The 57671-nt window shown below is 72.2% G+C and carries 46 protein-coding genes (2 of these 46 cut by a window edge); 27 read left to right on the plus strand and 19 right to left on the minus strand.

Translation table 11 applies throughout. The annotated features are described in order from the left end of the window. A protein-coding gene (treY, locus tag Psi01_RS03135) for a malto-oligosyltrehalose synthase (protein WP_239127005.1) crosses the window boundary here: on the plus strand, positions 1–391 show its 3' portion. Its footprint begins 1877 nt before the window's first position; only the last 391 of its 2268 coding nucleotides appear in the window; its start codon lies beyond the left edge, outside the window; its stop codon occupies positions 389–391. 3 nt (positions 392–394) lie between these two features. Further along, a complete protein-coding gene (gene treZ, locus Psi01_RS03140) occupies positions 395–2113 on the plus strand; it encodes a malto-oligosyltrehalose trehalohydrolase (protein ID WP_204062389.1) in 1719 nt (572 codons plus the stop codon). Positions 2114–2124: 11 nt separating this feature from the next. Here the strand turns inward: treZ and Psi01_RS03145 are convergent, their stop codons facing one another. The 3 genes from Psi01_RS03145 to Psi01_RS03155 form a co-directional block, all read right to left on the minus strand. Then, positions 2125–3090, minus strand: coding sequence for a YbgA family protein (locus Psi01_RS03145; RefSeq protein ID WP_204062390.1), 966 nt, complete (start codon positions 3088–3090; stop codon positions 2125–2127). A gap of 29 nt (positions 3091–3119) precedes the next feature. Then, positions 3120–3647, minus strand: coding sequence for an RNA polymerase sigma factor (locus Psi01_RS03150; RefSeq protein ID WP_204062391.1), 528 nt, complete (start codon positions 3645–3647; stop codon positions 3120–3122). Between the two features lie 79 nt (positions 3648–3726). Continuing rightward, positions 3727–4761 carry a MerR family transcriptional regulator gene (locus Psi01_RS03155; RefSeq protein WP_204062392.1) on the minus strand — a complete coding sequence of 345 codons (1035 nt, stop codon included), beginning with the start codon at positions 4759–4761 and terminating at the stop codon, positions 3727–3729. A 137-nt stretch (positions 4762–4898) separates the two neighbouring features. On the opposite strand from Psi01_RS03155, the gene Psi01_RS03160 reads away from it, so the two are divergent. The 3 genes from Psi01_RS03160 to Psi01_RS03170 all read left to right on the plus strand — a co-directional run bounded on the left by Psi01_RS03160 (position 4899) and on the right by Psi01_RS03170 (position 8176). Beyond that, a complete protein-coding gene (locus Psi01_RS03160; RefSeq protein ID WP_204062393.1) occupies positions 4899–6176 on the plus strand; it encodes a cryptochrome/photolyase family protein in 1278 nt (425 codons plus the stop codon). Between the two features lie 226 nt (positions 6177–6402). Further along, positions 6403–7176 carry an SAM-dependent methyltransferase gene (locus tag Psi01_RS03165; RefSeq protein WP_204062394.1) on the plus strand — a complete coding sequence of 258 codons (774 nt, stop codon included), beginning with the start codon at positions 6403–6405 and terminating at the stop codon, positions 7174–7176. A 148-nt stretch (positions 7177–7324) separates the two neighbouring features. Continuing rightward, entirely contained in the window at positions 7325–8176 is an 852-nt protein-coding gene (locus Psi01_RS03170) for a hypothetical protein (protein WP_204062395.1), read from the plus strand. A 264-nt stretch (positions 8177–8440) separates the two neighbouring features. Here Psi01_RS03170 and Psi01_RS03175 read toward each other — a convergent pair whose 3' ends face one another. The 6 genes from Psi01_RS03175 to Psi01_RS03200 all read right to left on the minus strand — a co-directional run bounded on the left by Psi01_RS03175 (position 8441) and on the right by Psi01_RS03200 (position 14718). Then, a complete protein-coding gene (locus Psi01_RS03175; protein WP_204062396.1) occupies positions 8441–8797 on the minus strand; it encodes a hypothetical protein in 357 nt (118 codons plus the stop codon). 38 nt (positions 8798–8835) lie between these two features. Next, on the minus strand, positions 8836–9513 hold the full coding sequence (locus tag Psi01_RS03180) for a uracil-DNA glycosylase (RefSeq protein ID WP_204062397.1): 678 nt from the start codon (positions 9511–9513) through the stop codon (positions 8836–8838). Positions 9514–9637: 124 nt separating this feature from the next. Beyond that, the gene (locus Psi01_RS03185; protein WP_204062398.1) at positions 9638–10513 is read right to left on the minus strand and encodes a carbohydrate ABC transporter permease; all 876 of its coding nucleotides are present in this window, start codon (positions 10511–10513) and stop codon (positions 9638–9640) included. Next, positions 10510–12015: an ABC transporter permease subunit gene (locus Psi01_RS03190; RefSeq protein WP_373872462.1), complete on the minus strand. Its 1506-nt coding sequence runs from the start codon at positions 12013–12015 to the stop codon at positions 10510–10512. Before Psi01_RS03190 ends, Psi01_RS03185 begins: the two co-directional genes overlap by 4 nt. A gap of 12 nt (positions 12016–12027) precedes the next feature. Further along, on the minus strand, positions 12028–13359 hold the full coding sequence (locus tag Psi01_RS03195; RefSeq protein WP_204062399.1) for an ABC transporter substrate-binding protein: 1332 nt from the start codon (positions 13357–13359) through the stop codon (positions 12028–12030). Between the two features lie 84 nt (positions 13360–13443). Then, a complete protein-coding gene (locus Psi01_RS03200) occupies positions 13444–14718 on the minus strand; it encodes an ABC transporter substrate-binding protein (RefSeq protein WP_204062400.1) in 1275 nt (424 codons plus the stop codon). A gap of 133 nt (positions 14719–14851) precedes the next feature. Between Psi01_RS03200 and Psi01_RS03205 the strand changes: the two genes are divergently transcribed. Genes Psi01_RS03205 through Psi01_RS03215 form a run of 3 tightly spaced genes read left to right on the plus strand, consistent with a single transcriptional unit; the run spans position 14852 to position 18434 of the window. Beyond that, positions 14852–15358, plus strand: a complete 507-nt coding sequence (locus Psi01_RS03205; RefSeq protein WP_204062401.1) for a PadR family transcriptional regulator — start codon at positions 14852–14854, stop codon at positions 15356–15358. A gap of 47 nt (positions 15359–15405) precedes the next feature. Continuing rightward, complete coding sequence (locus tag Psi01_RS03210) at positions 15406–16152, plus strand: ABC transporter ATP-binding protein (RefSeq protein ID WP_204062402.1); 747 nt, start codon at positions 15406–15408, stop codon at positions 16150–16152. Further along, positions 16149–18434: an FtsX-like permease family protein gene (locus Psi01_RS03215; protein WP_239127007.1), complete on the plus strand. Its 2286-nt coding sequence runs from the start codon at positions 16149–16151 to the stop codon at positions 18432–18434. Before Psi01_RS03210 ends, Psi01_RS03215 begins: the two co-directional genes overlap by 4 nt. Here Psi01_RS03215 and treS read toward each other — a convergent pair. The 3 genes from treS to Psi01_RS03230 all read right to left on the minus strand — a co-directional run bounded on the left by treS (position 18421) and on the right by Psi01_RS03230 (position 23117). Further along, on the minus strand, positions 18421–20109 hold the full coding sequence (gene treS, locus Psi01_RS03220; protein WP_204062559.1) for a maltose alpha-D-glucosyltransferase: 1689 nt from the start codon (positions 20107–20109) through the stop codon (positions 18421–18423). The genes Psi01_RS03215 and treS overlap by 14 nt on opposite strands. Before the next feature lie 361 nt (positions 20110–20470). Then, a complete protein-coding gene (locus Psi01_RS03225; protein ID WP_204062404.1) occupies positions 20471–22267 on the minus strand; it encodes a hypothetical protein in 1797 nt (598 codons plus the stop codon). Positions 22268–22361: 94 nt separating this feature from the next. Next, the gene (locus Psi01_RS03230) at positions 22362–23117 is read right to left on the minus strand and encodes an ABC transporter ATP-binding protein (RefSeq protein WP_204062405.1); all 756 of its coding nucleotides are present in this window, start codon (positions 23115–23117) and stop codon (positions 22362–22364) included. 1021 nt (positions 23118–24138) lie between these two features. On the opposite strand from Psi01_RS03230, the gene srmL reads away from it, so the two are divergent. Further along, positions 24139–25356, plus strand: a complete 1218-nt coding sequence (gene srmL, locus Psi01_RS03235) for a PheS-related mystery ligase SrmL (protein ID WP_204062406.1) — start codon at positions 24139–24141, stop codon at positions 25354–25356. Positions 25357–25358: 2 nt separating this feature from the next. Next, entirely contained in the window at positions 25359–25862 is a 504-nt protein-coding gene (locus tag Psi01_RS03240; protein ID WP_204062560.1) for a GNAT family N-acetyltransferase, read from the plus strand. Here the strand turns inward: Psi01_RS03240 and Psi01_RS03245 are convergent. Continuing rightward, positions 25820–27514, minus strand: a complete 1695-nt coding sequence (locus Psi01_RS03245; protein WP_204062407.1) for an adenine nucleotide alpha hydrolase family protein — start codon at positions 27512–27514, stop codon at positions 25820–25822. The two genes, Psi01_RS03240 and Psi01_RS03245, sit on opposite strands and share 43 nt — an antisense overlap. Before the next feature lie 72 nt (positions 27515–27586). Between Psi01_RS03245 and Psi01_RS03250 the strand changes: the two genes are divergently transcribed. From Psi01_RS03250 to Psi01_RS03280, 7 genes are all read left to right on the plus strand, one after another. Next, positions 27587–29494 carry a glycosyltransferase family protein gene (locus Psi01_RS03250; RefSeq protein WP_204062408.1) on the plus strand — a complete coding sequence of 636 codons (1908 nt, stop codon included), beginning with the start codon at positions 27587–27589 and terminating at the stop codon, positions 29492–29494. A 10-nt stretch (positions 29495–29504) separates the two neighbouring features. Beyond that, positions 29505–30170 carry a DALR anticodon-binding domain-containing protein gene (locus tag Psi01_RS03255; RefSeq protein WP_204062409.1) on the plus strand — a complete coding sequence of 222 codons (666 nt, stop codon included), beginning with the start codon at positions 29505–29507 and terminating at the stop codon, positions 30168–30170. A gap of 33 nt (positions 30171–30203) precedes the next feature. Next, positions 30204–31031: a neutral zinc metallopeptidase gene (locus Psi01_RS03260; RefSeq protein ID WP_204062410.1), complete on the plus strand. Its 828-nt coding sequence runs from the start codon at positions 30204–30206 to the stop codon at positions 31029–31031. A 211-nt stretch (positions 31032–31242) separates the two neighbouring features. After that, positions 31243–32625, plus strand: a complete 1383-nt coding sequence (gene lysA / locus Psi01_RS03265; protein WP_204062411.1) for a diaminopimelate decarboxylase — start codon at positions 31243–31245, stop codon at positions 32623–32625. Beyond that, entirely contained in the window at positions 32622–33932 is a 1311-nt protein-coding gene (locus Psi01_RS03270) for a homoserine dehydrogenase (protein WP_275424485.1), read from the plus strand. The genes lysA and Psi01_RS03270 overlap by 4 nt, the downstream gene beginning before the upstream one ends. A gap of 145 nt (positions 33933–34077) precedes the next feature. Beyond that, positions 34078–35580, plus strand: coding sequence for a glycosyltransferase family protein (locus tag Psi01_RS03275; RefSeq protein ID WP_204062412.1), 1503 nt, complete (start codon positions 34078–34080; stop codon positions 35578–35580). Continuing rightward, entirely contained in the window at positions 35577–36395 is an 819-nt protein-coding gene (locus Psi01_RS03280) for a polysaccharide deacetylase family protein (protein ID WP_204062413.1), read from the plus strand. The genes Psi01_RS03275 and Psi01_RS03280 overlap by 4 nt, the downstream gene beginning before the upstream one ends. A gap of 80 nt (positions 36396–36475) precedes the next feature. On the opposite strand, the gene Psi01_RS03285 is transcribed toward Psi01_RS03280, so the two are convergent. From Psi01_RS03285 to Psi01_RS03300, 4 genes are read right to left on the minus strand one after another with little or no spacing between them, the layout of a single operon-like run. Further along, positions 36476–38212: a glycosyltransferase gene (locus tag Psi01_RS03285; protein ID WP_204062414.1), complete on the minus strand. Its 1737-nt coding sequence runs from the start codon at positions 38210–38212 to the stop codon at positions 36476–36478. Further along, positions 38209–40149 (minus strand): glycosyltransferase, encoded by a 1941-nt coding sequence (locus Psi01_RS03290; RefSeq protein ID WP_204062415.1) that lies wholly within the window; start codon positions 40147–40149, stop codon positions 38209–38211. The genes Psi01_RS03285 and Psi01_RS03290 overlap by 4 nt, the downstream gene beginning before the upstream one ends. Beyond that, a complete protein-coding gene (locus Psi01_RS03295; protein ID WP_204062416.1) occupies positions 40149–41888 on the minus strand; it encodes a glycosyltransferase family 2 protein in 1740 nt (579 codons plus the stop codon). Before Psi01_RS03295 ends, Psi01_RS03290 begins: the two co-directional genes overlap by 1 nt. Further along, positions 41885–42349 (minus strand): hypothetical protein, encoded by a 465-nt coding sequence (locus Psi01_RS03300; protein ID WP_204062417.1) that lies wholly within the window; start codon positions 42347–42349, stop codon positions 41885–41887. Before Psi01_RS03300 ends, Psi01_RS03295 begins: the two co-directional genes overlap by 4 nt. Before the next feature lie 370 nt (positions 42350–42719). Between Psi01_RS03300 and Psi01_RS03305 the strand changes: the two genes are divergently transcribed. Then, positions 42720–43859: a glycosyltransferase family 2 protein gene (locus tag Psi01_RS03305; RefSeq protein WP_204062418.1), complete on the plus strand. Its 1140-nt coding sequence runs from the start codon at positions 42720–42722 to the stop codon at positions 43857–43859. After that, complete coding sequence (locus tag Psi01_RS03310; protein ID WP_204062419.1) at positions 43856–45514, plus strand: glycosyltransferase family 2 protein; 1659 nt, start codon at positions 43856–43858, stop codon at positions 45512–45514. Before Psi01_RS03305 ends, Psi01_RS03310 begins: the two co-directional genes overlap by 4 nt. Positions 45515–45533: 19 nt before the next feature. On the opposite strand, the gene Psi01_RS03315 is transcribed toward Psi01_RS03310, so the two are convergent. Next, positions 45534–47186 (minus strand): glycosyltransferase, encoded by a 1653-nt coding sequence (locus tag Psi01_RS03315; protein WP_239127008.1) that lies wholly within the window; start codon positions 47184–47186, stop codon positions 45534–45536. A 220-nt stretch (positions 47187–47406) separates the two neighbouring features. On the opposite strand from Psi01_RS03315, the gene thrC reads away from it, so the two are divergent. The 3 genes from thrC to rho all read left to right on the plus strand — a co-directional run bounded on the left by thrC (position 47407) and on the right by rho (position 51878). Then, positions 47407–48465: a threonine synthase gene (gene thrC / locus Psi01_RS03320; protein ID WP_204062420.1), complete on the plus strand. Its 1059-nt coding sequence runs from the start codon at positions 47407–47409 to the stop codon at positions 48463–48465. Positions 48466–48476: 11 nt separating this feature from the next. After that, positions 48477–49439 carry a homoserine kinase gene (gene thrB, locus Psi01_RS03325; RefSeq protein ID WP_204062421.1) on the plus strand — a complete coding sequence of 321 codons (963 nt, stop codon included), beginning with the start codon at positions 48477–48479 and terminating at the stop codon, positions 49437–49439. A 465-nt stretch (positions 49440–49904) separates the two neighbouring features. After that, positions 49905–51878 (plus strand): transcription termination factor Rho, encoded by a 1974-nt coding sequence (gene rho, locus Psi01_RS03330; protein ID WP_204062422.1) that lies wholly within the window; start codon positions 49905–49907, stop codon positions 51876–51878. Positions 51879–52057: 179 nt separating this feature from the next. Here rho and Psi01_RS03335 read toward each other — a convergent pair whose 3' ends face one another. After that, positions 52058–53152, minus strand: coding sequence for a hypothetical protein (locus Psi01_RS03335; RefSeq protein ID WP_204062423.1), 1095 nt, complete (start codon positions 53150–53152; stop codon positions 52058–52060). A 271-nt stretch (positions 53153–53423) separates the two neighbouring features. Here Psi01_RS03335 and rpmE point away from each other — a divergent pair, with 271 nt between their 5' ends. From rpmE to Psi01_RS03360, 5 genes are all read left to right on the plus strand, one after another. Continuing rightward, positions 53424–53642: a 50S ribosomal protein L31 gene (gene rpmE / locus Psi01_RS03340; protein WP_204062424.1), complete on the plus strand. Its 219-nt coding sequence runs from the start codon at positions 53424–53426 to the stop codon at positions 53640–53642. Between the two features lie 108 nt (positions 53643–53750). Beyond that, positions 53751–54803: a peptide chain release factor 1 gene (gene prfA / locus Psi01_RS03345; RefSeq protein WP_204062425.1), complete on the plus strand. Its 1053-nt coding sequence runs from the start codon at positions 53751–53753 to the stop codon at positions 54801–54803. A 22-nt stretch (positions 54804–54825) separates the two neighbouring features. Further along, positions 54826–55680: a peptide chain release factor N(5)-glutamine methyltransferase gene (gene prmC / locus Psi01_RS03350; RefSeq protein WP_203875671.1), complete on the plus strand. Its 855-nt coding sequence runs from the start codon at positions 54826–54828 to the stop codon at positions 55678–55680. Positions 55681–55692: 12 nt separating this feature from the next. After that, entirely contained in the window at positions 55693–56358 is a 666-nt protein-coding gene (locus Psi01_RS03355) for an L-threonylcarbamoyladenylate synthase (protein ID WP_204062426.1), read from the plus strand. 133 nt (positions 56359–56491) lie between these two features. Beyond that, positions 56492–57671 carry the 5' portion of a hypothetical protein gene (locus Psi01_RS03360; protein ID WP_204062427.1) on the plus strand. 500 nt of this gene lie beyond the right edge of the window, so 1180 of the gene's 1680 nt are visible here — the first part of the coding sequence; it begins with the start codon at positions 56492–56494; the stop codon falls past the right edge of the window.

The following is a 57671-nucleotide window of genomic DNA, read 5'->3' on the forward strand; positions in this document are numbered from 1 at the left end:
CGACCCGGACAACCGCCGCCCGGTCGACTTCGAGCTGCGGCGCGAGATGCTCTCGCGGGCGCGGAGTGGTGAGGGGATGTCCTGGGACGAGGAGAAGCTGCTGCTCACCAGGGAGGCGCTCAACCTGCGGCGGCGCATCGACCCCGACGCGCCGTACGTCCCGATCGAGGCCGACCCGCACGTGATCGCCTTCGCGCGGGGCGAGCAGGCGGTGGCGGTGGCCACCCGGCTGCCGGTCGGGCTGGAACGGCTCGGCGGCTGGGGAGGCCGCACGCTGACGCTGCCGCACGGGCGCTGGCGGGATCTGCTGTGCGGGGTCGAGCACACCGGGCGGATCCCCCTGGCGCATCTGCTCTCGCATCACCCGGTCGCGCTTCTGGAAAGGGAGTAGCCGATGTTCGAGGTGTGGGCGCCGCAGGCGGCGTCGGTCGAGGTGGAGATCGACGGGACCCGGCACCCGATGCGGGCGGGGCGGGGCGGCTGGTGGACGGCCGAGGTGCCCGGGGCCGGGCACGGCACGGACTACTGGTTCCGGCTGGACGGCGGCGACCGGCTGCCCGACCCGCGGACCCGCTGGCAGCCCGAGGGCATCTTCGGGCCGAGCCGGGTCTACGACCACGACCGGTTCGTGTGGGGCGACGACCTGTGGACCGGCCGCACCCTCGCCGGGTCGATCATCTACGAGCTGCACATCGGCACCTTCACCCCGGCCGGGACGTTCGAGGCGGCGATCGAGAAGCTGGACCACCTGGCCGCGCTCGGCGTCGGCTTCGTGGAGGTCATGCCGGTGCCGCCGGTCCCGGGCGGGCGCAACTGGGGCTACGACGGGGTGGACCTGTGGGCGGTGACCGACAACTACGGCGGTCCCGACGGGTTCAAGCGCTTCGTCGACGCCTGCCACCGTCAGGGGCTGGGGGTCATCCTCGACGTGGTCTACAACCACCTCGGCCCGTCGGGGAACTTCCTTGCCCCCTTCGGGCCCTACTTCCACTCCTCCGCCTCCTCCTTCTGGGGGCAGGCGGTCAACCTGGACGGTCCCGGCTCCGACGAGGTGCGCCGCTACTTCGTCGGCAACGCGCTGCAGTGGCTGCGCGACTACCACGTCGACGGCCTGCGGCTGGACGCCGTGCACGCCCTGCACGACAGGCGGGCCGTGCACCTGCTGGAGGAGCTGGCGGTCGAGGCGGACAACCTGTCGGCCGCGCTGGGCCGGCCGCTGACGCTCATCGCGGAGTCCGACCTCAACGACCCGCGGCTGGTGACCCCGCGGGAGGCCGGCGGGTACGGCCTGGCCGCCGTCTGGAACGACGACGTGCACCACGCCCTGCACACGGCGGTGACGGGGGAGCGGCACGGCTACTACGAGGACTTCGCCGCGACACCGGCCGGCGCGCTGGCCAAGGTGCTGACCTCGGCCTACTACCACGACGGGACGTACTCCAGTTTCCGCGGGCGGGCCCACGGCCGTCCGGCCCGGCACGTCCCCGGTCACCGGTTCGTCGTCTGCGCGCAGAACCACGACCAGATCGGCAACCGCGCCGAGGGGGACCGGATGGACCCCCAGGCCCTGCGGCTGGCGGCGGGACTGCTGCTGACCTCGCCGTTCACCCCGATGCTGTTCATGGGCGAGGAGTGGGGGGCGCGCACGCCGTTCCTGTTCTTCACCGACCACGTCGAGCCGCACCTGCGCGAGGACGAGGCCGACCGGCGGCGCAGGGAGTTCGTCGGCTTCGGCTACGACGACTGGGCGGGCAAGGCGCCCGACCCGAGCGAGGAGACGACGTTCCTGCGGGCCAAGCTCGACTGGAGCGAGCTGGAGCACGACGCCCACCGGGCCCATCTCGACTGGTACCGCGCGCTGATCGCGCTGCGCCGGGAGCATCCGGATCTGTCGGACCCGCGGCTCGACCGGGTCCGGGTGGAGCAGGAGGACGCCTGGCTGGTGGTGCACCGGGGCGCCTTCCGGGTGGCGGCCAACCTCGGCCCGGCGCCGGTCACGCTGCAGACCCAGCCGGCCGAGATCGTGCTCGCCTCCGATCCCGGGGTGCACCTGGGCCCCGATCTCGTCCTGCCCCCGCGATCCCTGGCCGTGCTCAGGACCACCGGCTCCTGATCAGCCCCGGCTCAGCCGGGGACGTGGTTGCGCAGGCGGAGTTCTTCCGGGTAGGGCGCGAAGTACGTCTGGTTCCTGACGTAGTCGGCGCCCTCCCCCTGGGCGTCGTGCATGATCAGGGCCGTGGGCACGCTGAGGGACACCAGGCCGGCCTGGTAGGAGGAGATGACCTCCGTCAGGTCGGCCCGCCGGGCGGGGTCCAGCGTGTCGCCGATCATCCCCATGCAGTGCTGGAGCACGTTGACGTGGCGGCCGATGCTCGCCTTGCGGCTGAAGGCCGTACGGAAGGCGGTGCTGTACTTGCCGATCAGCTCCCGGCGGCTCAGCACGCCGGCGAGGGCGACGGCCCGGCCGGCCTCGTGGTAGGCGACGGGGTCGTGCGAGAGCAGCTGCATCTTGTGGCGGGTGTGGAAGGCCACCAGGTCGCGCGGGCTCCAGTCGCTCTGCATGAACGCGCGCAGCCGCGCGTGGGCGAAGACGCGCTCGACGAAGGTCTCGCGCAGCAACGCGTCGTTCAGCCGTCCCTCGTCCTCCACCGGCAGCAGCGGGTGGGTGTCCATGATGCGGGCGGCGAACACGCCCCGGCTCCTGCGGTCGACGGCCGAGTCCCCGGCGTAGACCGGTATGCCGTGGATCCCGCAGCTGGGGCTCTTGGACTTGAAGACGTAGCCGTCCACGTCGAGGGCGGCCGCCCGCTCGGTGGCCAGGAGCGCCATCCGGCCGGTGAGGTCGGCCCGCGTCTTCCTGGTGACCAGGCGGGGGCCGTCGGGCGAGCGTTCGAGGCGCAGGCTCTCGCGGGGGGCGCCGAGGCCGATCTCCATCTCCGGGCAGACCGGCACCCAGTCCACATGCGGATCCAGCTCCCCGCTGAGGAACCGGTCGCGGCTGTGCCCGCCGTTGAAGCGCACCATCTCGCCGATCAGGCAGCTCGACACCGCGATCCTGGGCCTGACCTCGTGGTTCGTATGGGCTCTCATGTCGTGGTTCATACCGCTCAGACCGCCTTTCACGCCGCGACCGGGGTCAGGAGGTCCGAAAGCCGGCGCAGGCCCCGGGCCGTGCGGGCCTTGACGGTGCCGAGCGGGACGCTCAGCCTCTCCGCGATCTCCCGCTGTGTCAGGTCGCCGTAGTAGGCCAGCTCGATGGCCTGGCGCTGCGGCGCGGGCAGCTCGGCCAGCGCCCGGCGGACCCGGTCGCGGTCGGCGAGGCCGTCACCGTAGGACCGCCCGTCCGCACCCGGCGGGTCGGCGACCGCGTCCAGCGGCACGGTCGCCAGGCGGCGCACCCGCAGGTGGTCGACCGCGCGGTTGTGCGCGATGCCGAGCAGCCACGCGGGCAGGCTCCTGGCCGGGTCGTAGCGGTGACGGCAGCGCCACACCTCCGCGAAGACCACTTGTTGCAGGTCTTCCACGTCCTGGGCGGGCACGAAGCGGCGCAGGTAGGAGCGGATGAGGGCCGCGTGGGTGCGCAGGCACTCCACCAGGGCCATGTCGTCGCCGGCCGCCAGTCGCGCGTTCAAAGTGTCCGTGGTCATGATCTCCTCCTTCCCTGAAAACCTATTCAAAACTTATTCATACCCATCCGCAGCCAAGACCACAAGGTGAACGGATTGATCAACTCAGGGCGGCGGAGATTCCGGTGAGGGCGTCACGGAAGGAGGCGACGTGCGGGATCGACGGGGGCAGGTCCTCCCGCCACCATCCCGGTCCTCCCGCCACGATCCGGCTCGGCGGGCGGGACCCGGGCAGTCTCGTCAGGGGCCCGGGGTCGCCGGTCGCCGACTGCTGCGACCAGACGAAGACGACCGCGGGGCCGACCCGGCGCATCGCCTCGGCCAGGGCGGAGAACGGCGTGCGCGCGCCCAGGACGCGCGTCTCGACCCGCTGCTCGGTGGTCAGGGCCGCCGCCAGGGCGTAGACGGCCAGGCTGTGCTGCTCGTCCTCCGCGCATGCCAGCAGGACCGGCCGGTCGTTGACCGGGGTCTGCGGCGGCCTGACGAGCGGGATAAGCGCGGCCAGCACCCGGTCGGAGAACACGTGCTCGATCTCGATGGCGGCCCCGGTCTCGGCCTGGCGCCTGGAGATCGACGCGAAGACCGGAAGCACCAGGTGCTCCCAGGTCCACTGGACCCCGTACCTGGCCAGTGCGGCGCCGATCCAGCCGGAGACGGTCCTGCTGTCCAGCGCGACCGCCGCGCGGGTCAGCATGGCCACCGTTGGGATCTCGGGCGGGATCTCGGGCGGGATCTCGGGCGAGCCGGCCGCGGTATCCGGCGAGATCCCGGACGGTGCGTGCGCGGCGGACTCGGAGGGCGGCCGCGGCGCGGACGCCCCGTTCCCGCCGGCGGGCAGGTCGGGGGCGGGCGCCTGCCGGGGCGCGGCGGCGGTCTCCCCGTCGAAACCGGGGCTCATGACCAGCTTGGCCGCGTCGGCGGCCGGGACACCGCTCCTGATCAGCCGGTTCATCTCCTCCAGGCGCCGCAGGTCGCGGGAGTCGTAGCGGCGGTGCCCACCGGGGCTGCGACGGCTCGGGCCGATGCCGTAACGCAGGTTCCAGGTGCGGAGTGTCGGGGCGGGCACGCCGAGCCGCCGGGCCACGGCTCCGATGCCGTATCCCGGTTCGTCCTCGGTGGTCGGTCGCTCGTCCATCCGCTGCCGTTCTTCCTCCCGCCCCGACTCCACGGCGCCCCGGGCCGCGGCTCGCGGCAGTGGGGGCTCCCATTCTTTCGGAACCGATCCCGTGGCGGATGCAACCACGGACCGTAAGCGTACGAAGATGGCTGGTGATGGACACCGTCATTGTCTTGTTCAACCGGGACCTGCGCGTGCACGACCACCCCGCGCTGACCGCCGCGTGCGCCGACGCGCGCCGGGTCGTCCCGCTGTTCGTGGTGGACCCGGAGCTGGCGCGGAGCACGCGCGGGGGCTTCCTGGTCGAGTGCCTGGCCGACCTGCGCGACTCGCTGCGCAGACGGGGCGGGGACCTGGCGGTCCGCTGGGGCGACCCGGTGGCGGAGACGGTACGGCTGGCGCGGGAGCTGTCCGCGCGGGCCGTCTACGTCAGCGCCGACGTCAGCGCGTTCGCCCGCAGCAGGGAACGGCGGCTGGCCGAGGAGTGCGCGCGGCACCGGCTGGGGTTCCGCACGTTCCCCGGCCTGACCATCGTGCCGCCGGGGGCCCTGCGCCCCTCGGGCGGGGGCGACCACTACCGGGTCTTCACCCCCTACCTGCGGGCCTGGTCGCGCGCGGAGCGCCGGCGGATGCTGCCGGCCCCGGAGTGGGTGCCCGTCCCCGGGAACCTGCGTTCGGGCTGGCCCGAAGGGACGTGGCGGGCCTCGCACCCCCTGCTGACCGGAGGGGAGACGGTGGCGCGCAAGCGGATGGCGCAGTGGCTGAGGTGGTGCGTCGGCGACTACGCCGAGGGGCAGGACGACCTCGCCGGCAACCGCACCTCCAAGCTCAGTCCCTACCTGCGCTTCGGCTGCCTGTCGCCGCTGGAGCTGGAGTCGCTGGCCGAGGGGGGCGGGGAGTTCGTCAGGCAGCTGTGCTGGCGTGACTTCCACCACCAGGTGACCTTCGCCTTCCCCCGGATCAACCGGGACGACTACCGGTCGCGGGGGTTGAGCTGGCACGACGACGAGCACGCCGCCCAGGCCTGGAAGGCGGGCATGACGGGGGTGCCGATCGTCGACGCGGGCATGCGGCAGCTGCGGGCCGAGGGCTGGATGCACAACCGGGCCCGCCTGATCACCTCGTCGTTCCTGGTCAAGTGGTTGAAGGTCGACTGGAGGGTGGGGGCCGAGCACTTCTGGAAGCTGCTGCTCGACGGCGACGTGCCCAACAACTACGGCAACTGGCAGTGGGTGGCGGGCACCGGCAACGACACCCGGCCCAACCGGGTCATCAACCCGATCAGGCAGGCCGTGCGCTTCGACCCCGACGGCGAGTACGTCCGCCGCTATCTGCCCGAACTGGAGACCGTCCGGGGCAGGGCGGTCCACCGGCCGTGGCGGCTGCCCTCGGCCGTCCACGGCTATCCCGGCCCCCTGGTCCCGCTCGACTGACCCCGGCCGTCGTCCCGGTCGCTCCCCGGATCGTCAGTTCCGCTCGGCTGGTCCGGACCGCCGGAGGATCCCGTGGATTTCACCGGATGCGCCGATTCTCTGGGAGTTATGGCGGTCTGGAAGTGATCGCGGATAATGTCCGCGATGCCGTCCGTAGAGGCTTTTCGTCGGCTACGATCTGCGACAGGGACGACCCAGGGTGACGGCGTCGGGGTGAGGTGGCTGCATGAGCGAGCGGAATCCCTACGGTCTTGACGTCAACACGGCGAATGTCGCACGGATCTACGACTACATGCTCGGCGGCAAGGACAACTTCGCCGCCGACCGCACCGCCGCCGAGCAGATCCTGAGGGCCTTCCCCGAGTCACGCGAGGGCGTCCAGCTCAACCGCGAGTATCTCGGCAACGCGGTGCACCACCTCGCGGCACAGCAGGGCGTCCGCCAGTTCGTCGACATCGGCGCCGGGCTGCCCACCCAGCAGAACGTGCACCAGGTCGCGAGGAAGGTCGACCCGGAGATCCGCACGGTCTACGTGGACAACGATCCGATCGTGTGCGTGCACGGCAGGGCGCTGCTCGCCAACACCCCGACGGTCGCCATGGTGGAGGCCGACCTGCGCGACCCCGAGGACATCTGGGCCAAGGCCAAGGAGACCGGCCTGCTCGACCCGGAGGAGCCGGTCGCCGTGCTCCTGGTCGCGCTCCTGCACTTCCTCGACGACCCCTATCCCGAGGTGGCCAAGCTGCGGGAGATGATGGCGCCCGGCAGCTTCCTGGTGATCACCCACCTGTCGATGGCCGAGCGCCGGGCCAAGGACACCGACAAGATGAAGGACGTCTACGCCCGGGCCGGTTCGGGAGTGGTCCCGCGGACGCCGGAGGAGATCAGGCTCTTCTTCGGTGACTTCGAACTGCTGGACAACGACACCTTCATCGCCCCCAACGCCCTGGAGCGCATGGCGATCCTCGGCTGGGGCGGGGTCGGCCGCAAGAAGTCCTGAGCGCGGAAGGCCCGTGGCGCGGGAGGAACGATTTCATCGTCCCGCACGTCGCACAGATGTGACCTCCTACACCCCCATTGACGATGATCTGCGCGCCGCCCGGGAGCGAGCCCGGCGGCTGGATCGACTGACCGCGCAGCACCGGGCCGTGAGCGTGCAGATCGAGGAGGCGGGCCGTCTCGTCGCCGATCTGGAGGCCCGTCTCGTCGAGGAGGAGGGCGACGTCTCCCGGTTGGAGAAGGGCGGTTTCGCCGCCTTCCTGTCGGGGCTGGCCGGATCCCGGCAGGACAGGCTCGACCGGGAGCGGGCGGAGGCGGAGGCCGTACGGGAACGGCTGCGCGGGCAGCGGACCCGGCTCCAGTGGCTGCAGTCGGACCTGGCGGCCCTGCGCGGCGGCCTGGCCGAGCTGGAGAACGCCAGGCAGGAGTTCGACATCCTGCTCGGGCACAAGGAGCGGCTGCTGGTGGGGTCGGACGACCCGCGCGGCCGCGAGCTCGTCGAGATCGCCCGGCGCCTGGCCGACACCGCGGCAGACCTGCGCGAGCACGAGGAGGCCCGGCAGGCCGGGATCGCCGCCGGCCACGCGATCGGCCAGGTCCTGCGCTGCCTGGGCGGCGCGCGCGGCGCCTCCACCTGGGACCTGATCGGCGGCGGCACCATCGCGGACATGATGGAGCACGGCCACCTGCGCCGGGCCGACGAGGCCGCCTGGCACGCCCAGCAGGCGCTGGACGTCTTCGCCAGGGAGCTGGCCGACATCGGGACGCACGTCACCCCGGCCATGCCCGAGGTGGACACCCGGTGGTTCGCCGACACCTTCTTCGACAACATCATCACCGACGCCATCAAGCACCAGCGGATCGCCCGCACCGGGGAGGCCGTCGCCGAGATGGGCCGGTGGGTCGGCGAGACGGTCGAAGGCCTGGCCTCCCGAGCCGCCGAGCTGGCCGTACGGCGCGACCGCCTGGTCGCCCGCCGCGAGGAGATCCTCGCCGGCTGAGCCAGGCGGCCTCCGGCTGGACCGCGCGGCTGAACCAGGCGGCCTCCGGCCGGACCGCACGGCTCAGCCGGAGACCGCGAAAGTCCGGAGCCTGCCAGGGCCCGGAGCCTGCCAGGGCCCGGAGCCTGCCAGGGCCCGGAGCCTGCCAGGGCCCGGAGCCTGCCGCGCGGGAGCTCGCGTGACCACCAGTGGGAGCCCGCGTGACCACCGGAACGCGCACACGCCCGGTCCCCGTAGGGGGGGCCGGGCGTGCGACGTCACATGTCAGTGCTGGTGATCGTGATCGTGGTCATGGCCGTGCCCGTGGTCGTCGTCCTCCTCGTCGGAGGGACCGTCGGAGGGCTCGACGCCCAGCACGGCCTCACGCGGCTCGACATGCTCGACGTGCTCGATCAGTCCCAGGACGTGGTCAGGCTCGATCAGCCACTGCAGGGCCGTGGCGCCGGTCTCGTCGGCGGAGACCATCTCCGCCTGCTCCCGGCGCTCCTCGTCGTCGAGGTCGGCGTCGGGGTGCTCGATCTCCTTCAGCGCGGCGGCCTGGAGAGCGCCGAGGTCCCCCACCTCCACAGTCAGCTCGACCGTCAGACGGAGATAGCGTTCGGTGCTCGAATCATCGCTCATGGTCAATGATCCTAGTGCCCCGCGGCTCCGGGGTCAGCCTACGGCAGTTTCCAGTCGACCGGGGTCGCGCCCTGCTTCTCCAGAAGCTGGTTGGCCTTGCTGAAGGGGCGAGAGCCGAAGAAGCCGCTGCGCGCCGACAGCGGGCTCGGGTGGGCGGACTCGACGGTCGGCGTGTCACCGAGCATCGGCACCAGCGAGCGGGCGTCGCGGCCCCACAGGATCGCGACCAGCGGCTTGTCGCGGGCCACGAGCGCCTTGATGGCCTGCTCGGTGACCTCCTCCCAGCCCTTGCCCCGGTGCGAGGCGGGCTTGCCCGGCATGACGGTGAGCACCCTGTTGAGCAGCAGCACGCCGTGCTCGGCCCACGGGGTCAGGTCGCCGTTGCTGGGCATCGGCAGGCCGAGGTCCTCGGTGAGCTCCTTGTAGATGTTGCGCAGACTGCCCGGGATGGGGCGCACGTCCGCGGCGACGGAGAAGCTCAGCCCGATCGGGTGCCCCGGCGTGGGGTAGGGATCCTGTCCGACGATCAGCACCTTGACCTGGTCGAAGGGCTGTTTGAAGGCGCGGAGCACGTTGTCTCCTGCGGGGAGGTACTGCCTGCCCGCGGCGACCTCCTTCCGGAGGAAGTCGCCCATTTCGGCGATCTTGCCGGCGACGGGTTCGAGGGCCTCGGCCCACCCGGCTTCCACGATTTCGTTCAACGGACGTGCGGCCATGCTCGGCACCCTATCGGGATCTACCGACATTACGGGGAGGTACGCGTCACTCCGTGAAGCCCGATCCCATCGGGAATCGCGGAGGTCCGGTACGGCCCGCGCGGGCCGCACCGGACCTGCCCCCTTATTTCACCGAGCCCGCCAGCATTCCCTGCACGAAGTAACGCTGGAAGGCGAAGAACAGGATCAACGGGATGATCAGCGACAGGAACGCTCCCGGCGCCAGGATGTCGACGTTGGTCCCGAACTGCCGCATCTGGGACTGCAGGGCCTTGGTCATCGGCTGGTTCTCGGTGTTGGCGAAGACCAGGGCGACGAGCAGGTCGTTCCAGACCCAGAGGAACTGGAAGATCCCGAGCGAGGCGATCGCCGGCTTGGCCAGCGGGAACACCACGGTCGAGAAGATCCTCCACTCTCCCGCGCCGTCCATCCTGGCCGCCTCCAGCAGCGAGGAGGGGATGCCCACGAAGAAGTTCCGGAGCAGGAAGATGGCGAAGGGGAGCCCGAAGGAGACGTGGAAGAGCACCACGCCCGGGATGGAGCCGAAGATGCCGAGGAAGCCGTACAGCTGCGCGATCGGGATCAGGGCGATCTGGATCGGCACCACCAGCAGGGCGACGACCACCAGGAACAGGATGTCCCTGCCGGGGAAGTCCATCCAGGCGAACGCGTAGGCCGCCATGGCCGCGACGCCGATCACCAGGATCGTCGTGGGCACCGTGATGAGCACGGTGTTCCAGAACGACGCGGTGAAACCGCTGGCCAGCAGGTTGCTGTAGCTGGACAGGGTCAGCTCGGCCGGCTTGGTGAACACCGTCCACCAGCCGCTGGAGTTGTTGGCGGCCTCCTCGCGGATCGAGACCACGAACAGTCCGAGGGTGGGGACCAGCCAGAAGATGCCGATCAGCACGAGCAGCGCCTGGAGCACGCCGCCGCCCACCCGGTCGACGATCCGGCCGAGGGTGCTGCGCGGCGGTGCGCCGAGAGTGGGGGCCGTCACTGGTTGTCCCTCCTGAACCGCCGGATGTTGAGGACCATGAAGGGCAGCACGAGGAACAGCAGGAAGATGGCCAGCGCGCTGCCCAGCCCCTGGTTCCCGCCGCCGCCGAAGGAGACCCGCCACATCTCCAGCGCGATCACGTTGGCGTTCGGCTGAACCGATCCCGGTGCGATGATGAAGACCAGGTCGAAGACCTTCAGCGTGTTGATGATCATCGTGACGAACACGACGAGCAGCACCGGGGAGAGCAGCGGCACGGTGATCCTGCGGAACACCTGCCACTCGGTGGCGCCGTCGATGCGGGCGGCCTCCAGCGCGTCACGCGGGATGGCCGACAGCCCCGCCGCGATCAGCACCATGGCGAAGCCCGCCCACACCCAGATGAACGCGCCGATGATCGCCGGGGTGATCAGTGTCGGGCCGAGCCAGGTCAGGCCGCCGAAGGACGCCTCGAAGTTCGACTGCGGGAGCCGTACGACGTAGTCGCCCGGGGCGAGCCCGGTGATGCGGAAGGTCCCGTCGGCCTCGGTGGTGGCCTCCGCCTTGACCGCGCCGTCCTGCACCGCCTCGACGGTCATCCCCTCCAGGCCCTTCTCGGTGCCGTCGACCTGGTTGGGCTGCCCGCCGCCGCCCTGGGTGAAGTCCACCCACACGGTGCCGGCCAGCTCGCCCGGGGCGGGCTGGGCCGCCTTGGCCGGGGCGGCCGTGGCGAGGTCGGCGGGTTTGACGCCGACCAGGGGGAGGAGCGCGACCTGTCCCGGCTGGGCGGGCTGCTTGCTCACCACCGCGCGGCCCTCGGCGGCGACCGGGGACTGGTCGCCTCCTCTGGGCCGGGCGTCCGGGTATCCCTGGCCGCCGCCGAACGCGCCCGAGACCGAGGAGATCACGGCGTTGGCCACGCCGCGGTCCGGGTCCTGCTCGTAGACCAGGCGGAAGATGACGCCGGAGGCCAGCAGGGAGACGGCCATGGGCATGAACACGATCAGCTTGAACGCGGTCGCCCAGCGGATCCGCTCGGTCATCACCGCGAAGATCAGGCCGATCGTGGTGACCAGCAGGGGGGCGACCACCACCCAGATCAGGTTGTTCCTGATGGTGGTCAGGGTCGAGGCGTCGGTGAAGATCGCCGTGTAGTTGTCCAGGCCGACGAACTCGGCCTCGTTCGCGCCGTAGAAACTCCGGTAGATGGAGTAGAAGATCGGATAGAGCACCATCGCGCCGAGCAGGACCAGGCTCGGCAGCAGGAACATGATCGCCATCGTCGACGGCGGGCCCAGCCTGGATCCCTTGGCCCGCGCGGGCGCGGCCTCCGGAGCGGCGGGCCCGGCGGTCGCGACCTCCGGGGCGGCCGGGGGGGTGATCGGGTCCTCCGAGCGGACGTCGGACAGCGCGGGGTGCACCCGCCCGTCGTCGCCGGCGGATGTGTCGTTCGGTCCGGGTGAGGACCCGCGGGCGGCCTCGCCGCCGCGCGGGTCCTGCGGGCCGTCCAACCTGTCGGTCACGGCCTGTCCCCTTTACTTCCAGGCCTTCTCGGCCTCGGCCTCGAGCTGGGTCTGGATCTTCTTGATGTCGGACGGGTCGCGCAGGAAGTCCTGCAGGAGCTTCCACTCGCCCTTGCCGTCGGTGCCGCCGAAGGCGCTGGGCGCGAGGTCGGACATGTCGTAACGGACCGTCTCACCGGCGGAGATGATCGTCTGGGCGAGCTGCTTGGTCAGGTCGCTCGGGTAGTTGTCCGGGGAGACGTTGCGGTTGGGCGACAGGTAGCCGGGGAGCTTGGCCCAGACCTCGCCGCCCTCCTTGGAGGCGAGGAACTCCAGCAGCGCCATGGCGCCCGGGGTCTCCTTCATCGCCACCGCGATGTCGCCGCCCAGCACGACCGGCGTGGTGTCGCCGGCCTTGGGGAACGGGAAGTACTTGGCCTCCTCGCCCAGCTTGGCGTCCGACTCCTCGGCCGTGGTGCCCACGAAGTCGGCCTCGATGATCATGGCCGCCTTGTCCTGGCCGTAGACCTGGGTCACGCAGGTCGGGAAGTCGGTCTGCAGGGCGCCGGAGCTGCCGCCGAGCATGAGCTCCTGCTTGCCGAAGATCTGCGCCATCTTCTCCAGCGCGGTGGTCACGCTGGGGTCGGTCCACGGGATCTCGTGCTTGGACAGCTTGGTGTAGTTGTCCGGCCCGGCGGTGGACAGGTAGACGTTCTCGAACAGGTCGGTGAGCGTCCAGCCCGAGGCCCCGCACAAGGCGAACGGCGCGGTCCCGGAGTCGGCGACGGTCTGAGCGCCGGTGATGAGCTCGTCCCAGGTGGTGGGCGGCTGCACCCCGGCGTCGGTGAAGGCCTGGTCGCGGTACCAGACGAGCGACTTGTGGGCGGCCTTGACCAGCACGCCGTACGTCTTGCCGTCGGCCGAGCCCAGCTCCTTCCAGTACGGGGTGTAGTTCTCGTCGATCTGCTTGACCACCTCGGGGGTGAGCGGCTTGAGCGCGTCCTGGTCGGCGTACTGCTGGACCAGGCCCGGCTGGGGCAGGATCGCGACGTCCGGCGGGCTGCCGCCCTGGATGCGCGGACCGAGGTAGGCGCCGGTGTCCTCACCGGTGGAGGAGTAGGTGACCTTGGCGCCGGTCTTGGCGGTGAAGGCGTCCAGCACCTTCTGGAAGTTCTCCTGCTCGGCGCCGGTCCACTTGGCGGCGACCTCGACGGTCTGACCCTCCAGGGTCTTGGCCGCCGCCGGTGCGGAGGTGGTGCCGCTGGCCGCCCCGGGAGAGGGGCTCGCGGTCTCACCGCCGCCACCGCACGCGGCGAGGGCGATCGCGAGCCCCGCCGTCGTCACTATGGTCATGGTCTTACGCATGCGGAACAGACCTCCTGTGCTTGTCGGAACCCCGATGTTCTGACTGGCGAGGGGATGACGGCTCCCGTAGGGGGGTCGCCCCGGTCATGGAGCCCGGATGATCTCGTTGAGCTGGTTTCTCATGGAGGCGACGACGTCGCCGCCGGACTCCTCGAAGGGTGGCGTGAGTGCGTTGGAGACCGAACTGGCGATCGCCAGGCTCACCTGTTCGTAGTTGGCGGTCACCGGCCTCGGCTTGGCGGAGAGGATGCTCTCCTTGAGGACCGGCAGATAGGGAAAACGCTTGATCAGGGCGGGGTCGTCGTACAGCTCGGCCCACACGGGCGGGAACGAGCCGTCGGTGAGCACCCGCCGCTGGTTCTCCAGGCCGGTGAAGTAGCGGATGAACTCCAGCGCCGACTTCTGCTTCCTGGAGTAGGCGCTGATGGCCAGGTTGACCCCGCCCAGCGAGCTGGATCCCGGGCCGTCGAGCCCGGGCAGCCTGGTGACCGCGAACTTCTTCGCGATCTCCGACTGGGCGGCCGGGCCGTAGGCGTGCGGCCAGTTGCGGGCGAAGGCCAGCCGCCCCTCCTGGAAGGCGAGCCGCGACTCCTCCTCCTTGTAGGAGAGTGACTCCGACGGGATCCACCCCTCCCGGAACCCGTCGATCAGGAAGTCGAGGCCGACCTTCGCCCGGTCGGGGTCCATGGTCACCTGCGTGCCGTCGGTGCTGAGGATCTGCCCGCCGCCCGCCGACTGCACGGCCTCGGCGAAGTTGACGGTCAGCCCCTCGTAGGCCAGGAACTGCCCGGCGTAGCCGCCGATGCCGTACTTGGCGTGCAGAGCTCGCGCCTGCTCGCGCAGCTGCGCCCAGGTCGTGGGCGGAGCGAAGCCCTCCTCGGCCAGCAGGTCCTTGCGGTAGTAGAGCAGCCCGGCGTTGCCGGTGTACGGCACCGCCCAGAGCTTGTCCCGGTAGACGGCGGTGGCCACCACCGGCTGCAGGAACCGGTCGAGCGGGAACAGGCTGCGGTCCAGCGGGACGATCCAGCCGGCGTCGGCGAACTCCGCCGTCCAGACCACGTCCAGTCCCAGCACGTCGTAACGGTCGCTCTTGGCCTGGAGGTTGGCGACCATCTGCGCGCGCTGCTCGTCGGCGGCCTCGGGAAGCTCGAGCAGGGTGACCCGCTCGGCGGGATGATCCCGGTTCCACCGGTCGAGCAGCGGTTGCAGATAGGAGGTCGTGTCGCGCCCGATCACCAGGGTGATGGGCCCGCTGCCGTCCGCCGGCCCCGCCGGGCCGGCGTCCGCCTCGCCCTCCGCTCCCGCCGAGCATCCCGCCAGCGCGAGCGCGGCGAGAAGAGCGAGGAGCGGACGGCGCACTCGTGACCTCCGGGTTTCGCGGCGGTTACATACGTGTTAGGTAGGTGCATTCATGTTATGCACAGCGGTAATGTGACCGTCAACGGATAAGTCCGTAACGCTCACATAACGTGAGCACGAGGAGGAGGTGAGCGTGCGGCCGTTCCTGCTGGCGCTCCTCGCAAAGGAACCTGCCCACGGCTACGAGCTCAAACAGGCGCTTGAACAGATCTTTGGCAGTGCCTACCCCTCACCGAACATCGGGCAGATCTACGTGACGCTCGGCCGCCTCGAGAAGGACGGGCTGGTGCGCGCGGTGGACGTCGAACAGTCCAACCGGCCGAACAAGAAGGTCTACTATCTGACCGCCGCGGGGCGGGACGCCCTCGACGCGTGGGCGGACGAGCCGGCGGAGGGCCCGCGGGTCCGCGACGAGTTCTTCATGAAGCTCGTGCTGGCCCCGATGACCGGCATCGCCGACCGGATGACGCTGATCAACCGTCAGCGCCGTCACTACATCGCGCTCATGCGCGACCTCAACGAGCTCTCCGAACGCACCGACCCGGGAGACCGGGTCGCGCTCCTGCTGATCGAGGGCGCCATGCTGCATCTGCAGGCGGATCTCGACTGGCTCGACCGTTGCCAGGAAGATTTGAGCTGAGCCCGTACGGCGAGCGGCCCGTGGAGTGATGGAGTGGTGAGCGACTCATGAGCGCCGACCCGGTGGTCAGCACCGTGAACCTCGTCAAGATCTACCAGAGCGGCGGGGTGCCCGTGCCCGCCGTGCGCGGGGTGGACCTGCGGGTGGAGTCCGGCGAGTTCGTCGCGATCATGGGCCCCTCGGGTTCGGGGAAGTCCACGCTGGTGCACATGCTCGGCGGCCTGGACGCCCGCACCAGCGGTGAGATCTGGCTGGACGGCCGGCGCGCCGACACGCTGGGCGAGAGCGCCTGGGCGCTGCTGCGCCGCCAGAAGATCGGCTTCGTCTTCCAGTTCTTCAACCTGATCGCCAACATGACCGTGGCCGACAACGTCGAACTGCCCGCGCTGCTGGCCGGAGCCTCTCCGCGCGAGGCCCGCGAGCGCAGGGAGCGCCTGCTGGGCGCGCTCGGCCTGACCGGCCGCGCCGACGCCGCCCCCGCCCAGCTCGCCGGCGGCGAGCAGCAGCGGGTCGCGCTGGCCCGGGCCCTGGCCAACAAGCCCAGCCTGCTGCTGGCCGACGAGCCCACCGGCAACCTCGACAGCCGCAACACCCGCGACGTGCTGAAACTCCTGGCCGACGTGCACCGCGACGGTCAGACGATCATCCTGGTCACCCACGACGCCCGGGTGGCCAGCCTCGCCGACCGCGTGGTCTCCCTCCTCGACGGCCAGATCGTCGACGACGGCGTCGTCGGGACCTTCCGCCGCCGCCCCAAGGGCACCGCCGGCGACGTGGTCGAGCTGCGGGGATGACGGTGAGCACGTTCCGGGCGTCGGCCCGGTGGATCAGGGCCGACCTGCGGGCCCGGCGTGGACAGGCCGCCCTCACGGTCCTGGCCGTGGCCGGGATCGTCACCGCGCTGATCACCTCGGCGACCCTGCTGGAGGACGGGACCAACCCCTGGCGAGGGCTGTTCTCGCAGACCAGGGGCGCGCACGTGTGGATCCACACCAAGGACGCGCCGGACGCGGCGGCCCTGTCGCGGCTGCCCGGGGTGGAGCAGGTGGCGGGGCCGTACCGGACCGCGCCCGTGACGCTCGCGATGGGCGGCAAGAAGTCGCCCGTCGCGCTGCGCGAGACGACCGCGCAGCCGCCCCGGGTGGCCGCCCCGCTGGTCGGCGAGGGCCGCTGGCTGCGCACCGGCGACACCGCCGGCGTGGTCGTCGAGCGGTCCTTCGCCGAGGCGCTGGACCTGCGGGTCGGCGGGCCGTTCACCGTCACCGCCCTCAACGGCGCCTCCCACGCCCTGGTCGTGGTCGGGCTCGCCGAGACCGCCGACCAGGGCTTCTATCCCGAGTGGACCCCCGGCCTGGCCTGGGTGCTGCCGCAGACCCTCGCCGGGATCGAGCCCGCCCTGGGCCGCAGCGAGTCGGTCACCGGGCTGCGGCTGGCCGACGGGGAGGACACGCTGCCGGTCGTGCACGGTGCGGTCACCCTGCTCGACGAGCAGATCCAGCGCATGTCCACCTGGCGCGAGGTGCGCGCGTCCATGGAGCTGGACAACCGGCTGCTCGGGCTGCTGCTGGCGCTGTTCGGCACCGCCGGGCTGGTCGCCGCCGCGCTGGCCACCGCCAACGCGGTGGGCGGCCGGGTGCTCACCCAGACACGCGACATCGCCACCCTGAAGTCCCTGGGCTACACGCGGGGCCAGGTCTTCGCCGTGCTCGTGGCCGAGCACGGCGCGCTCGGACTGCTGGGGATCGGCCTGGGGACGGTCTGCGGCCTGCTCGTGACGACCCTCGCGCTGGACGGCCTGTCCGTGCTGCCGCTCTCCCCGGTGCCGCTGCTGGCGATCATCGCGGGCGCGGCCGCGGTGGTGCTGGTGGCGGTGGCCCTGCCGGCCTGGCGCGGCGGGCGCACCCCGCCCATCCCCGCCGCCCCGGCCGCCCCGCCCCGCGGCCGGCTGTCACGGGTGGCCCGGCTCGCTCTCCTGGTACGGCTCCCGCCCGCCCTCGTCCTGGGCACCCGCGACGCCTTCACCCGCAGGACGCCCGCCTTCCTGAGCATCGTCGGCCTCGCCGTGCCGATGATGATGATCACCATCGGCCTCGGCTGCTGGGCGACCCTCGACGACTTCCTGCGCCGTCCCGAGCAGGTCGGCCAGGCCGCCGCCCTCACCGTGCACCCGGACGGGCTGCCCGCCGAGGACGCCGCCCGGCTCGCCCGGGCCGACCCGGACGTGCGGGCGGTCTACCCGGGCAGCGAGGTCTCCGCGCTGGAGCCCGAGCAGACCAGGAGCGTGCTGGCCCGCGCGCTGGGCACCTCGGCCGAGCCGTACCCCTTCTCGGTCGTGGAGGGCCGGATGTTCGCCGCGCGCGGGGAGGCCGTGGCCGGGCAGGGGCTGCTCGACCTGCTGGGCGTGGAGATCGGCGACCGGGTCCGGATGACGGTCGGCGGCACGCCGCTGATCGTGCACATCGTGGGCCGGGTGGTCGAGCCCGACCACGACGGGCAGGTGCTCTCGCTGGGGATGGACAGCCTGGCGGCCAAGGACGCGGTGCCGCCCCAGTTCTACAGCCTGGTGCTCAAGAAGGGCGCCGACCCCGAGGCGGTCCGGGACCGGCTGCTGGCGGCCTCCGGCGAGACGCTGGAGGTACGGCGGGCGGTCAACCCGGCCGAGCGGCTCGCGGTCATCCGGGTGGTGATCGTGGCGCTGACCGTCGTGCTGGCGCTGCTGGGCCTGGCCAACCTGCTCACCGCCAGGTCCCTGGGCCTGCGCGACCACGCGTTCGACCTGGCGGTGCTCAAGGCCATGGGCCTGACCCCGGGGCAGGTGGCCGCCACCCTGGTCACCGGCACCGGGCTGCTGGTGGTGCTGGGCGTGGTGGCGGGGACGGCCGCCGGGGCCTCGGTGGTCGGCGGTCTGATCGACCTGCAGGGCCACACCAGCGGGGTGGGGGCGGGCATCGGCCGCACCCCCTCCGCGCTGACCCTGGCGGTCACCGCCTGCACCGCGATCGGCGCGGCCCTGCTGGTGACGTCCGTACCGGCTCGCAGGGCCGCCCGCGCTCAGGTCCCGGTCACCGCGCGGTGAGCTGGAACCAGTAGAAACCGTGACCCGGCAGGGTCAGCAGGTACGGCAGGTCCCCGATGACCGGGAAGGGCACCCCGCCGCGCGCCTCGACCGGCGTCATGTCCCTGTAGCGGCGCAGGTCGAGCTGGACCGGCTGCGGGTGCCCCGACAGGTTGTTGACGCACAGCATCACGTCGTCGCCGTCCTCGCGGACGAAGGTCAGCACCGCGGGGTTGTCCGACCACAGCTCGATGTAGGCGCCGGTGCCGAAGACCGGGTGCTGCCGGCGGATCTTCAGCATCCTGCGGGTGAAGTGCAGCAGCGACGACTCGTTCTTCTGCTGGGCCTCGACGTTGACCGCCTGGAAGCCGTAGATCGGGTCCATGACGGCCGGCAGGTAGAGGCGGCCCGGGTCGGCGGTGGAGAACCCGGCGTTGCGGTCGGGGCTCCACTGCATCGGGGTGCGGACCGCGTCGCGGTCCTCCAGCCAGATGTTGTCGCCCATGCCGATCTCGTCGCCGTAGTACATGACCGGGGAGCCGGGCAGCGACAGCAGCAGCGCGGTGAACAGCTCGATCCGGTCACGGTCGTTGTCCAGCAACGGGGCCAGGCGGCGCCGGATGCCGAGGTAGGCCCGCATGCGCGGGTCCTTGGCGTACTCGGCGTGCATGTAGTCACGCTCGTCGTCGGTGACCGTCTCCAGGGTCAGCTCGTCGTGGTTGCGCAGGAAGATGCCCCACTGGGCGCTGTCGGGCAGCTTCGGGGTCCGCGACATGATCTCCGAGATCGGCTCGCGGCTGCCGCGCCGTACCGCCATGAAGATCCGCGGCATGAGCGGGAAGTGGAAGGCCATGTGGCACTCGTCGCCGCCCACGGCCGGGTCGCCGAAGTACTCGACCACGTCCTCGGGCCAGCCGTTGGCCTCGGCCAGCAGCACCCGGTCCGGGTAGAGCCGGTCCACCTCGGCGCGGACCTTGCGCAGGTAGGCGTGCGTCTCCGGCAGGCCTGAGCAGGTGGTGCCCTCACGTTCGAACAGGTACGGCACCGCGTCCAGGCGGAAGCCGTCGATGCCCAGGTCCAGCCAGAACCGCAGCACCTCCAGCATGGCCTCCTGAACCGCGGGGTTGTCGTAGTTCAGGTCCGGCTGGTGGTGGAAGAAGCGGTGCCAGTAGTACTGCTTGCGGACCGGGTCGTAGGTCCAGTTCGACTCCTCGGCGCCGATGAAGATGATCGGCGCGTCGGGATAGCGGGACGGGTCGTCCCCCCAGACGTAGAAGTCGCCGTAGGGCCCCTCCGGGTCGTGCCGGGAGGCCTGGAACCAGGGGTGCCGGTCGCTGGTGTGGTTCATCACCAGGTCGGTGATGACGCGCATGCCCCGCCTGTGGGCCTGCTCGACCAGTTCCACGAAGTCCGCCAGGTCCCCGAAGTCCGGCAGGATCTTCATGTAGTCCGAGATGTCGTAGCCGCCGTCGCGCAGCGGCGACTCGTACAGCGGCAGCAGCCAAAGACAGTCGACACCGAGCCACTGCAGGTAGTCGAGCCTGTCGATGAGCCCGCGCAGGTCGCCCGTGCCGTCGCCGTTGGAGTCCTTGAACCCTCGGACCAGCACCTCGTAGAAGACGGCGCGCTTGTACCACTGGGGGTCCGCCGAGACGAAGTCCTCGGGGACCGACTCGGGGCGGGGGGATGTGTTCATCATTCTCGCTCACGATGAGAAAAAGGGCAGGACGAAGTCACCGGGTGCCCCGGCTCATGATGTTTGGTGACCGCGCTGGCGGGAGCCGTCATCCCCACGTGCTCCCTGCCCCCGGCCGGACCGAATTCGTGGTTCGGGCCGACCGTTCTGGCGCTTTCTGGGGCGAACACTACCAGTCGCCCGCATACCGGGAAGTCCGTTCAGCAGGACTTCTCGTGCCCGGGAAACGGAATCCGCAAGATCCCCCTGGTGTTACACGTAATCGCTCCCTCATATCCAGTTCATACGCACGCGGCACCCCTCGCGACGCCCTCCGGCGATCGCGGGTTCGCGGGTTTCGCGGCCTCGTGAGGGGCGCGCGTCAGGACGCCTCGGGTACGGCGGCGCTCCGGCGGTGGCGGTAGGGGATCCACAGGCCGAGGCCGTAGATCCCCAGGCCGAGCAGGACCATGAAGACGATCACCGGCCACTGGAACGCCTCCGGCAGGTGGAGCGCCAGGAACCAGCTGCGGGTCTCGGAGTCCTGGGCCTTGAGGAAGCCGGCCACGATGCCCTGCGGGAACAGCGGGATCGCCCCGACCGACCAGCAGAGGGCCGTGATGATCTGCTCGCGCTTCGGCAGCTCGTCGATCCGCACCCAGCCGCCCTGCCTGGACGGGGGGCGCTTGCCGGTGCGCATCATCTGCAGCAGCTCGGGACCGTGGCCGTGCAGCCGCCGCTGGGCCAGCAGCCCGAACCCCCACCAGCACAGGACGCCGGTCGCCGCGCCGACGGCCACCCCCGCCCAGCCGTACATCACGGCCACCACCGCGGCCGGGGCCCCGGTGAGCGCCACCAGCGCCAGCACGGCGTAGGCCATGCCGGTCAGCGCGCCGTCGTCCTCGCTGACGCGCAGCGGGTTGCCGCCGCGCCGGTGCGGGTCGGTGCCGGGGACGAGCGCGTAGACCGAGATGAGCGGCACGATCCCGGCGCCGCCGCCGAGCAGCGCGGCCGTGACCGCGAGCACCGGGGGCCAGGGACCGCCGGTCACGGCGGTCAGGCCCAGGGCCAGCGCCACGACCGGCGGGCCCACGACCAGCAGCCAGGCCCGCTGCCTGCCCCGCACGTCGGCGGCGTCCGGGATCATCAGTGTGAGCCAGAGCGCGGTGCCGTCGACGGCGTAGACGCCGGCCGTCATGGCGGCCGCCATCAGGACGGCGACCGGACCGGCCCAGGCCAGCATGACGTCCAGGCCCAGCAGCAGCGGGGCGCCGGCGAAGAACACGCCGTAGGCCAGCGCGAAGGTCAGCTGGTGGGTGCGGACCAGGTCACGCGACCAGGTGCGCAGTTCCTTGGCCACCACGGCGCCGGACGGGGTCGAGGCCGTCATGGGACGCCGGCCGCGGGCGGAGGCCCTGGCCGCGCTCGCGCGCCGGGTGAGCAGGGCGGCCCAGGCGGCCAGCAGCAGCGCGACGAGGACCACCATCGCACCCAGTGCCAGGCCCGTACGGTCCCAGCTCCCGGTGCCCGCACCCTCGACCGCGGCCAGCCCCCACCCGGAGGGCAGATAGCGCAGGACCGCCGAGGCCTCGGGAGTGATCCCGCCGGTCTGGCCCAGGGCGATGGCGAAGACCCACACCTGGCCGAGAGCGGCCAGGATCGCGCCGTTGACCAGCCCGGTGCCGATCGCGCCCAGACGTGAACGCAGGGCGATGCCCAGGGCGGCCACCGCGACCCTCGACAGCAGAACGAAGATCGCCAGCTGCAGGAGCATCGCGGGCAGCGCCACCAGCGCGGCGGCCGGGCTCTGCCGTACCCCGAGGATCACCAGACCGGCCAGGGCGAGCAGGTTGATCGCGGGCGCGACCCCGACGAAGGCCCCGGCCAGCAGCCCGGCGGCCAGGCGGCGCGGCGGGAGGCCGAGCAGGGTGAAGTACTCCGGGCGCAGGGTCTCGTCGCCGCCCCCGGAGAAGACCGGGCCGAGGATCCAGCCGAGCATCCAGACCGCGTAGGCCGCGGCGAGCAGGTCACCGCTCTGGAAGGCGGCGAACAGGGTGCCGCCCGCCAGGACGAGCCCCAGCACGCCGCCGGTGGCGACGAGACCGGCCTTCTGGCCGCTCATCGAGTGACGCAGTACGGCCAGCTTCATGCCGGCCATGGTCCCGAGGACGGTCGTCATGGCGGTCACGAGGTCGGCCTCGCTTCGGCTCCGGCGCGGGGGGCCGTGTTCACGCCGATGCTGAGGCCGACGCTGACGCTGACGTCGGACGGGGTCAGCGCGACAGCCACGACAGCTCCTTCGTCCCCGTGTCGGCCGACCCGACCAGCCCGACGAAGGTGTCCTCCAGGGAACGGTCGCCCCGGACCTGCTCCAGCGTCCCGGCGGCGGCCACCCGGCCCTTGTCGATCACACCGACGTGGTCGCAGAGCTGCTCGACCAGGGCCATGACGTGGCTGGACAGCACGATGGAGCCGCCCCCCGCCACGAACCCGCGGAGGATGGTCTTGATCGTGGCCGCCGAGACGGGGTCGACGGCCTCGAAGGGCTCGTCGAGCACGAGCAGCCGTGGGGCGTGCAGCAACGCGATGGCCAGCCCGATCTTCTTGCGCATGCCGGTGGAGTACTCGATGACGAGGGTCTTCTCCGCCTCGTCGAGCTCCAGCACCGACAGCAGCTCCTCGGCGCGCTCGGCCACGACCTCCTTGGACAGGCCGCGCAGCAGGCCGAGGTAGGTGAGCACCTCACGCCCGGTCAGCCGCTCCGGCATGGCCATGCCGTCGGGCAGCACGCCGACCAGCGACTTGGCCCGCGAGGGATCCGACCAGACATCCGCCCCGAAGATCCTTGCCGAGCCGCCGTCGGGACGCAGCAGGCCGACGGCCATGGACAGGGTGGTGGTCTTGCCTGCTCCGTTCTGTCCGACCAGCCCGTAGAACGAGCCCTGGGGCACGGCCAGGTCCACATGGTCGACGGCGACCTTCTCACCGAAGGTCTTGGAAAGGCCGATGATCTCTAAGGCCGGTGTCATGGAGATTCCCCGAGTCGCACGTTTCAGAACAACGGCCGCATACGGGAACCCGGGCGACCCCGAAGATTCGATCATGCATTTCACGCCGGCGTCCAGAGCTTCACCCTTACCGCCGAGTACACTCCCGGCGCCGTGTGTACGGCGCGCAGACCGGTCCTCATGGCGCCGGGTACGGCTTCGCGTGTCGATGCCGGCCCCAGTTTCCGATCTCGTCGCCACATCCCGCCGCTTCGCCCCGGCCTCTCGACTCCGTCGCTGCTGCGTCCCGGCTTCTCGACTCCGTCGCTGCTGCGTCCCGGCTTCTCGACTCCGTCGCTGCTGCGTCCCGGCCTCTCCGCTCCGTCGCTGCTGCGCCCAGTTCGGGTTCCCTCTTTGCGGCGCCGGTACGGCGAGGCGTTGGGCGGCGGTGATCGGCGCCGCTGTACGGCGAGTAGGGCGGGGTGGGTGGTGATGGGGCATGGTCGTGCTGTGCGGATGGTTGTTCCGGCCGGCCGTCTCGGTTGGGCTCTGGCGCATTCAGGCCTCCGGCCTGCCCGGGCGCGCGGGGTCCGGTCCTTTTCCTACGCCGGCCTCCACAACCACCCGCGCCGCACTCCTCGTGGCCCGCCGTACCCACGCGGGCCGTCTGGTGTGGGCCTTTCCCGGACGACCGGTCTTCTGCGGGTGGCTGAAGCGCGAGTGCGGGGCCGTTCAGGGCGGGCCGCCGTTGCCTTGCGGCCATATCTGCGGGAAGGAGCTCAGGGCTGATCGCCGTAGCTGCGCCCAGCCTCAAATACGCGGTGTGGGATGGGGTCGTCCAGGGCTGGGTGCAGGGAAAAAGGAAAGGCCGGGGGTGAGATCTGGGTGTTACGATCCCCGCATGTTGGGAGTTCGGCGATTTATCCGCCCCCGGCTGGCTGTGCCGGCTGCTGGGGCGAATCGGCGTGCTCTGACCTGACTGGAAGGCGGCGTCCGCATCGGTGCTCGGCGGCGGGCCGGCCGGGGGAGACCTCCCGTCCGCTGCGAACCGATCGGAATCACCGTGTCTTCCATCTGCTCTTCGTCTTCTGCCTCTCTCTGCACTGACGTCTCTCCCCGTCCGGACGCGCTCGGCGCCGATGAGCTCGCCCGCGCGCTGGCCGTCCGTGACCTGAGCGACCCCGCCCACGGGGCGCACGCCGTTCAGCTGGTCGTCGACACCCTCGTCCAGGCCCTCCGGGCCTCCTGGGGCAGCCGGATCCGGTTGATACGGGACCATCCGCTGGTGGCCGTCGAGGACAACTACGAGCGGCTGGGCTATCCGCAGGACGCCATCTCACGCGATGCCCGCTACACCCGCTATGTCAGCCGGACCTGCATGCTGCGCAGCCACACCAGCGCCATGATCCCCCCGGCCCTGCGTGAACTGGGCCAGGACGCCGGCGGCGGGGGTTACCGCTGGCGCGATGTGCTGCTCGCCTGTCCGGGGATGGTCTACCGGCGTGATGTCGTCGACCGGATCCACACCGGTACGCCGCACCAGCTCGATCTCTGGCGCATCGTCACGGACCGGCGGACGGACGTCGACGATCTCGATGAGATGATCGCCGTCGTCGTGGGCTCGGTCCTTCCCGGGGTGCCGTACCGGGTCGTCCCCGCGGCGCATCCCTACACCGAGCACGGACGCCAGATCGACGTCCGGGTCGGTCAGGAGTGGGTCGAGATCGGCGAGTGCGGGCTGGCCGCGCCCCGGGTCCTGGCGGGGGCGGGGCTGCGTCCCGCCGTCAGCGGCCTGGCCATGGGGCTCGGGCTGGACCGGCTGCTGATGGTGCGCAAGCAGATCCCCGACATCCGCCTGCTGCGGGCGGCGGACTCCCGGATCGCCGGGCAGATGCTCGATCTCGCTCCCTACCGGCCGGTGTCCAGGCACCCGGCGGTATCCCGCGACCTGTCGGTGGCCGTACCCGCCGAGGCCGACGCCGAGACGCTGGGCGGTGCGGTGCGCGACGCTCTCGGCCCCTACGCCAATGCGATCGAGGAGATCCGCGTCGTCTCCGAGACACCGGTCGAGGCCCTGCCCCCGGCCGCGGTCGACCGTCTCGGAGCGCGGCCCGGCCAGAAGAACGTGCTGCTGCGCGTCGTCCTGCGCGACCCCGCCCGCACCCTGGCCGACGACGAGGCGAACGCCGTACGCGATCGCATCTACGCTGCCGTGCACCGGGGAACCGTCCACCAGTGGGCCGGTCCCCGGCCACCGGGGGCGACTACGGACGAAAGGTGACCATGCTGATCAGAGCGGCGCGGGAGGACGAGGCCGAGCTCCTGAGCGGGCTGGCGATCCGGTCCAAGGCCCACTGGGGCTACGACGAGGCTTTCATGGCCGCCTGCCGGGACGAGCTGACCCTGCGGGCGCCGGAGGTCGTGGAACGGCGCACCGCGGTGGCCGAGGACGGCGGCCGCGTCCTCGGCTTCGCCACCCTGGAGGGAGAACCGCCGGAAGGGGAGCTGGGCATGCTCTTCGTCGAGCCCGACGCGATCGGGCACGGTGTCGGGCGGCGCCTGTTCGGGCACGCCCTCGCCATCGCGGCGCGCCTCGGCTTCACCCGCCTCACCATCGACGCGGATCCGAACGCCGAGCCGTTCTATCTGGCCATGGGCGCCACCCGGATCGGCGCGACCCCCTCCGAGTCCGTCCCAGGTCGGATGCTGCCCCTGCTCGCGGTCACCGTCACCGGTGAGGACGATCAGACCCAGGGCGGGGTGAGGTCGGACAGGCGGTCCTCGTAGTCGCCGAGCCAGGCGCCGAAAAGGACCAGGCTCCGGACCCAGAACCGGTCGTTCCAGCCGTTGAACCGGGCCAGGGCGTCCGGGCCCTCGGCGACCACCGCGTGCAGCTGCTCCGACAGCAGGGACGGCACCGTGGCCGCGACCCGGGTCAGCATCGCGTGACCGTAGGCGCGGGCGGGGGCGGCGGCCGAGCGCAGGGGGACCCGCTGGAGCGGCTGCTTGACCACGTTCGTGGACGGGAGCGCCGCCACACGCGGGTTGGCCGCGTGCAGCACCTCGCGGTAGAACTTGCCGCCGTCCTTGCGGGCCACGCCCACCGAGAGGGCGGCGTCGAAGAAGTCCGGGTGCATGAACGGCGCCGCGAACGAGGCCTCGGGTCCGACCAGGTTGACGGCCGAGCGGGCGATGCCCCGGGCGGTGCGGGTGTGCAGGACCGACAGGGGCAGCTCGGCCCGGTGGCCGTTGAGCATGGAGGTGGCCTGGGTGAAGGCCGTGCCCACCGAGGAAGTGATCCACTCGGCGGCCGGCTCCGACAGGAACGGCACCGACGGGGCGCCCAGCGCGAGCGAGCCGAGCAGCGCGGCCTTGCGCTCGGCCTGCGTGGAGGCGGTCAGAGCGGCCCCGCTGACCATGAAGTTCTTCAGCAGCGGGCCGCCCGCCAGGCCGTCGATCAGGACCCGCCCGGCCTTGTGCACCTCACGGGCGAACGGGGCGTACCAGGCGTGGTGCGGGGTCATGTACTCCAGCCGCCGGGCCACGGCCAGGGCGTCGTCCGGATAGGCCGCCGGATCCTGGCCGATCACGCGGTGCCGTACCCCGAGCTCGCGGGTGATCGCCCTGGCGAAGGCGATGTCGGTGTCGGTGCCGTCGTCCGGGCTGGTCGTCCACGACTCCACGTCCGCGCCGCGGGCCACGGCCACCGAGCACAGCAGCCGCGAGTCGTAACCGCCGCTGACCGGCACCAGCAGCGGCCGCCCGTCGAACTCCTTGTAGACCTCGTGCAGGATCTCCAGGATCTCCCCGGCGCTGCGCCCGGCCTCGAACGGCTCCTCGCGCAGCCAGCGGGGCAGCCGCCGGTCGGTCGACAACCGGCCCGCCCGCTTGTCCCACACCAGCGCGCTGGCCCCGGCCAGCCTCCTGACCTGCGCGTACGGCGTGTCGTCCCGAAGCGGGAAGGTGAGCTGGACGATCGCGGCCCAGGCGTCCCAGTTGACGTCGTAGGGCCGGTCCGCCAGGGAGAGCAGCGGCTCCAGCAACGAGGAGAAGTAGACCGCCTCACCGGAGACCAGGTAGTAGACGTCGATCAGGCCGAGCCCGCCCGCGTGCAGCGTGACGGTGTCACCGTCGTCGATCAGCCCCGGCGTCTCGTAGGTCTCCGCCACGCCGATCCACGGCGCGGCCCCGGCCGGCCGGCGCTCCCCCCAGGAGAACGCCCACGTCTCCCCGCCGCCCCCGGAGGCGCCCTCCGGAGCGTTCCCACGGCCCCTGGCGTACGGCGGCAGCGGAGCGGAGCTGAACAGCGCCGCCTCGGCGGTCCGCAGCGCGGGCCGTACCCTGGGCCCCGACGCCTGCAGCGTGGCGAGGACGCCCTCGTCCAGGTGACCCAGGCCGCCGCAGACGTACGGCCTCACATTGAACGTCGGCCACTGCACCGTGCTGACTCCTCCGTGTCGCGATTGACCAAAGGGTATCCTTCGGTCCCAGTTCGTGAATCGGAGGACGACGTGGCGGGCGAGCAACTCGAGAGCACGCGGCAGGCGTTGCGTGAGGCTGTGGCCCACGCGGAGCGGGCCGCCGAACTGGCTCGGCTTCTCGATGCGGCGCAGGCGAGGCTGGCCGAGGCCGAGCGTGCGGCCGAGGAGCTGGGCGGGGTCCGCGAGCGGTTGGGCGAGGTCGAGGAGCGGCTGGCCGCCGCTCAGGAGGTCGAGGCCAAGCTCCGCAAGGACCTGGCGGAGCAGCGTTACCAGACCGAGGTGGCGCGGTGGAAGCTGTCGTCGGTGCAGGTGGCCCGCTGGTCGCGGCTGGGTGACGCGATCAAGACGGGCAAGAGCAATCCGGTACGGCTGGCGCGCGGTCTGCGCGGTGCCGCCAAGCCGGCCAAGCGGCCCAGCGCGCCCAGGCGTCAGCCCGTCCCGCAGACGAAGCCCGAGGCCAGGTCGGTGCAGGGCGCGGCCTTCCAGGCCACCACGTCGACCCGGACGGTCGGCGGCGTGTCGGTCAAGCTCAAGCCGTTCAGGGTGCCCACCGGGCCGAACACCCGCCCGCACCTGACCGCGGCGGTCGTCGCCGAGCCGCACGCCGAGGCGCTGCTGCGTTACGAGTGGCGGCAGACCACCGGGTTCACGCCGAAGGACTTCGCCCGCGTGCTGGCCGCCGAGGTGCCCCACCTGCTGCTGGTGGAGTCGGTCACCGAGGGGCCGTGGGCCGCGGAGCTGAAGGAGCGGGGGGAGGGCCTGCGGGCACTGCTGGCGTGGTGCGCGGAGCGGGGCATCCGCACGGTCTTCTGGCACACCAGGGGCCAGGTCGGCGACTTCGCCGCGGTGGCCTCGCTGTTCGAGCACATCGTCACCGCCCTGCCCTCGTCGGTCGCCGCCTGGGGCGCGGCGCTGGCGCAGGGGGAGCCGGGTCCGGGCCGTCGTGAGCCCTCGCTGGGCCTGCTGCCCTTCGCGATCCAGCCGCGCGTGCACAACCCGCTGCCGCTGGGCGGCGACAGGTTCGACCGGGTGCTCACCCTGGACGAGCTCCTGCCCGCGCACCTGTCGTATCCGGACGTGCTGACCTCCTACCGCTGGCCCAAGGCGGTGGACTGCCCGCCGGGCACCGAGCCGTGGCGGATGGCCGAGCTGGCCGCCTGCGGCACGCCGATCGGCACCGAGCCCGACGAGCGCCGGGCCCATGTCGCCCTCCGGCAGGCCTACGCCTCGGGGACGATGACGCAGAAGGCCGACGAGCTGCTGGAGGCGATCGGCCTGCCCAGCGCCCGCGCGACGCTGAACATCTCGGTGATCATGATCGACCGGGGGGACCTCGACCACACCCTGGCCCAGGTCGCCCCGCAGAAGGGCGTCGTGCAGCTGGTGCTGCTGTCGGACGCCGAGGACGCCGAGAAGCGGGCCCGCGCGGCGATGCCCGACCACGTGGACGTCATGGTCCGCGGGACGGATCCGGAGCTCAGCACGGGGGCCGTGCTCAACCGGGCCCTGGATCTGTGCGAGGGCGATCTGGTGGCGGTCATGGACGGTCAGGACGCCTACGGCGAGCACTATCTGACCGACCTGTCGCGGGCCTTCCTGTTCGCCACGGCCGACATCGTCGGCAAGGCCGCCTACTTCGCGCACCTGCGCGACGTGGCCGCGACCGTGCTGCGCCAGCCCGACGCGGAGTACTCCTACCTTCCCGAGGTCGCCGGGGCCACCCTCCTGGCGCGCAGGACCGTGCTGCGCTCCATCGGGTTCGCCGACGTCTCCGAGGGCTGGGACGAGGTGCTGATGCGGCAGTGCCGCACCGACGGGATCAAGGTCTTCTCCGCCGACCGCTACGGCTACGTGCGCCTGCGCGACCGTGACCGCTGGCTGCTGGGTTCGGCGCTGCTGGTCGACTACGGCCCGGCCGAGCCGCACGCCTTCGTGTAGGCGGGGCGCGGTGACGCCCGGACGGCTCGGCGGGATCCTCGGGATGCCGCCGACCCCGCAGGGGACGTGGGCCGCCGAGGCGCTCTACGTCTCCCCGGCCGCGCTGCGGAGGGGGGAGCCGCCCGGGGAGCTGGCCGGGCGGCTGCGCGCGCTGCCGGGGGTGGCGCAGGTGCGGGTCCGGGCCAACGGTTTCCTGGAGATCGTGGTGGCCGTGCCGGGGGAGCTGGTCGAGGAGATCGGCCCGGCTCCGGTCCGGCTCCGGGAGGTCCCGGGCGGGCCGCCGTGGTCGCTGACCCCCGGCACCTGGGACAACCCCGGCTTCGTCGTCGGGTACGCGCACGTCAGGGCGCTCGCCGTACAGCGCTGGGCGGGCGGGCTGGGCGTGGCCGGGCGGTTCAGGCCGGAGCTGCTGGACGGCGAGCGGGACAGGGCGGTGCTGCGGCTGCTGGCGGAGGCGCCCGGCCGCCGGGCGGGCCGCGACCCCGGGTGGGCCTCCTACGCCGAGCAGCTCGCCCTGGCCTACCACGACGCGTTCGAGCGTGCTCCGGCGCTGCCGTCGGGTGATGAGGAGCCGTCGCCGCTGCACGTGGCCCGGGTGCGGCTGGCGCGGGCCGTGGGGGACGTCCTGGCCGAAGCGATGGCGGCCGTCGGCGTGGCGGCACCAGATAGGTTGTGACAAACCCCTAGAAAACCGGCGTTTGGAGATCGAGTGAACGGCCCGCGGGACTGGTCGCCCGAAGGATCCCCCCGGCGGGGTGCGATCCGCCGGATCCTGCCGATCGCCCTGGCCTTCGCGATCATCGGCGGCGGGGTGTTCTACCTGCGCTACGACCTGCGGGACCTGCTCGGGACGGCGCCGGGCTCGGCGCGCTCGGCGGTGGCCGCCAATCACGTCTACGAGGAGGCGGGCCCGCTCGGCGGCCGGTGCGACGGCCTGCCGAAGGACTTCGACGCCGACGTCGACGCGACGCTGAACGCGCTGGCGCGCTGCCTGGACCGGATGTGGGCGGCCGCGCTGGAGCCGGCCGGGATCGAGTACGAGAAGCCGGAGGAGGTCCGGCTGGTCGCCACCCCGGAGGAGGCGGCCTGCGGGACCGAGGACTTCGACTGGGCGGGGATCTACTGCGGGCAGGAGCGGGTCGTCAACGTCCTGGTCGAGGACGCCCCCGAGGGGCGCCGGGTCTTCCCGATGATGTTCACCCTCGCCCACGAGTACGCCCACCACGTCCAGGAGCTCATCGGCATCTCCGGCAGGGAGGGCTCGGAGGTCTTCGACGAGGCGTGGTCGCGGCGCCTGGAGCTGCAGGCAGACTGCCTGGCGGCGGCCGCGCTGCGCGACGTCCAGCCGTACCTGCTCAACGACCTGCGCCGGTCCCTGTCCCACGTGGTGGACGACGCGGTGGAGGAGGAGGCCGCGGCCCGGCGGGAGTCGCACGGCTCGGAGGGCGCCGGCGCCCGGTGGATGCTGCGCGGGCAGAAGGGCGGCACGGTCGGGTCCTGCAACACGTGGAAGGCGCCCGACGCCGAGGTGTCCTGACGACATGCGGGAGGCGCCCGGTGAGGTGTCCCGACGGCACGTGGGAGGCGCCCGGCGCCGAGGCGTCTTGATCGCCCGACCCCCACGAAACACCAAAATATCCGGTCGATTGGGTGTGAAAGGTGAAAAGTTCGCGTGCTGCAGGGTGATTCCGTCTCGCCAGTTGGTCACCCGTCCCACGGGGATCAGCGGGTCCGATAGCCTCTTTTGGGTGAGTCGATTCGTCCACCCCGCCGGTGACCGGCACGCCGAAGTGCTGCCAGAGGACCGGCCTCCGCACGCACCCGCCGACCTGAACACGCTCGACCCGGCGATCTGGCCCCGAACGTCGGGCCGCGCCGGCGGCTCGATAACGATCGGCGGCGTGGACGTCAGAGACCTGGTGGCCGAGCACGGCACGCCCCTCTACGTCGTGGACGAGGAGGACTTCCGCTCCCGCTGCCGCGACTACCGCGCCGCGTTCACCGACGGCGAGGTCCACTACGCGGGCAAGGCCTTCCTCTGCCGCGAGGTCGCCCGCTGGATCATGCAGGAGGGCCTGGGCCTCGACGTGTGCAGCGCCGGCGAGCTCGCCGTGGCGCTGAGCGTCGGCTTCCCGCCCGAGCGCATCACCCTGCACGGCAACAACAAGTCGCCCGCCGAGCTGGAGCGGGCCGTCGAGGTCGGCGTCGGGCACATCGTGGTCGACTCCTTCGAGGAGATCGCCCGGCTCGGCTTCCTGGCCGACAGGCACGGCAAGCGGCCCAAGGTCATGATCCGCGTGACCGTGGGCGTGGAGGCGCACACCCACGAGTTCATCGCCACCGCCCACGACGACCAGAAGTTCGGTCTGTCGCTGAACAGCGGGGCGGCGGCCGAGGCCGCCCGCAGGATCCTGGCCCTGCCCCAGCTGGAGCTGGTCGGCCTGCACTCCCACATCGGGTCGCAGATCACCGACACCGCCGGGTTCGAGGTGGCCGCCGGCCGCCTGGCCAAGCTCCTGGTGCAGATCAAGGAGGAGCACGACGTCGTCCTGCCCGAACTCGACCTCGGCGGCGGGTACGGCATCGCCTACGTCGAGGGCGACGAGGCGCTCGACGTCAAGGAGATCGCCGACAGCCTGCGCGAGATCGTCGCCAGGGTGGCCCAGTCCGCGGGCCTGCCGGTCCCCAAGCTGACCGTCGAGCCCGGCCGGTCCATCGCCGGGATCGCGGGCGTGACGCTCTACGAGGTCGGCACGATCAAGGACGTGGAGGGCCTGCGCACCTACGTCAGCGTCGACGGCGGCATGAGCGACAACATCCGCACCGCCCTGTACGGCGCCGATTACACCGCGCGCCTGGCCTCCCGCGAGAGCGACGCCGAGCCGATGCTCTCGCGCATGGTCGGCAAGCACTGCGAGAGCGGCGACATGGTGATCCGGGACCTGTGGCTCCCGCAGGACCTGGCCACCGGCGACCTGATCGCCGTCGCGGGCACCGGCGCCTACTGCCGCTCGCTCGCCAACAACTACAACTACCTTCCCAAGCCCGCCGTGGTCGCGGTCAAGAACGGGGAGTCCCGTGTGATCGTCCAGCGGGAGACCGAGGATGACCTGTTGAGAGGGCAGCTGTGAAACAGACCCCAGGCAAGAAGCTGCGCGTCGCGCTCCTCGGCTGCGGCGTCGTCGGCTCCCAGGTGATCCGGCTGATGCGGGAGCAGGCCGACGATCTCGCCGCCCGGGTCGGGGCCCCGCTGGAGCTGGCGGGCGTGGCCGTACGGCGCCCCGGCCGGGCCCGTGACGTCGAGGTGGACCCCGAGCTGATCACCACCGACGCCGAGGCGCTGGTGACGCGCGACGACGTCGACATCGTCGTCGAGGTGATCGGCGGCATCGAGCCCGCCCGCTCGCTCATCCTGGCCGCGATGAACAGCGGCAAGTCGGTCGTCACCGCCAACAAGGCCCTGCTCGCCGAGGACGGCGCGACGATCCACCGCGCCGCCCGCGACAACTCCGTGGACCTGTACTTCGAGGCCGCCGTCGCCGGCGCGATCCCGCTGATCCGGCCGCTGCGCGAGTCCCTGGCCGGTGACCACGTGCACCGCGTGCTCGGCATCGTCAACGGCACCACCAACTACATCCTCGACAAGATGGACTCCTCCGGGGCCTCCTTCTCCGACGCGCTGGAGGAGGCGCAGGCGCTGGGCTACGCCGAGGCCGACCCCACCGCCGACGTCGAGGGCTTCGACGCCGCGGCCAAGGCCGCGATCCTGGCCGGGATCGCCTTCCACAGCCGGGTGACGGCCGCCGACGTGCACCGCGAGGGGATCACCGAGATCACCGCGACGGACGTGGCCAGCGCCAAGGCCATGGGCTACGTCATCAAGCTGCTGGCGATCTGCGCGCGCTCGGAGGACGGCCGGTCCTTCGGCGTGCGGGTGCACCCGGCGATGATCCCCAGGACGCACCCGCTGGCCGGGGTCCGCGAGGCCTACAACGCGGTCTTCGTCGAGGCCGAGTCCGCCGGGCAGCTGATGTTCTACGGCGCCGGCGCCGGCGGCGCCCCGACGGCGAGCGCGGTGCTGGGCGACATCGTGGCCGTGGGCCGCAACCGCCTGGCCGGCACGCGCGGTCCCGAGGAGTCGACCTACGCCGACCTGACCGTCCACCCCGTGGGCGAGACGGTGACCCGCTATCACGTCTCCCTCGACGTCGCCGACAAGCCGGGCGTGCTCGCCCGGGTCGCCGACATGTTCGCCAAGCAGGACGTCTCCATCCAGACGGTCCGCCAGGAGGGGCTCGGCGCCGACGCCCAGCTCGTCCTGGTCACCCACCGGGCCAGCGACGCCGCGCTGTCGGCGACCATCGACAGCCTGCGTGAGCTGGACATCGTGCGCGACGTGGTCAGCGTCATGCGCGTCGAGGGCGAGGACGCCTCCTAGCGTCTGCCTCCCGGGCTTCTCCGGGTTTTCCGTGCCTTGCGGGCCCGCCGGATCGGCGGGCCCGTGCCGTACGGGCCGCAAGTGATGGAACGGGCCAGCGTGATGGACGGCGCAGCCGATAAATATGTCGGTATGGTGGTTTTCCGTGCACTTGGTCCCCCGACTGCCGCGAAACCCCGCCGTCCTCCTCGCGCTGATCGCGATCGTCTACGTCGCGGTGCAGCTGGTCGTGCTGCCGTACGGCATGCCGCTGGAGTGGGACGAGGCGGTCTACGCCAGCCAGGTCGCGCCCGGTGTCCCCGACGCGGTCTTCAGCGCCCCCCGGGCCCGGGGCATCGTCTGGCTGGTCGCGCCGGTCGTCTACTTCACCCGGGACCCGGTCCTCATCCGCCTGTGGATGACCCTGCTGTCCGGGATCGGCTTCTGTCTGGCCTTCCTACCCTGGTCCTTCCTGCTGCGCCGGAGCGTCCTGGTGCTGTCGGCGGCGCTGTTCGGCGGGCTGTGGACCACCCTGCTGTACGGCACGCAGGTCATGCCCAACCTCTACGTGGCCTTCGGGTGCGCGGCGGCGACCGGCTGCCTGCTGCTCGCCCTGCGGGGCGGGCCCGCCCGGGCGGCCCTGGCCGGGCTGGCCGCCTCCGTCGCCGCGGTGGCGGTGCTGCGGCCGGGCGACGCCCTGTGGCTGGCCCTGCCGCTGGCGGCGGTGAGCCTGCTGCGGCGGCGGGTCAAACTCGCGGCGGTGACCTCGGCCGGGGTGGTCGCAGGGTTCGTCCCGTGGATCGTCGAGGCCTACGTCTCCTACGGCGGCCCGCTGTCGCGCTGGCGCGCGGCGGGTGAGGTGCAGGGCGGCCTGTCGCTCTCCCCGGGGTTCCTGCACCAGTTCAAGACGGCCAACGGCCCGGTGTTCTGCCGGCCCTGCACGCTCCCCCTGGAGGATCCGTGGCCGGCGGCGTGGTGGCTGGTCCTGCCCGTCCTGGCCCTCGCCGGCGCGATCGTCTCCCTGCGCTCCGTCTCCCTGCCCTCCGTCTCCCGGGACGCCGTGGACCCCGTGTCCGCGCCGTCGGCTCCCGGGTCCCCGGGCGTCCCGGCCGCCGCCGTGGCGGCCGTCACCGGGTTCAGCGTGGCGGTGCCGTACCTGCTGCTGGTGGACTACGGGGCGCCCCGCTTCCTGCTGCCCGCCTACGTCCTCCTGGCCGTCCCCGCGGCCGAGTTCCTCCTCTGGCTGGTCGCGCGCCGGGCCTCCCGGGTGGTGGCGGGCGCGGTCGCCGTGGCGCTGCTGGCGCACGCCGCGGTGCAGATGACCGTTCTGGTGGAGCTGGCCGATCAGCAGGACAGGCAGCGCAGCTACAACGCCCAGGTGGTCAGGGACATGGCCAAGCGGGGCGTGCGGCCGCCATGCACGATGGTGGACGACCTCGTCGACCCCGCCATGACCTTCGTCTCCCGCTGCGACACCCTCAACCTCACCGACCCCGGTGACTCGCTGGAGGCGCGGATGGCGGCGGCCGAGCCCGGCCGGGTCTTCGCTCTCCTTACCAAAAAGGAACCACCGGAGCCCATGGCGGGCTGGCAGAGATACGTTCTGCGTGAAAAAGACGGCGAACCCCTGTGGACCGCCTACATCACCCGAAAGGACACGGCACGGTGAAGACCGCGACCTTCCCCCGCGCGGCCTGGATCCCGGCGGTACTGGCCCTGGCCGCCCTCCTCCTCCCGCTGGGCGCCCCCGCCCGGGCGGAGGCCCTGGCGCCGAAGAAACCGCGGACGATCGTGGTGCTGACCTTCGACGACGGCGACGCCACACACCTGGCGGTCGCGCGCATGCTCCAGAAACACGGCATGCGGGGCACCTTCTACGTCAACAGCGCCACGCTCGGGGACGAGGAGAAGCTGACCACCCGCCAGCTGGCGGCCATCGCCGAGGCCGGTCACGAGATCGGGGGCCACACGCTGAACCACACCCGGCTCACCGAGCTCCTGCCCGACCAGCAGCGCACGCAGATCTGCGACGACCGCCGCGCCCTGATGAAGATGGGCCACCGGGTCACCACCCTGGCCTACCCCTTCGGGTCGGTGGACGCCGACGCCAAGCGGACGGCGAAGTCGTGCGGGTACAACGCGGCCCGCGTGGTGGGCGGCATCAGACAGTGGAACTGCCCTGCCTGTCCTCCCGCCGAGAGCCTGCCGCCGGCCGACCGCTGGGGGGTCCGCTCGCCGGGCTCCTTCACCGAGGAGACACAGGTGCGGCAGATGAAGCAGCTGGTGCTGAACGCCGAGAAGACCGGCGGCCTGATCCCGCTCGTCTTCCACCGCGTCTGCGCCGGCTGCGGCTGGTACTCGAACTCGCCCGAGGACGTGGAGGAGTTCCTCGGCTGGCTGGCCTCCAGGAAGAGTCGCGGCACGGTGGTGAAGACCATGGCCGAGGCGATCGGCGGCCCGCTGCGCCCGATGCCCAAGGGCTGACCCGCACGCCGGCCGGGCCGTCCGGGACCCGCGGGCCGGCCCGCGGATCAGGAAGCCGTTCTGCAGGCGGCGAAGGCGGGTCAGGAGCCGTTCTGCAGGCGGCGGAGCCGGTTTCCGGCCCGCCGCAGCAGGGAGCGCCGGGCCGCCGCCTGGAGGGCGACCACCTCCTTGCGGCGCTGCTCGGCCTTCTCCCGCCAGCGGGCCGCGTCGCGCTGCCCCTTGGCCGCGGCGGCGCGCAGCTCCTTCAGCTCGGCCTTGAGCGCGTCGACCTGGCGGCGGGCGCGTTCGAGCTCCTTGCCGCGGGACTCGGCCTCGGCGCGCCACCGGGCGGCCTCGCGGTTGCGGTTGGACGCCCAGGAGGGGTAGGCCCCGGCCGCCGGGCGGAACTTCCACGACTCGCCGTCCAGCCAGGTCACGCCGTACAGGTCGGCGATCACGTCGTCGGAGGACTCGCCGTCGCGGATGACCAGCGCCGCCCTGGCCGCGGCGGCGGTCCGCTCCAGCCGGGCCGAGATCACCCCGGACTCGTCCTCGTCCAGGGCGACGAGCAGCAGCCCGGCCCCGTCCTGCTCGGCCCGCTCGACCAGCGACTGGATCGAGGCGGCCCCCGGGACCCAGCCCGCCGGGCACAGCAGGCGGAACGGCGCGGGAGCGGGGGCGGGCGGCCCCGGGGGCGCAGCGGACGTGAACGGCTCAGCCGGCGCCTCGGCGAAGACGACGCGGCCGTCATGGGCGTACTGGGCCCGGAGCAGCCGCAGGTCGAGCAGGGGATCGTCGAGCGGGATCCGGCGCTCGTCGGTGAGCGACGACCACGGGCCGGTCACGGTGACCCGGACGTCGGGCAGGGTGCTCGCCAGCGCTCCGTCCACGCTCGCGCGCACGTCCTCGAACGAGGCGTCACGGGCGTCCACCACCACCTCGACGTACGGCACCAGCCACTGGCGGCCCGGGTCCGTGCGCAGGTGGCGCCGGTAGGGGATCCGGTCGGCGACGAGCGGGGCGGTGTAGCGCCGCACCTCGACGCCGCGCCGCATCGCCGTGGTCGTCCCCAGGTGCCAGGCCAGAGCCGCGGCGTCGGGGACGAACACCCCGCCCGCCTGGGTGAGCCGGTAGCCCAGGTCGGTGTCCTCGCCCAGCACCAGGGAGGTGTCGTACCCGCCCGCCTCCCGCAGCAGGCGGGCGCGGACCGAGACCGTCGCGCCGACGTGGATGCGGTGCAGGAGTGCGCCGGGCGCGTCGCGGAAGCCGCGGTGCTCGGCGACGAGCCGGTCGATCCAGTCGTGCCCGTGCTCGGGGTCGGGGTCGAACAGCGACCCGGCCCCGTCCTTGGCGACGGAGGCGCGGACCTCGGCCGGGGAGGGCGGGGTCCCGTCCACGGCGGTGAACCGCAGCGTGCCCGTGACCACCAGGTATCCGGCCAGGTGGTGCCAGCGCATGTGCGCCTCGACGTGGTCGCGGTAGGGGACGATGTCGGCGTCCATCCGGTGGACGACCTCGCCGTCCGCGACCGCCGTACCGGACCGCAGGGCCCAGGCGATGCCCCAGCCGCCGGGGGCGGCGGGGACCAGGCGGGTGCGCTCGGGCGCGATCTCGGGGATGCGCAGCGGCGGCGTGCTGCCGTCGTCCACGACGACCACCTCCATCAGGTGGTCCGGGTAGGACTGCGCGGCCAGCGCGGCCAGCAGGAGGTCGAGCTTCTCCTGGCCTCCCCTGGCGGGGATCACCACGCTCACCGGCAGCCGCGGCTCCCATCCGCCGAGCGCGGGCGGCTCCAGCACCCCGTAGTCGTTGCCCGGGATGCGGGGCTCACCGCTCACGACGCCTCCACGGGGAGCTCCATCAGGGCGTTCGGCCGGAAGCCGCGCCACTGGCGCTTGTTGCGCCGCAGGAACGTGCCGATCGGCTCACGCCAGGTGTGGCCCGTCACGTTGCCGCGCCGCAGGATGTAGCCCAGGCCGTGCGTGCGGTAGATCTGCCCGCCGGCGGCCTGCACGGCGTGCTGGAACTGGGCGTCGATCGTGCCCGGCAGCGGCCGGAAGCCGCCCACGGCCTCGAACGCCGAGCGCTCGGCGAAGATCGTCCCTCCGGCGATGAAGTTGGTGATCTGCTCGGTGATCTGTTCCCGGTGGACCGTCACGCCGATCGAGGCGAGATAGACGAACTCCGGGACCGTCCCCACGACCTCGGCCCCCGAGTAGGAGTGCGCGAGGATCAGGTCGGACAGGAAGTCCGGGCCGTACCAGTCGTCGTCGTCCATCTTCAGCAGGTACGATCCCGACGCCCTGGCGGCGGCCTCGTTGAGCACCGCGCCGAACACCGTGCGCCCCTCGGCCTCGAACACGGTGACCGGCCGGTCGAAGGAGGCCAGCGCCGAGGCCACCTCCGGATGACCGGCGGGCACGCCGTGCAGGGCGAGGATCACCTCCAGCTCCGCGCCGCGCTGCCTGCCCACCTGCTCCAGCGCGAAGCCCACCATCTCCGGGCGGCGGGTGGCCAGCAGCACCGAGGTCAGCGGGGCGGGTGCGGAGGGGGCGCCCAGCTGCTCCCACCGGGTCCGCACGCCGTGGGTGCGCAGGGCCTCGCGCCGCAGCCGGATGCTGTGCTCCTCCCGCTCCAGGTCGTCGGCGAGACCGGCCTCCGGCACCGAGGTCAGCAGCCGGGTCAGCTCCTCGCCGAGCGCGCCGGCCCAGGCGGGCACGGCGTCGCAGACGAGGGGGACGCCCGCGGCGGCCAGCCCGGTGACGACGCGCAGCGCGGCGACGGGGCCGGTGTGGCTGCGCCCCCAGTCCACGCGCACTCCGCGGACCTGCCTGATCCGGCTGACGTCGACGTCGGTGACGCATCCGGAGGCGGCGAACCGGGTGAGCGTACGGCCCTCGCAGGTGATCGCCCACCGGTCGGAGTCGAGGGAGAGGTCGGCCATGTCGAGCGCGGGCACGGTGACGAAGCCCATCGGGTTGACCGAGCGGTCGTCCACCGGCGGCACGGCCCGCGGGTCGGACAGGTCGGCCAGCCCGTTCCTGAGGATCTCCTCCCCGCCGGGGCGTCCCAGCCGCTCCCAGCTGACCAGCTCGGCCAGCGGCCGCTCCACCGGGATCTCCTCGCCCTCCCAGGGCTCGGGGTCGCTGTCGGTGGTGCGCAGGACCAGGTCGCCGCCGCGCGCGCCGAACCGGTCGGGGACGGGTCCGGCGACGTCGGCCGGGGCGGCGTTCGGGTCGCCGGGCCGCCAGTGCGCGGCCCCCGGGCCCGCCAGCCCGGCCACCGGCGCCGCGACGACGTCCAGCCGGTATCCGGCGAAGGCCCTGGCGGTGGCGGCGAGAGTACGGCCCGCGGGCGCGGGCTTGGAGAATCGCGCGTCCACCACCCACGTGGACGCGCCGGCCCGGTGCACCCGCAGCTCGGTCAGGGCGCGCCAGCGGTGGGCGGGGGTGGGCGACAGGACCGGCGCGGTGTACCAGTGGGGCGTCTCCGCGACCGCGACGACGGTCCGCGAGGAGGAGGGGAGCAGCGCCTGCATGCTGGCGGCCCGGCGGACGTCGGTCGGCGTCTGGGCCAGCAGCAGCACCTCGGCGACGCTCTCCTCGGGGGAGGGCGCGCCGGTCAGGTCGCCGTCCAGGTCCAGGACCCGGCAGCGCCCGGTCCCGGCGGCCGCCTCCAGCTCGTCGAGCGTCTCGAGGCCGGCGCAGTAGACCAGCACGCGCCGTCCCGGGTTGCGCTCCACCGCCGCGCGGACGAGATCGGTCAGATGAGGCATCAGCCCGTCTTCCTCTGCCGCATGGCCGCGGAGATGATCTCGCGCAGGTGACCGCGGGGGCGCTCGCCCTCCGCCCGCTCCAGTTCGGCCCGCAGGCTCTCGACCTCGGCGCGCAGGGTCTCGGTCTCACCGCGCAGGCGCTCGGCCTCCCGTCGCCACTTCGCCGAGCTGGCCCGCCACTTCGCGGGGTCGCCGGTGGCCGGCTCCGCCTCCTCGGCGGTCGTCACGCCGAACTCCTCCGCGCTCACCCAGAACGAGCCGAACAGCTCGTGCACGGTGTCGTCCAGCGCGCCGGTCTTGTGCGCGTCGTCCACCTGCGCGTCGTCCACCAGCGCGGCCCTGGCGAAGGCGGCGGCGCGCTCCAGCCGCATGGCCTCGATCCCGTCGGTGCCCTCGCCGAGCACCACGCTCAGCAGGCCGTACCCCTCCCGCTCGGCCAGCCGCACCAGCTCGGTGAGGCTGTCGGCGGCCAGGACCCGCCCGGCCGGGCAGGTCAGCCGGAACGGCGCGGGCGCCGAGGTCGCCGCGAGCTCCCCGGCCAGGCGCACGCGCGGCTCGTGGGCGTAGAAGTTGCGGACCAGCCGCAGGTCCAGCATCGGGTCGTCGAGGGAGGGATGGCGCTCGGAGGTGAGGTCCCGCCAGGGGCCCAGCACGGTGACGGCGACGTCGGCCAGGGTCCCGGCGAGCGCGGCGTCCACGCTCGCGCGGACGTCCTCGTAGGAGGCGCCGCGGGCGTCCACGACCACCTCGACGTACGGCACCAGCCAGCTCCTGCGCGGGTGGGTCCGCAGCCAGCGCAGGTCGGGGATGAGGTCGGGCAGCAGGGACCAGTTGTGCCGGTGCACCTCCTTCTCCCGGCGCATGACCGTGGAGGAGCCGAGGTGCCAGCTGCGGGCCTGCGGGTCGGGCACGAAGACCGCGCCCGCCTGGGCCAGCCGGTATCCGAGGTCGGTGTCCTCACCCATGGTCAGGCCGGTGTTCACCCCTCCCGCCGCCCGAAGCAGGGCGGCCGACACCGAGGCGGTGGCGCCGGAGTGCAGGCGGTAGGCGCCCGCCCCGGCCTCGCGCAGCCCCCGGGTCTCCTCCAGCACGCCCACCCGGTAGGCGTGCGGGACCGTCTCGTCGAACAGGCCGGCCGCGGCGCCCGCGCCGACCGCGGTGAAGATCTCCCGGGCGGAGGGGGCCGGTCCGTCGGGGGTGAACAGGACGTCGCCGAGCACGACCGCGTAGGAGGCGAGGTGGTGCCAGCGCATGTGCGCCTCGAGGTGCTCCCTGTCGAGGACCATGTCTGAGTCGATCCAGTGCACGACGTCGCCGCGCGCGGCGTCCGCGCCGGTCTGGCGGGCCCAGCCCCGTCCCCACCGGCCCCGCGGCACCCGCACGATCCGGGTGCGGGCGGGCGCGAGGCCGGGCACGCGCAGTTCGGGGGAGCTGCCGTCGTCGGCGACGACCACCTCGGTCAGGGCGGCGGGGTAGCTCTGCGCGGCCAGCCCGGCGAGCGTGCGGTCCAGCGCGTCCTGGCAGTCGTGGGCGGGGATCACCACGCTGACCGTCAGCCGGGGCCGCCAGTCGCCGAGGTCCGCGGGCCGCAGCGGCCCGTAGTCGTTGTGCCGGATCCGCGCCTCGGGCGACGGCCGCGCGCAGGAACGGGAGGCCGGCGGCCAGGCGGGGGAGCCGGGGGAGGCCGGTCGGGGCCCGGGGAGGGGGTGGGCCCCCGCTGTGTCCTGGCCCCGCATCATGTCCCGGTCTCGGAGGAGACGCGCGCCTCGACGGCCGCCAGCCGGGGCAGCAGGCCTTCGGCCAGTTCCTTCATCTCCTGGCGCAGGGACATCGCGTGGACCCGCTCCTCGCCCAGGGAGGCCAGGACGGCGTTCAGGTCCTCGTCACGGCGGAGGCGGTCCTGGCCCAGCAGCTCGGTGATCTCCCCGAGCCGGGCGTCGAGCCGCTCGGCGGCCGCGGCGACCTGCGTGATCCCGGCCTCGCAGCGCTTGACCCTGGCGTCGAGCCGCAGGACCTTGCCGTCGGCCCTGCGGATCCCGGCGACCACGAGCACCTGGAGGCCGAGCAGGAGCACGATCATGCCGAACAGCACGGCGACCGTCACGGAAACGACGCCGGTGCCCACCAGCGCCGCCAGAGCGACCAGAGCCAGGAGTCCGGCTGCGGCGGCCGGGAACACCAGTTGTCGGGGCGTTGGCATCCGTGTAGTTACCTTTCGTGCTGTCTCGTCTTCACCCGTCGACGGGGGACAGGTCGGGGCTTATCCACTGCCCGGATGCGGATACACCGTTAAATGTAACGTTTAGAACTATATGAGTTCTGCGTGATTCCTGAGAGTTCCCTCCTGAGATCAAAGTCGTCCGCGGCGGAGAGGGGCCGGATTCCCCGGACGCGGAGAGTGCGCACGGCCGCTTCCCGAGGGTGTGGGAGCGGTTCCCCCAAGGGGCGCGAGAGCGGCGAACGATGCGGTCCGCGCATCTCTGACCTGGAGATTGCCGGATCTTGGTTAAGGTGTCCCTGCATGCGGTGAGAACCGCCCCGGCGGAGGAATCAGGTGGGAAACGACCTCTATGGCAGCTGTCGCCGATCTCGGCTCCCCGGGGGCCGGGCTGGAACCTGTGGGTTTCCTGAGAATCGCATCCGGAGACACCGGAGACCTGCGCTGGGAACACGGCGGATGGACCGTCGAGGATGACTCGCTCGCCTCGCTGAGGACCCGGCGCGGGCTGCGCGTCCACCTGCCCGAGGACGCGGTGGACCTGACCGGGGTGCTCGACCTGGCCGCGGCCGGGGTGCCGATGCACGCGCCGCACGTCCCCGGCTGGGTGACCGGAGCCGATCCCGAACTCGCCAAACTCCTGTCCGACGGCGCCTGGCTCGCCGAGACCCCGCGTGACACGCCGCGCTGCACGGCCGCCCTGCGCCGCGAGGAGCACAGCGTACGGCTGCGCCGGCACGGCCTCGGACGCCGCGCTCTCACGCACGGGGCTCTCACGCGTGCCGGAGGGTCCGGCATGCCCGCGGTCAGCGTCGTGATGTCCAGCATGCGCCCGCACCTGCTGGAACCGGCGCTCGCGCAGATCGCCCGGCAGCGCGGGGTGGACGTCGAGATCCTGCTGGGCCTGCACGGCGTCCCCGCCGGCCACGAGGCGGTGCGCCGGGCGGTCGCGGGCTGCCCGCTGCCGGTCACCGTGGTCGAGGCCGACGCCGCGACGCCGTTCGGGGAGGTGCTCAACCTGGCGGCGGCCCGCGCGGGCGGCGACCACCTCGCCAAGTGGGACGACGACGACTGGTACGGCCCCGAGCACCTGTCCGACCTCCTGCTCGCCCGCTCCTACGCCGGGGCGGACATCGTGGGCACGGCGGCCGAGTTCTTCTATCTGGAGCCGCTGAACCTCACCGTCCGGCGCACCGACTACTCCAGCGAGGTCTGGTCCGACCACGTGGCCGGGGGGACGATCCTGCTGGACCGCGACAGGTTCCGGGAGGCCGGCGGGTTCCCCGGCCTGCCCGCGGGGGTCGACGCGGCCTTCCTGAAGGCCGCCCACGGCGCGGGGGCGCGCGTCTACCGGGCCCACGGCCTGGGATACGTGCTGCGCCGCTCGGTGAGCGCCGAGCACACCTGGCGGCTCTCCCTGGCGCACTTCCTGCGTGTCGCGTCGAACCAGTGGCGGGGATTCCGCCCCAGCCTGATTCTGGAAATGTCATGACAGCACGCATCGTGGGCAACGACTACCGCACCCTCACCCCGCCCGAACTGGGCGCGTGGACGCCGTCGTTGCGGGTCAGCGTGGTCGTGCCGGCCTACGGCGACCAGCGCAAACTCGACCTGACCCTGGCGGGGCTGGCCGGGCAGACCTACCCCGCCGACCTCACCGAGGTCATCGTGGTGGACAACGGCAGCGAGCCGCCGCTGCGCCTGCCCGAGATCCGCCCGCCGCACACCCGGCTGGTCGTCTGCCCGCTCCCCGGCCGGGCGCACGCCCGCAACGCCGGGCTGGCCGAGGCGGGCGGCGACGTCGTGCACTGGCTGGACTCCGACGTGGTCCTGGACCGCCGCTCGGTCGAGGCCCACATGCGCTGGCACCACGCGGCGCCGTACCTCGTGGTGACCGGATACCTGCGCTTCTCTCCCGCGGAGCCGCCCACGCCCGAGGCGGTCGCCGCCACCGACGACCTGGCCGAGCTCTTCGAACCCGCCGAGCCGCACGCCTGGCTGGTGGACCTGATCGAGCGGACCGACGGCCTCACCGACAACCCCGGCCGCGCCTTCAGCCTGCACGTCGGCGGCGCCACCTCCGTCAACGCGGCGCTGCTGGCCCAGGCCGGGCCGATGGACACCGACCTGATCCTCGGCCAGGACACCGAGATGGGCTACCGGCTGGCCCAGGCGGGCGCGGTCTTCGTGCCCGAGCCGCTCTCGCGCGCCTTCCACCTCGGCCCGACCATGCGCATGCGAGGCAAGGCCCCCATCGACCGGGTCAGCCACGCGTTCGTCGCCGACCGGATCCCCTCCTACCGCTGGCTGCGCTCCCATCCGGCCCGGCAGTGGAAGGTCCCCTACGTGGAGGTGGTCGTCGAGACGGCCGGCCCGCCGGGGGAGGGGGCGGAGGACTCCCGGCCGGGATACGACGAGATCCGCGCGACCGTGGACGCGGTGCTGGCGGGGACCGTCCCCGACGTCGCGGTGACGATCCCCGGTCCCTGGGAGGACCTCAGGACCGAGGACCGCGCGCCGCTGACCAACCCCGACCTCGATCTGGTCCTGGTCCGCGGGCACTACGCCCACGAGTCCCGGGTACGGCTGGAGCCCCTCACCCGCGACGCGACGCCGTACCGCTTCAGGCTGCCCGCGGGCTGGGTGCCCGGCGAGGACAGCCTGGCCCGCCTGCTCGACCTGGCCGTGGAGGGCGGCTACGGCCTGGTGTCGGTGCTGCTGTCCGAGGGGCCGGGCCGGAAGGTGACGACGGCCCGGCTGGAGCGCGCCGCCGCGTTCGCCCGGGCGGCGATCGTGCTGCGGGAGGGCGAGGACCTCGACGACGCCGTGGAGGAGACCTTCGGCACGTTGTGGGTGGAGGGCCGGGCCTACGGGTTCACCTCCGAGCCGCAGCCGATCACCGGCCGCCGCGGCGCCTACCGGGCCAGGACCGAGGCGCAGGCCGAGGTGGTCCGCCTCACCAAGGAGGTCGAACGGCTGCGCGGCCAGGTGGGCAAGTGGCGCGAGGAGGCGGGACGCTGGCGCAAGAGCACGGTGGAGCTCAGACGCGAGGTCGGCGCGCTGCGCAAGGAACTGGCGGCGGCCAGGAAGGTCGTCCAGGACGGCCTGATCTCCTCGGTGAAGCGGGCCATCATCCGCCGTCGCTGACCGGCGCCGCGGGACCCGCTCACTCCGGGCGGATCGCGGCGCGGAGCCGGTCGATCAGCGAACGCGAGCCGCCGGGCGCCGGACTCGCGCTCTCCTGGCCTCTGGGCCCGCTGGGCCCGCTGGGTCCATTGGGCCCGCGTCTGCCCGGATCGGCCTTCCTGCCCGGACCGGGCTCTCTCGTCGCCTTGGTCCCCGGCTCAGGTCTCGCGACGGTCCTGGCCGCCGGGGCGTCCGGGAGCGGGGCGCTTTCCGGAGCGCCCGGCCGGGCCGCGCGCGAGGAGGGCCAGAACTCCTTCGCCTCGCCGTGCCGTACGCCGTGGGTGGCCTTGATCGAGGCGGCCACCTCCTGGGGATACCGGGCGCCGAGCAGCAGGGCGCGGCCCACCGCCTCGGTGCGCTCCAGCGTGGCCGGGCCCGCGCCGGGCAGGTCGACGGTCAGGAGCCCCGACCTGTCCTCCTGCACGGCGGCGATCATCCGCTCCAGGGAGTCGTGGCCCAGCGGGACCGAGATCGGGCCCGTGTAGCGGAACGGCGTGGGCGCCGGGGTGGGGGAGACCTCGTCGGCCAGCCGTACCCGCTCGTCGTGGCCGAAGTGCTCGCGCATCAGGCGCAGCTCGAAGTCGGGGTCGCCGAGCACCGGCCGGCGTCCCCGCGGCAGCCTCGACCAGGGGGCGACCAGGGTGACCGTCACGTCGGTCACCGACCCCTCCAGCGCCGCGTTCACCGCCTCGCGCACCTGCTCCTGGCCGGCGCCGCCCACGTGCAGGACCACCTCGACGTACGGCACCAGCCAGCGGCGCCCCCGGTCCTTGCGCAGGTCCCGGCGGAGCGGGATCCGGTGGGCCAGGTACGGGGCGACCGCGCGGACGACCCGCTGCCGGTCGCGGCGCTGGGCGGGCAGCCCCAGGTGCACGGCCCCGGCCGTCATGTCGGGGATGAACACCACGCCGCGCTGGGCCAGCCGGTAGGCGAACTCGGTGTCCTCGCCCCGCAGCACGTCCGGGTCGATCCCGCCCACGGCGTGGAAGGTCTCGCGCCGCATCGACACCGTGGGTCCGGTGCACACGTGGTAGGGGTTGCGGCTGGCCCGCAGCCCGTCGGTGCGGGCGATCGTCTGCTCGGTGGAGCTGGGCAGCGCCTCCGACAGGTCGAAGATCTCCTCCAGCGAGCCCGCCCGCACCGCCTCGTGGACCCGCCCGGGCGTCAGCCGGGGTTCCTCGACGAACTTCTTCGCGCCGATGGTGACCAGGTGCTCGGCCAAATGGTGCCAGCGGGCCAGCGCCTCGATGTGCTCGCGGCAGACGACCATGTCGGCGTCCAGGCGCTGCAGGATGCGGCCCTCGGCGAGGGCGGCCCCCGTGTTGACCGCGTGCGCGATGCCCCAGCCGCCGGGATCGGCGGTGACGATCCGGGCGCCCGGCGGGGCGATCTCCGGCAGGCGCAGCGGCGGCTCGCTGCCGTCGTCGACCACGATCACCTCCATGAGGTGATCCGGGTAGGTCTGCGCGGCCAGGGAGGCGAGGGTCAGGTCGAGCCGGTGCTGCCCGCCGTGCGCAGGGATGATCACGCTGACCGGGAGGGACGGGTCCCAGGCGCCTATTTCGGGCGGTCGCAAGGGGGAGTAGTCGTTGTGCCGGATCGGCGGCAGGCCGTTCGCCGCTCCGCCCGTCATGATGCCGTACCCCTTTACGAGTGGTGTGCCGTCGCCGGCGTTCCCGCTTGTCAAGCCCTCGACCCTACCTGCGGTTGCTGAGCGTTTCCTGTACACAGGACGCGCGGCCTGTCCATCTGGTGGACGCCGCATCCCCTCTCCGAGACCGTTGCCCGTAGACTCTTTGCCCAACATCGCAGGTAGAACGCGCACGGCGGAGCCTTGCGCGGGAGGAGCAATCATGACCAGGGCGTGGCGTGGCCTCATCGAGGAGTATCGTGACCGGCTTCCGGTGACCACGGCGACGCCCGTCGTCACCCTGCTGGAGGGCGGCACGCCGCTCGTCCCCGCGCACCGGGTCTCGGCGCTGACCGGCTGCGACGTCTACCTGAAGGTCGAAGGGCTCAACCCGACCGGCAGCTTCAAGGACCGCGGCATGACGATGGCCATCAGCAAGGCCGTCGAGGAGGGCGCCAAGGCCGTCATCTGCGCCTCCACCGGCAACACCAGCGCCTCCGCCGCCGCCTACGCCGTCCGCGCGGGCCTGACCTGCGCCGTGCTCGTCCCCCGCGGGAAGATCGCGATGGGCAAGCTGGCCCAGGCGCTGGTCCACGGCGCCAAGCTGCTGCAGGTCGAGGGCTCCTTCGACGACTGCCTGGAGATGACCAGGAAGCTGTCGGAGAACTACCCGATCGCACTGGTGAACTCGGTCAACCCCTTCCGGCTCCAGGGCCAGAAGACCGCGGCCTTCGAGATCGTCGACGCACTCGGCGACGCGCCGGACATCCACTGCATCCCGGTGGGCAACGCCGGCAACATCTCGGCCTACTGGATGGGCTACACCGAGTACGCCGCGGACGGCGTCGCGACCAGGACGCCCCGGATGTTCGGCTTCCAGGCCAGCGGTGCCGCGCCGATCGTCAACGGCGCCCCGGTGACCCACCCGCACACGATCGCCACCGCGATCCGCATCGGCAACCCCGCCTCCTGGCAGCTGGCCGAGGCCGCGCGCGACGAGTCCGGCGGCGTCATCCAGTCCGTGACCGACCGCCAGATCGCCGCCGCCTACAAGCTGCTGGCGCAGGAGGAGGGCGTGTTCGTCGAGCTGGCCTCCGCGGCCAGCGTGGCCGGTCTCCTGCAGGCCCACGAGCAGGGCCTGGTCGAGCCCGGTCAGCGCATCGTCTGCACGGTGACGGGCAACGGCCTCAAGGACCCCGACTGGGCCATCTCCGGCGCCCCCACCCCGCTGACGATCCCGATCGACGCCCACGCCGCCGCCACCGCCCTCGAACTCGCCTGACCGGGGAGACGATGATCAATATCCACGGCGGGAAGGTCGCCGTCCGGGTTCCCGCCACGAGCGCCAACCTGGGGCCGGGCTTCGACTCCCTCGGCCTGGCGCTGGGCCTCTACGACGAGGTGGAGGTCGAGATCGGCGCGGCGCCCGGCCTGACCATCGAGGTGAGCGGCGAGGGGGAGGGCGAGCTCGACGCGGGCGAGGGTCATCTGGTGGTCCGCTCGCTGCGCGCCGCCTTCGACGCCTTCTCGGTACGGCAGCCCGACTCCATCAGGCTCGTGTGCCGCAACCGCATCCCGCACGGGCGGGGGCTGGGGTCGTCCTCGGCGGCGATCTGCGCCGGGATCGTCGCCGCCAGGGCGCTGGCCTACCCCGAGCACGCCGGAGACCGGAGCGTCCGCGAGCGCGCGGGCAGCGTGCTGTCGGACGCCTTCGCCCTCGGGCTCGCCACCGAGATCGAGGGCCATCCGGACAACGTCGCCCCCTGCCTGGCCGGGGGCCTGACGATCGCCTGGATGGAGCAGCCGGGCGATCCGCGTATGGTGAAGCTGGCCCCGCACGGCGACATCCGGCCGGTGGCCATCGTCCCCGCGGACCGCCTGTCGACAGAGGTGGCCAGGGGACTGCTCCCCAAGGACGTGCCGCACGCCGACGCGTCCGCGAACGCCGGGCGGGCGGCGCTGCTGATCGCGGCGCTCACCGCGCGGCCGGAGCGGGAGCTGCTGCTGGCCGCGACCGAGGACCGGCTGCACCAGGACTACCGCGCCCCCGCCATGCCGCAGACCGCCGAACTGGTCAAACGCCTGCGCGGGGCGGGTGTCCCCGCGGCGGTCTCCGGGGCGGGTCCCACGGTTCTTGCGTTTTCGACACCGGATACACAGGATTTGATCGCACCGGAAGTGGGTACTGACTGGCACATCCAGCCACTGGATGTCGAAACCCACGGTGCGTGCGTTGTTTCTCCCGAGACACGCTGAAGCCTCTTCGACCTTCAGGGAATAGCAGTGTGCGCTGGTGATGTTAGGCTGATAGCCGCACCAGGTGCCCCCGTTTCGGGTGCGTGCTTGTCAGCCACACATCGTCGCCCCGCGTCTCGCTCCACGAGGCGTGAGCGCCACAGTGGTTTCCCCGAATCCGTCGCCTCCGAATGGCCCACATTCGGTTGGGGCAACGAGAGGCGGCGTTTCAGGGGACATGCGCGTTCGAACCATCTCGACATCTGGTTGCCGGTAGCAATCCGGGGGGTGTCCTCCAAGCCCCACCGTCGGCGAATCTCGATGGTGACGGCGTGGATGCGCCCTTCTCCGACAGTGGCGGCGGTCCTCACGGGCCGCCGAGGATCGCGACGTGCAACCCGACCCGGTCTGTCCCTCCGGGTCGATCGCACCACCGGGACGATTGGCTGATCGTGGCCACGCCCGACCCCTGGGAAGGACCCATTAGTGAGCGACACCACCGAACTCCTCTCCGATGCCAACGGCACTCAGCCGGCGGCCGGCGACACCCCCACCCGCGCCGCGACCAAGCGTCGTCGCTCCGGCACCGGCCTGTCCGCCATGGTGCTGCCCGAGCTGCAGGCCATGGCTTCCAGTCTTGGCATCAGCGGAACCGGGCGGATGCGCAAGAGCCAGCTGATCGCGGCCATCCAGGAGAAGCAGGGCGTCTCCGCCGAGAGCGCCCCGGCGCCCGCGGCGGCGCCCCAGGAGGCCCCGGCTCCGGCCGCCGCCGAGCCGGTCGCCGAGCGCCCCGCCCGTAGCCGCCGGGAACGTTCCCGGAGTGCCGCCGCCGCTCCCGCCGCCCCGGTCGCCGAGCCGCTGCCCGAGCAGGTCGCGGCGCCCGAGCCCGTGGTGGCCACCTCGCCCGTCGTGGAGCAGCAGGCCGACGCCGGTCAGGCCGAGGGCCGTCCCGAGCGCGGCGAGAGCCGTCGTGAGCGCCGCAGCCGCGGCGAGCGCCGCGAGCGCGGTGAGGGCCGCGAGCGCGGTGAGGGCCGTGAGCGCGGTGAGCGTGGCGAGGGCCGCGCCGACCAGCGCGCCGCGGACGCGGGCCAGGGCCGCGGCGAGCGCACCGACCGGGGCGAGCGCACCGACCGGGGCGAGCGCCCCGATCGCGGTGAGCGCGCCGACCGCGGTGAGCAGAACCGCGGTCCGCAGGGACGCGGCGACCAGCACGGCGCCGGTGTCGAGGACGACGACCGCCGCGGGCGCCGCGGCCGGTTCCGCGAGCGCAACCGCCGCGGCCGCGACCGCTTCGACGGCAACGAGCCCGTGGTCGGCGAGGACGACGTCCTCATCCCGATCGCCGGCATCCTGGACATCCTCGACAACTACGCGTTCGTCCGGACCAGCGGCTATCTGCCCGGCGCCAACGACGTCTACGTGTCCCTGGCCCAGATCCGCCGCAACGGCCTGCGCAAGGGCGACGTCGTCACCGGCGCCGTCCGCCAGCCGCGCGACGGCGAGCGCCGCGAGAAGTTCAACGCGCTGGTCCGGCTCGACACGGTCAACGGCATGGACCCCGAGCAGGCCCGCCAGCGGCCCGACTTCAACAAGCTCACGCCGCTCTACCCGCAGGAGCGCCTGCGCCTGGAGACCGAGCCCAACGTCCTGACGACCCGGATCATCGACCTGGTCGCCCCGATCGGCAAGGGCCAGCGCGGTCTCATCGTCTCCCCGCCCAAGGCGGGCAAGACGATGGTGCTGCAGGCGATCGCCAACGCGATCACCCGCAACAACCCCGAGTGCCACCTGATGGTCGTCCTGGTCGACGAGCGTCCGGAAGAGGTCACCGACATGCAGCGGTCGGTGAAGGGCGAGGTCATCCACTCGACCTTCGACCGCCCCGCCGAGGACCACACCACGGTCGCCGAGCTCGCCATCGAGCGGGCCAAGCGCCTGGTGGAGCTGGGCCACGACGTCGTCGTGCTGCTCGACTCGATCACCCGCCTGGGCCGGGCCTACAACCTGGCCGCCCCGGCCTCCGGCCGGATCCTGTCGGGTGGTGTCGACTCCACGGCGCTCTACCCGCCCAAGCGCTTCTTCGGCGCCGCCCGCAACATCGAGAACGGCGGCTCGCTGACGATCCTCGCCACGGCGCTGGTCGAGACCGGCTCCAAGATGGACGAGGTCATCTTCGAGGAGTTCAAGGGCACCGGCAACGCCGAGCTCAAGCTCAACCGCTCCCTCGCCGACAAGCGGATCTTCCCCGCGGTGGACGTCGACGCGTCCGGCACCCGCAAGGAGGAGATCCTCATGTCGAAGGACGAGCTGCAGATCGTCTGGAAGCTGCGCCGGGTGCTGCACGCCCTGGACATGCAGCAGGCTCTGGAGCTCCTCCTGGAGAAGATGAAGGAGACCAAGTCCAACGCGGAGTTCCTGCTCCAGGTGCAGAAGACGACGGTCAGCTCCGACCGCGACTGATCCCGCGCGACGCACGCGAAAACGCCCGGCGGCCTCGGCCGCCGGGCGTTTCCCGTGTCTGACTCTATGCGTCTCTGCGTCTGTGTCCCCGTGTCTGTACGGCTTGCGCCCGGGGTTGGGGACGCGAGCCGTACAGCCTCTCGACGGGTGTGACGGGTGCTGAGCGCCCGTCGGGGCCGCTAGCGGACGTCGACGTACTCGTAGCCGGACTTGGAGCCGTAGGTCTTGCTGGTCCCGCTGACGGTGGCGCGCCAGTAGGCGTCGAACTTCGGCTTGAGGGTCTTGCTGTACTTGCCGGTGCTGTTCGCCTTCACGTAGTGGGCGAACTTCCAGCTGCCGCCCTTCTTCTTGTAGTAGAGCGCGACCATCTTGCCGGAGTAGGCGCGGCTGCCCCGGTAGACCTTGCCGTACAGGCGGATGGCCTTGCCCTTCTTGACCTTGTTCGCGGTCACGTCGAACGAGATCTTGGAGGAGGCCTTCTTGGAGGAGCCCTTCCTGACCGTGAAGGTGTCGGCGGTCTTGACCTCCAGGGACTGCCCGCCGCGCGAGGCCTCCAGCTCCAGGGTCCAGGACCCGGTGGTGAAGGAGTAGTCGAAGTAGGTGTCGGCGTACCAGGCGTTGGCGCCGTTGCCCTTCTCCAGGGTCACGTCGATCGAGTCGCCGCCGTCGGTGGCGTACAGCTTGCCCTTGACCGAGGACGCGCCGATGACGCTGGCGCGGACCTGGACCTCGGTGTCGCCGGAGGTGCTGATGACGACGGGGTCGGTGACCGCGGCCGAGACGAACTTGACCTGCGGGTCGACGGTCACCTCCTTGCAGGCCTCCTTGGCGGCGCCGTCACGGGTGACCAGGACGCGGACGGACCACTTGCCGTCCTTGTTGTCCTTGGTGATCTTGAAGCTGCCCTTGACCTTGACGTCGGCCGGGGCGGTGGTGTGATCACCGGTGGGCGGGGCCGGGACCTGCTCGATCGTGGCGTCGTTCCAGGCGGTCTCACCGACGCGCTGGAAGTCCGCCTTGACGGAGGTCACGTCCTTCTCCAGGGCCTTACCGTTGAGCTTGTAAGGGCTCTTGATGGTCGCCTCGAAGGTGACCGTGGCGTCGTCCTTGAGCGGGACGAAAGCGTCGCTCACGGTCAGGGCGGTGACGTCGGCGGACAGTTCGCAGGCCACCGCGGTGGTCGCGGAACCGGCGGCGAGCGCTGTCGCCGTGCTGCTGGTGAAGACGGCAGCCCCCGTTGCGGCCGCGAGAAGCAGCCGCATTCCCTTCTTCATTCGCTCCCCTTATTTAGGTAAAAAGTGAGAAAAGTGACGGTTTGGGCACCGGAGCCTAGTGGGATGGGAGTGACGCGTCCATAGACTCCGGCGATCCCCTCGGGGAATGCCTGATGGCCTGGAGTGGTTGGAGCATCTGGCACACTGGTAGCCGAACCGCAGCGGTTCCGGTTCCCGCCCGCGCGCACCTCGGTGTGCTTCAGCGCGCAAGCCGTATCAGGCGAGAAGACAGTGGCGACCCGGCGACCGCGCTTTGGAGAGGACAAGAGCCATGAAGCCCGAGATTCACCCCGAGTACGTCACCACGCAGGTGACCTGCACGTGCGGTAACACCTTCACCACCCGCAGCACCGCCAAGAACGGCGCGATCCACGCCGACGTGTGCTCCGCCTGCCACCCGTTCTACACGGGCAAGCAGAAGATCCTGGACACCGGCGGCCGGGTGGCGCGCTTCGAGAAGCGCTTCGGCAAGAAGCCCGCGGGCCAGTAGCCCTCGTCCCGACGCCGGCTCGGAAGCGTCCCCCGGTGGGGACGCCCGGGTCGGCGTTCGTGGTGATGAGGCAGGCCGACAAGGGTTTTTCAAGGAAGAGGACGTGCGGTGAATCTCGACGAGCTGCTCAGTGAGTACGCCGAGCTGGAACTCAAGCTCGCCGACCCCACCGTGCACGCCAACCCGACGCAGGCGCGCACCTTCGGCCGGCGTTATGCCGAGCTGACCCCGATCATCACCACCTACCGCGAGCTCGAGGGCGTCCAGAACGACCTGGGCACCGCCAAGGAGCTGGCCTCGGAGGACGAGGCCTTCGCCGAGGAGGCCAAGGAGCTCGAGGCGCGGATCCCCGAGCTGGAGGACAAGCTCAGGCACCTGCTCATCCCGCGTGATCCCAACGATGACAAGGACATCATCATGGAGATCAAGGCGGGCGAGGGCGGCGAGGAGTCGGCGCTGTTCGCCGGCGACCTGCTGCGGATGTACCTGCGCTACGCCGAGCGGGTGGGCTGGAAGACCGAGATCATCGATGTGACCCACTCCGACCTGGGCGGATACAAGGACGTCACGGTCGCGGTGAAGGCCAGGGGCGACGACGGCGTCTGGTCGAAGCTGAAGTTCGAGGGCGGCGTGCACCGCGTGCAGCGCGTGCCGGTCACCGAGTCCCAGGGCCGCATCCACACCAGCGCGGCCGGCGTCCTGGTCTATCCCGAGGCCGAGGAGGTCGACGTCCAGATCGACCCCAACGACCTGCGCATCGACGTCTACCGCTCCAGCGGCCCCGGCGGCCAGAGCGTCAACACCACCGACTCGGCCGTGCGCATCACGCACCTTCCGACCGGGGTGGTCGTCTCCTGCCAGAACGAGAAGAGCCAGCTCCAGAACAAGGAGTCGGCTCTGCGCATCCTGCGGGCGCGTCTGCAGGCCCTCGCCGAGGAGGAGGCCAACGCCGCGGCGATGGCCGAGCGCAAGTCCCAGATCCGCACGGTCGACCGCTCCGAGCGCATCCGCACCTACAACTTCCCCGAGAACCGCATCTCCGACCACCGCACCGGTTTCAAGGCCTACAACCTCGACCAGGTGCTGGACGGCGACCTGACGGCCGTCATCCAGTCCCTGCTCGACGCCGAGATGGCGGAGAAGCTCGCGGCCCACTCCTAAGGCCAACGCACAGAACGCGCCCATGACCCTTCTGCTGGACGAGATCGCCCTCGCCACCGCCAGGCTCGCCGAGGCCGGTGTGCCCTCGCCGCGCACCGACGCCGAGGAGATCGCCGCCTGCGTCCACGGCGTACGGCGCAGCGAGCTGCACACCGTGGCGGACGCGGACTTCGACGCGCTCTTCTGGGAGGGCGTCGCGCGGCGTGAGGCCCGCGAGCCGCTCCAGCACATCACCGGGCGCGCCTACTTCCGCTACCTGTCCCTCGAGGTCGGGCCGGGCGTCTTCATCCCGCGCCCGGAGACCGAGGTCGTGGCGGGATGGGCCATCGACCGGCTGCGGGAGATGGACGTGGCCTCGCCGGTGGTCGTGGACCTGGGCACCGGCTCCGGGGCGATCGCGCTGTCCATCGCCCAGGAGGTCGCGCTGGCCACGGTGCACGCGGTGGAGGTCGACCCCGACGCCTACCGGTGGGCCAAGCGCAACATCCTGGAGCAGGGCCAGGGCCGGGTGCACCTGCACCCGGAGGACCTCGCCGACGCCCTGCCCGAGCTCGACGGCCGGGTGGACCTGGTCATCTCCAACCCGCCCTACATCCCGCCCGGCGCGGTCCCGCGCGACCCCGAGGTGCGCGACTACGACCCGCGCCGCGCGCTGTACGGCTCGGGCAGCGACGGCCTCGACGAGGTCAGGGCGGTCGAGCGGACCGCCAGGCGGCTGCTGCGGCCCGGCGGTTTCGTCGCCGTGGAGCACGCCGACGAGCAGGGCACCCCGGTCTATCTGATCTTCTCCGAGGACAACGGCTGGCGCGACGTGCGCAGCCGGCAGGACCTCACCCGAAGAGATCGTTTCGTCACCGCCCGTTTCGGCCAGGAATGAGGATCGAACGCCGTGAGTAGACGCTATGACTGCAGCGACCCGGAGCAGCGGAGCGCGGGCCTGACCGAGGCGGCCTCGGCCGTACGGCGGGGCGAGCTGGTGGTGCTGCCCACCGACACCGTCTACGGCATCGGCGGTGACGCCTTCACCCACGCGGCCGTGAACCGCCTGCTGGAGGCCAAGGGCCGCGGCCGGGACATGCCGGTGCCGGTCCTGGTCGGCACCGTGAGCGCGGCCAACGCCCTGGTGGAGAACCTGGGCCCCTACGGACAGGACCTGGTCGACGCCTTCTGGCCCGGCCCGCTCACGCTGGTGTGCCGGGTGAACCGCTCGCTGTCGTGGGACCTGGGCGACACCAAGGGCACCGTCGCGCTCCGCATGCCCCTGCACGCGGTCGCGCTCGACCTGCTCAAGGAGACGGGGCCGATGGCCGTCTCCAGCGCCAACCGCTCCGGCTCGCCGCCCGCGACCACGGCCGCCGCGGCAGAGGAGCAGCTCGGCGACTCCGTCGAGGTCTACCTCGACGGAGGCCCCTGCACGGACGACGTCCCGTCCACGATCCTCGATCTCACCACGGCGGTGCCCCGGCTGCTGCGGCAGGGGGCCATCCCGGTGGGGAAGCTGCGCGGAGTGATCGGCTACGTGGCGACGGACGCCGGTCCGGAGAACGCGGACTGATCCCGGCCGCGGGACCGGCCCCGGCCTGGCCGGTCCCCGCCGTGGCCGCCATCCATGCCGGCTGATTATCGCCGTGACGGGCGGGCCCGTCCCCGGTAGCGTGAAGTGCGCCGCCACCTTCCGGGAGACGCCCATGGGCAAGTTCGACGGAATGGACCCCGAGCTGGTCCGCGATCTGCTGTCCGAGGTGAAACAGGCCGCCGGGCAGATGCGGACGATCGAGAGCCGGGTCGCCCAGCTGATGGGCGGGGCGGGGCTGTCCTCCGGATCCGCCCAGCGTCCGTCCCAGACCGCCGAGGCGTGCGACGCGATGGTCAAGGACGTCTCGGCACGCGTGGCCCTGCTGGAGAAGAAGGTCAAGCAGGAGACCACCTCCGCCGCCCCGAACACCCGTGCCGACGACCCGAGTCCCACACCCACTCCCACCCCCACGCCCGAGCCTCCGAAGGCGGATGACTCCAAGCCGGAGGCTCCCAGTCCCGAGGGCGGAAACACTCCCACTCCCACGCCCGAGACCCCGAAGGGTGAGGACGCCAAGCCGGAGGCGCCGAAGGAGGACGCCAAGCCGCAGCCCCCGAAGGCGGAGGATCTCAAGCCCGCCGTTCCCGACTCCGAGGGCAGGACCACTCCCGCGCCCACCCCGACGCCTGAGCCTCCGAAGGCGGATGATTCCACGCCGCAGCCTCCCAAGCCCGAGGACGGGATCACTCCCACGCCGGAACCGCCGAAGGCGGAAGACCCTACGCCTCCTCCGAAGGAGGACGATTCCACACCGCAGCCCCCGAAGGCGGAGGATCTCAAGCCCGCCGTTCCCGACTCCGAGGGCAATCCGCGCATCGAGGACCAGCCGTCCGGCACGCCCGACGCGCCCGCCCCTGAGACGGACCGGAGCCCCGAGACCGACCCGAGGCCCGATCCGAGCCCCGACACCGGGAGCACGCCGAGCCCCGCACCGGAGACCGGCACCGCGCCGGACCCCAAGCCGGACACCGATTCCAAGGGCGACGAGCGTTCCCCCCGGGACGGGGGATCCGACAGCCCGCAGGGCGCGGGGGACGGCCCTCTCGACACGCCGGAGAAGAACCATCCCGACGACATCGACCAGACCGGCGACCTCAAGCCGCAGGTCGTCGAGGTGGACGGCGTCAAGGTGCTGCAGATCCCGCTCGACCCGCCGACCGCGGAGCAGGTCGAGGCGCTGCTGGAGGACATCGAGAACATCCCGCCCATGGACATGCCCACCGTGGACGGCCTAGGGAACGGCTCCGGCACGAACGGCACGGGAACGGACGGCACGGGAACGGACGGCACGG

It is taken from the genome of Paraplanobispora siamensis, from assembly GCF_016863175.1.
In the GTDB taxonomy this organism is placed as follows: domain Bacteria; phylum Actinomycetota; class Actinomycetes; order Streptosporangiales; family Streptosporangiaceae; genus Planobispora; species Planobispora siamensis.

Excerpts from the sequence above, each read along its gene's own strand:
- Psi01_RS03195 (WP_204062399.1), bottom strand. The coding sequence starts at position 13,359 with ATGCGTAAGACCATGACCATAGTGACGACGGCGGGGCTCGCGATCGCC.
- treS (WP_204062559.1), bottom strand. The coding sequence starts at position 20,109 with ATGAACACATCCCCCCGCCCCGAGTCGGTCCCCGAGGACTTCGTCTCG.
- Psi01_RS03180 (WP_204062397.1), bottom strand. The coding sequence starts at position 9,513 with ATGGCCGCACGTCCGTTGAACGAAATCGTGGAAGCCGGGTGGGCCGAG.
- Psi01_RS03240 (WP_204062560.1), top strand. The coding sequence starts at position 25,359 with ATGCTGATCAGAGCGGCGCGGGAGGACGAGGCCGAGCTCCTGAGCGGG.
- Psi01_RS03215 (WP_239127007.1), top strand. The coding sequence starts at position 16,149 with ATGACGGTGAGCACGTTCCGGGCGTCGGCCCGGTGGATCAGGGCCGAC.
- Psi01_RS03310 (WP_204062419.1), top strand. The coding sequence starts at position 43,856 with ATGACAGCACGCATCGTGGGCAACGACTACCGCACCCTCACCCCGCCC.
- Psi01_RS03175 (WP_204062396.1), bottom strand. The coding sequence starts at position 8,797 with ATGAGCGATGATTCGAGCACCGAACGCTATCTCCGTCTGACGGTCGAG.
- Psi01_RS03145 (WP_204062390.1), bottom strand. The coding sequence starts at position 3,090 with ATGAGAGCCCATACGAACCACGAGGTCAGGCCCAGGATCGCGGTGTCG.
- Psi01_RS03165 (WP_204062394.1), top strand. The coding sequence starts at position 6,403 with ATGAGCGAGCGGAATCCCTACGGTCTTGACGTCAACACGGCGAATGTC.
- Psi01_RS03225 (WP_204062404.1), bottom strand. The coding sequence starts at position 22,267 with ATGACGACCGTCCTCGGGACCATGGCCGGCATGAAGCTGGCCGTACTG.
- Psi01_RS03155 (WP_204062392.1), bottom strand. The coding sequence starts at position 4,761 with ATGGACGAGCGACCGACCACCGAGGACGAACCGGGATACGGCATCGGA.
- Psi01_RS03295 (WP_204062416.1), bottom strand. The coding sequence starts at position 41,888 with ATGATGCGGGGCCAGGACACAGCGGGGGCCCACCCCCTCCCCGGGCCC.
- thrC (WP_204062420.1), top strand. The coding sequence starts at position 47,407 with ATGACCAGGGCGTGGCGTGGCCTCATCGAGGAGTATCGTGACCGGCTT.
- Psi01_RS03300 (WP_204062417.1), bottom strand. The coding sequence starts at position 42,349 with ATGCCAACGCCCCGACAACTGGTGTTCCCGGCCGCCGCAGCCGGACTC.
- Psi01_RS03210 (WP_204062402.1), top strand. The coding sequence starts at position 15,406 with ATGAGCGCCGACCCGGTGGTCAGCACCGTGAACCTCGTCAAGATCTAC.
- Psi01_RS03335 (WP_204062423.1), bottom strand. The coding sequence starts at position 53,152 with ATGAAGAAGGGAATGCGGCTGCTTCTCGCGGCCGCAACGGGGGCTGCC.
- Psi01_RS03150 (WP_204062391.1), bottom strand. The coding sequence starts at position 3,647 with ATGACCACGGACACTTTGAACGCGCGACTGGCGGCCGGCGACGACATG.
- treZ (WP_204062389.1), top strand. The coding sequence starts at position 395 with ATGTTCGAGGTGTGGGCGCCGCAGGCGGCGTCGGTCGAGGTGGAGATC.
- Psi01_RS03160 (WP_204062393.1), top strand. The coding sequence starts at position 4,899 with ATGGACACCGTCATTGTCTTGTTCAACCGGGACCTGCGCGTGCACGAC.
- Psi01_RS03230 (WP_204062405.1), bottom strand. The coding sequence starts at position 23,117 with ATGACACCGGCCTTAGAGATCATCGGCCTTTCCAAGACCTTCGGTGAG.
- prmC (WP_203875671.1), top strand. The coding sequence starts at position 54,826 with ATGACCCTTCTGCTGGACGAGATCGCCCTCGCCACCGCCAGGCTCGCC.
- thrB (WP_204062421.1), top strand. The coding sequence starts at position 48,477 with ATGATCAATATCCACGGCGGGAAGGTCGCCGTCCGGGTTCCCGCCACG.
- Psi01_RS03290 (WP_204062415.1), bottom strand. The coding sequence starts at position 40,149 with ATGCCTCATCTGACCGATCTCGTCCGCGCGGCGGTGGAGCGCAACCCG.
- Psi01_RS03315 (WP_239127008.1), bottom strand. The coding sequence starts at position 47,186 with ATGACGGGCGGAGCGGCGAACGGCCTGCCGCCGATCCGGCACAACGAC.
- rpmE (WP_204062424.1), top strand. The coding sequence starts at position 53,424 with ATGAAGCCCGAGATTCACCCCGAGTACGTCACCACGCAGGTGACCTGC.
- Psi01_RS03305 (WP_204062418.1), top strand. The coding sequence starts at position 42,720 with ATGGCAGCTGTCGCCGATCTCGGCTCCCCGGGGGCCGGGCTGGAACCT.